The organism is Corallococcus terminator (assembly GCF_003611635.1).
Lineage (GTDB): Bacteria > Myxococcota > Myxococcia > Myxococcales > Myxococcaceae > Corallococcus > Corallococcus terminator.
In genome coordinates this window covers 1-42681 of sequence record NZ_RAVZ01000036.1, presented here as the reverse complement: position 1 = coordinate 42681, position 42681 = coordinate 1, and the positions used below count along the sequence as shown (strand labels likewise).

The following is a 42681-nucleotide window of genomic DNA, read 5'->3' as shown; positions in this document are numbered from 1 at the left end:
GATGAAGCCCACCCGAGGCCGGGTGGTCCCCGCCCCCGTTCCTGCGCCCGTGGAGGACGAGGACGACGTCCTGGACATCCCCACGGACGTAGGCAAGCGGTCCGACCCCGCCAAGGCCGTCAAGGCGCCCCCGAGGCTGGAGTTGTTCGTCCGCCTGTCGCCGGACGGTCCCGCCACGATGATGGACGTGGAGCGCTTCACGCTCGGACGCGGCCCGACGTGCAGCCTGGTGGTGAAGTCCGGCAGGGTCTCCCGTGAGCACGCGGCCGTCGTGCGCGTGGGCAACGACTTCTTCATCGAGGACCTGGGTTCCTCGAACGGGACCTGGATCAACCATCAGCGCATCAAGCGCCAGAAGATCGCGGACGGGGACACCTTCAACCTGGGGACCGAGGCCGTGTACTTCTCCATGGGTCCCCGCGAGGACTGACACCGCCGCCGCGGCTCAGGCCTTCCGCGGCGGGTTGCGGATGCCCAGGGCGGAGATGCCTCCGCCCAGGATGAGCAGGGCGGCGGTGGTGAGCATCACCCGGTGGAAGCCCGCGACATCCAGCCGCGGGCCCACGATGAGCCCCGTGAACGCGATGGCGATGAGCCCCGCGACCCGGGAGACGGCGTTGTTGATGGCCGAGCCGATGCCAGCCTGCTCGCTTCGGACGGACCCGAGCACCGCCGCCGTCAGCGGCGCGACCGTCATCGTCAGCCCCATCCCGAACACGAGGACGCCCGGCAGCATCTGCGTCCAGAAGTTCAACGGCGCGCCGACGTTGAGCATCAGCAGGAACCCCACACCCGCCAGGCACGGCCCCACCGCCATGAACACCCTCGGTCCCAGGCGTCCGGCGAGCCCGCCGAACACCGACGACAGCAGCAACATGAGGACCGTGGTCGGCATCAGCACCAGGCCCGCCGTCGTCGCGCGAAAGCCCCCCACCTCCTGGAGGAAGAGCGTGATGACGAACATGCCCAGCGACAGCGCGCCATAGATGGCCGTGGTGGCGAGGTTGCCCACCCAGAAGTTCCGCTCCCGGAACAGGCCCAGCGGCATCATCGGATGCGCGGTGCGCTTCTCCTGCACCAGGAACGCGATGAACGAAGGCACGCCCACGCCCAGGGAGAGCCACACCGAAGGGTGCATCCAGCCCACCTTCGCCTGTTCGATGAGTGCATAGACGGGGCCGCCCAATCCCACACATGCCAGGACCGCGCCCAGGAAATCGATGCGCGCCCCCGCCGGCCGGGGCGGTTCCTCCAGCCGCGCGAGCAGCATCAGCGTCAGCGCGATGGGCAGGACGTTGATGCCGAAGATCCACCGCCAGCCCACGGTGTCCACCAGCAGCCCGCCCGCCAGCGGCCCCGCGATGAACGCGCCGCCCGTCCACCCGGTCCAGGAGCCAATCGCCCGGGCCTGCTCGGGGCCGGAGAAGAAGGCCAGGATGAGCGCGAGCGAACCCGGCACCAGCAGCGCGCCCGTGGCGCCCTGAAGCCCCCGCGCGAGGATGAGCACGGCCCCGGTGGGAGCCAGCGCGCAGAGGAGTGACGTGGCGCCAAAGCCCAGGAGTCCGAGCCCCAGGATGCGCTTGCGTCCAAACGCATCCGACAGCGAGCCCGCGACCAGCATCAGCGAGCCCAGGGTGATGAGATAGGCATCCACCACCCACTGCTGGAGCGTGAGGCCGCCGCCCAGGTCCCGGACCATCGCCGGCAGCGCGACGTTGATGATGGCTCCATCCAGGAACGTCACGAGCGAAGCCAGGACGGCGATGGCCAGGACGAGCCGCTGTTGAGACGCCACGGTGCCCACCGACTCCCCCGGGAGAGGCCTCCCCACGTCCCCGGGGAAGGCGGGACGCTCCGTTCCTTCTATCGACTCTCCTGCGAACCTGCCCGCCCGGACGCCCTGGACTTCAGACTCATCAACACTGCCGTCCCCACGAGCCACGACCCCGAAGCGCGATTGCTTGTTGTGTATGCGCAGGCCCCTTCTCAAAGGAAGAGGCTCGAGCCGCCAGCCAGACGCCCATGACACCGAAGCCGCTCGACCCCGAGCGCATGCGTCACCGTCTGACGCGAAGCCGGGGGAGCCCTCCGTCGGACTGGGAAGCGTACCGCGACGGGTGACTACCGGAGGAGAGGCTTGCGCTTCCCCTCCGGCAAGGACTCACGGACCCGGGGGCCCGTGAGGAACATCAGGGGTCACACCTCGGGCCAAACTCGGTGCAGTTGGGACTCGTGGCTTCCTTGAGTGCCTTCAACTCTCCGCCCGGATTCGACAGCAGGCGGACGGTCTCGCGCTTCAGGCTCAGCTTCTTCGACTTCTGCGTATCTTGTTTGTCCATGGCGTTGGCCCTCAGAGGTCACATCTCGGGCCGCCCTCGGTACAAATGGGCGTCGTGAGTTCCTTGTGAGGCTTCAACTCTCCGCCCGGATTCGACAGAAGGCGGACGGTCTCACGTTTCAGGCTCAGCTTCTGGGGCTTCTGCGGGGTCTGCTTGTCCATGACATCGCCTTTCGTTGCAATCATCGACGGCGCTACCTGGAAACAATGCGACGGCCTGCGGCCTTCAACACCCGACAGACATCGTCAGGCGTTCCCAGTCAAACACCTGCTTCCCAAGCAAACAAGTGCTCCCCCGCTCAACCCCCAAACGCCGAATTTCATTTCCCTTGTGCGCTGGGGGAATGAAGCTCCAGCGGCCCTTTCCAGAAAGCAGGAACAACGACATGCGAAGGACGCCTTCATGGAAACCCCTGCTGCAGGGCGTCGAGCACGCGGAAGCCCTGGCGGTGCTGGGGCCGCTCGTCGAAGCGCTGGCGCACGTCCGACCCACGCCTCCCTTCGCGGCTTCGCTCGCACGGGGTGCAGCGGGTCGCGCCGTGTTGTTTGACGCGCTCGCCCGGGCCCACGATGACGCGCGGCATCGCGCCACCGCGGAGGCCCTGCTGGAGCGCGCCACGGAGGCGCTGTCCTCCGAGACGCTGGGCCCCGACCTCTATGATGGCTTCACGGGCATCGCCTGGGCCGTCCAGCAGGTGCAGCGTCCTTCGGAATCACCGGACGCGGATCCGCTGACGGACATCGATGACGCGCTCGGTGACTTCCTCCAGACGCGGCCGTGGCCGCACCGCTACGACCTGGTGAGTGGACTGGTGGGCATGGGTGTCTATGCCCTGGAGCGCCTTCCTCGCGCCGGCGCCCGACACTGTCTGGAAGCGGTGGTCGCACGGCTCGGAGAGCTGGCGGAGCGGACGCCGGAAGGCCTGCGGTGGAAGACCCTGCCCGAGCACGTGGAAGAGCGGCTTCGCGAGGCGCAACCCCTGGGCGGCTTCAACCTGGGCGTGGCGCACGGCAACAGCGGAGTGCTCACCGTCCTCGGCGGCGCGGTGGCCTCCGGGGTCGAGGCCGCACGCGAACTGCTGCACGGCGGATGGACGTGGTTCATGTCCCGGCGCGGGAGTGACACGCAGTCCGCGCGCTTCCCCACGCGCGTGGGCCTCCAACACGAACCCCTGACGTGGCCGCGCCGTCCGGCATGGTGCTACGGCGATCCAGGCGTGGCGCTCGGGCTGCACACGCTGGCGCGCGCCGTGGGCCACGCCGAGTGGGAGGCCCAGGCCCTCGCGCTCTGCCGGGAGTCCGCGCGGCGATGGACCGACGGCGGCTCCGTGCAGGATGGCGGCCTCTGTCATGGCGCCGCCGGACTCGTGCACCTCTACAACCGGCTCTTCCAGACGACCGGGGAGGCCGTCTTCGAAACCGCGGCCCGCTTCTGGTTCACGCAGCTCATCACCGTGCACTGGCGGCCCGGCCAGGGCGTGGGCGGGTTCCGCACGCTGGAGCGCTTCGACGACGGCACCGAAGGCTGGACCGACAACCCGGGCCTGCTCGCGGGCGCCACCGGCATCGCCCTGGCACTGCTGGCGGCGACCTCTCCGGTGGAACCCACCTGGGATCGCATGATGCTCATGTCCCTGCGTCACCCCAACCCGGACGCGCCATGACGCCGCCCCGCGCATCCCTGTCAGGCTTCTCCCCTTCTGGCTTCTTCGTCCTGCGCACGCCGCTGCTGCCCTTCGACGCGCTGCGGGCCTGGAGTGAGGACCTGCATGCGGTCCGCTTCACGGAGGCCCCGGTCGCCGAACAGGAAGCAGCTCTCGCGAGAGACCGCGCCCTGCTGCGCGACCGGCTGTCGGCGGCGATTGCCCGCCCGGAGGTGAGGGAGGCGTTGTTCCTCGCGTCCCCTTCGCTGGAGGAGCACCTGTCCGCGTGGACGAGCGCACCGGACGGTGACCATGGACAGAAGCTGGAGCGCACGCTGGTGCGCTACTGGCAGCGCATGGCCTCGCGCTCGACGCCCTTCGGCCTCTTCGCGGGCAACAGCCTGGGCACGCTCGCCGGACCGACGCGGCTGGTGTTGTCCGCTCGCGAATCGTACCGCCGCCACACGCGGCTGGACATGGACTACGTCGATGCGTTGACGGACCGGCTCGCCGCATTGCCCGCGCTGCGCGAGGCCCTGAGCTACCGCCCCAACTCCAGCCTCTACCGGGCCGCGGGGCGGCTGCGCTACGCGGAGTCGCGCCGCGAGGGAGGCTCGCGCACCTACCAGCTCGTCGGCGTGGAGCCCACCGCGTACCTGGAGGCCACGCTGGAGCGGGCCCGAGCCGGCGCCTCGCTCGCGACGCTCGTCCAGGGCCTGGTGGACGCCGACCCGGACGTGTCCGCCGACGAAGCCCGGGACTACGTGGACATGCTCGTGGAGCATCAGCTCCTCCTTCCGGAGCTGGCGCCGCTCGTCACCGGGCCAGAGCCGCTGCGCGAGCTGCTCGCGCGCCTGGAGTCCGTGCCGGCCATGGCCGACACCTTCCGCGTCCTCCATCGAGTGCAGGGCGCGCTGACGGCGCTGGATGCCTCACCGCTGGGGGCGGAGCCGTCGCACTACCGCGCGCTCGCGAAGGACCTGGAGGCGCTTCCCGCCCCGGTCGACTCCAACCGCCTCTTCCAGGTGGACCTGCGCAAGCCCGCCGAAGCGCTGACCCTGGGCCCGGCCGTGGTGGACGCGATGGCCCGGGGCGTGGCCCTGATGCACCGGCTGAGCCCGGCGTCGGATTCGCCCACCCTGCGGCGCTTCCGCGAAGCCTTCGTCCGGCGCTACGAGGAGCGCGAAGTCCCCCTGCTGGAGGCCCTGGACGAGGACGTGGGGGTCGGCTTCGAGCTGGCGAATCCCGAGGCCGCGGAAGCCTCGCCCCTGCTGCGCGACCTGGCATTCCCCGCCCCTGTCACGGAGGAGCGCGTCGCCTGGGGCAAGGGCCTGGCGCACCTGAGCTACCGGCTGTCGGAGGTGCTGCGCACGGGCGGTCCCCTGGAGCTGGACGACGCGGACCTCCAGGCGATGGAGAACCCGCGTCCCGCGCCACTGCCGGAGGCCTTCTCCGTGATGGCGACCGTGCTGGCCGCGTCCCAGGAGGACGTGGACGCGGGGCGGTTCCAGCTCGTGTTCGATTCGATGATTGGCCCCTCGGGGGCGGCGCTCCTGGGCCGCTTCTGCCATGGCGACCCGGAGCTGCTGCGCCACGTGAAGGCGCACCTGCGCGCGGAGGAGGCCCTGCATCCGGAGGCCGTCTTCGCGGAGGTGGTGCACCTGCCGGAAGGACGCGTGGGCAACATCCTCTGCCGTCCCGTGCTGCGTGAACACGAGCTGGTGTTCCTGGGACGTTCGGGTGCGCCGCCGGAGCAACAGCTTCCGCTCACCGACCTCTTGCTCTCCGTCCGGGGCTCCCGCATCGTCCTGCGCTCCGCGAAGCTGGGACGTGAAGTCCTTCCCCGCATCACCCACGTCCACAACTTCGGCCGCGCGCACCTGCGGCCCTACACCTTCCTGGGCACGCTCCAGCAACAGGGCGCGAGCCCCGGCCTGCGTTGGCACTGGGGGCCGCTCGCCAGCAGCGCGTTCCTGCCCCGGGTGACCTGCCGAGGACTGGTCCTCCACCGCGCCCGCTGGCGCATCAAGGCGTCCACGCTCCAGGCACTCGGGGAGCTGCAAGGCGCCGAGCGCTTCCGTGAAGCGCAGCGGTTGCGCGCGCGCCTGGGCCTGCCGCGCACCGTGGGCCTGGAGGAACGCGACAACGTGTTGCCGGTGGACCTGGACAACGTGCTCAGCATCGACACCTTCGTTCAACTGGTGCGGCGCCAGTCGGAGGTGGTGTTGGTGGAGCTGCCCACCGACGAGGGACTGTGCGTCCAGGGCCCCGAAGGCCGCTTCGTCCACGAGGTGGTGGTGCCCTTCGTGCGCGACGCACCGGCCATGCCCGCGCCCACCGTGCGCCTCACGAAGCCGCCGAAGCAGGAGCGTTCCTTCCCGCCCGGCTCCGAGTGGCTGTACGTCAAGCTCTACACCGGCACGGCGCTCGCGGACCGCGTGCTGGCGGAAGCCGTGGCGCCCCTGGCCCGCGAAGCCATCGCCTCCGGCGCCGCGCACCAGTGGTTCTTCCTGCGCTACGGCGACCCGGACTGGCACCTGCGCGTGCGCTTCCAGGGCGACCCGCGACGGCTGCACACCGAGGTCCTGGCGCGGCTCCATGAATTGCTGCGCCCGCTGCGACAGGACGGACTCGTCCACCGCGTGCAGGTGGACACCTACGAGCGCGAGGTCGAACGCTACGGCGGCGACGCGGGCCTGCTGCTCGCGGAGCGGTTGTTCCACGCGGACAGTGAGACGGCGCTGGAGCTGCTCGACGCGGTGACGGGGGACGATGGCGCGGACGCACGCTGGCGGCTGCTCCTGTGCGGCATCGACCTGCTGCTCACGGACCTGGGCTTCGACCTGGAGGGCCGCTGCCGGTTGCTCGCGGACCTGCGCCAGGGCTACGGCCAGGAGTTCCAGGTGGACGGGGCCTTCGAGCGTCGCCTGGGAGAGCGGTTCCGGACGCACCGCCAGGAGCTGGAGTCACTGCTGTGGCGGCCGTGGCCTTCCGACGGACCGCTCGCTCCGGGACTCGCCGCGCTGCGACGCCGCTCCGAACGACAGGCGAAGGTGGCGGAGCAACTGCGCGCGTGCGCCACGGAAGGCCGCCTGACCCGGTCCCTGGACCGCGTGGCCGCGAGCCTCATCCACATGCACACCAACCGGCTGCTGCGGACCGCCGCGCGGGCGCAGGAGCTGGTCCTCTACGACTTCCTGCACCGGCTCTACACGTCCCGACAGGCGCGAGAAAAGAAGCGGACCTGAGCCCTCCTACCAGGCCGGTGCGATGACCCGCCACGAAGCCTTGCGGTCGAAGGAACCGTGGCGGAGCACATGCTGGAACGACGCGGTGCCCACCAGCGGCAGGTCGGAGCCCTCGGTCCACACCAGCGTGGGCGTCCCCGCTCGCGGGCCCTGCGCTCCGTCCAGCGGACCGGAGCGCTCCGGGTCGTGGGCGCCTCGCGCCTCGGGCTCGCACGACGCGCTTGCGTCCTCCTCCGGTGAGGAATCTCCACACGCCAGCAGCGCGAGCAGTGGAAGGGTGAGCAGCCGCCGGGCATCCATTCCCCGTCCAACCCGGGATGCCCCGACAGGTTGCGCGGCGCCCTGCTTTTTTCCGGCCGCTCCGCTCCGAACGACCTGCCAGCGCCCGTGCTCCCGTATCCAGGACAGGAGGCCAACGTCATGGCACAGCCGCTGTACACCGGACAGGTCCGCACCGTGGGGGAGAGCATGGCCCGCAGCACCACGGAGGCCCAGGCGTTCAAGATCTTCATGGACGAGCCCGTGGAGCTGGGAGGCCTCAACGGCGCCCCCAGCCCGCTCGACTTCATCCTCGCGGCGCACGCGGGCTGCCTGAACTACATGACCTTCTTCATCGCCCGCGAGCTGGGCATCCCCGTCACCGGCACCGACATCACCGTGCAGGGCGCCCTGAACCCCGCGAAGTTCGCCGGCACCCGCCTGGACGTCCGCGCCGGCTACCAGTCCCTCACCGCCACCATCCACGTGCGCGGCGGCGCCACCCCTGAACAACTCGCGCGGCTCCTTGCGGAGGTCGAGACCCGCTGCCCGGTGAGCGACAACCTGGCCCACGCCACTCCCATCCACCTGTCCATGAAGGCCGCATAGGTCGCCTCCCCCACAACACGCTCCCCCGCGACGGGCCCGGCACCCTCACACGGTGTCGGGCCCGTCGTCGTTCCCACGGGCGGTTGCCTTGACATGAAAATTACGCGCGTAATATTACATTCAAAATCCAAGGAGCCGCGCATGACGACCAGCTACATCATCGACGCCGTTCGGACCCCGCGTGGGCGCGGGAAGATGGGCAAGGGCGCACTCACGGGGCTGCACCCTCAGGAGTTGCTCGCGCAGGCGCTCAACGCGCTCCAGCGACGGGGGGCTGGGACGCGCGCGAGGTGGGAGACGTCATCGCGGGGTGTGTCTCGCAGGTGAACGAGCAGGGCGCGAACATCGCGCGCAACGCGGTGCTGGCGGCGGGGTGGCCGCAGGACGTGTCCGCCGTGTCGCTCAACCGCTTCTGCGGCTCCGGGCTCCAGGCGGTGAACTTCGGCGCCATGGGCGTGGCCTCTGGCGCGATGGACTTCGTCGTCTCCGGCGGCGTGGAGAGCATGTCGCACCTGTCGCTGGGCGCGGACGGTGGCGGCCAGGACGGAGGCAACGTGCGCCTGCGGGAGCGCGTCTACCAGGTGCCCCAGGGCATCAGCGCGGACCTCATCGCCACGCTGGAGGGCATCACGCGCGAGGACGTGGACGCGCTCGCCCTGCGCTCGCAACAGAACGCGGCCCGCGCCATCGAGGAGAACCGCTTCGCCAGGTCGCTCTTCGCGGTAAAGGACCCCGCTACTGGCGCCGTCCTGCTGGAGCGCGACGAATTCCCCCGCCCGGACACCAGCGCGCAGGGCCTGGCCGCGCTCAAGCCCGCGTTCGTCGCGATGGGCGACACGGTGGTGGGTCCGAACGGGGAGACGCTGGACGGCATCGCGCTCGCCGCCTATCCCCAGGCGAAGCGCATCCAGCACATCCACACCGCCGGCAACTCCAGCGGCATCGTGGATGGGGCCGCCGTGGTGTCGCTGGCGTCCGAACGCTATGTGAAGGAGAAGGGCCTCAAGCCCCGCGCCCGCATCCGCGCGATGGCGACCCTGGGCACCGAACCGCTCCTCATGCTCACGGCCCCCGCGCCGGTGAGTGAGAAGGCCCTGCGCATGGCGGGCATGAAGGCCGGCGACATCGACCTGTGGGAGATCAACGAGGCCTTCGCCGGGGTCGTCCTCCAGACGACGCGCGCGCTGGGCATCGACCCGGACCGCGTGAACGTCAACGGAGGTTCCATCGCGCTGGGCCACCCGCTGGGCGCCACGGGCGCGATGCTGTTGGGCACCGCGCTGGATGAGCTGGAGCGCACCGGCAAGCAGACGGCGCTCATCACCATGTGCATTGGCGGTGGCCAGGGCATCGCCACCATCCTGGAGCGCGTGTAGCGGCTCAGCGCTCCTTGAGGTGGCGCACCATCGCGTTGAGCCGCTCGCGGATCTCGCCGATGCGCACGGGCTCCTGGGCCTCCAGGGCCAGCCGGAAGGCGGCGATGGCCGCCGCGAGTTCGTCTCGCAGCGGGCCCGTGAGCTGGACGAACAGTGCGTCCGCCCGCGCCATCGCGGTGGTGTTGGGCAGGGCGTCGCGCGGGTGAAGCTTGAGCGCGTTCATCCGCTGGCGCGCCTCCTCCAACTGTTCCGGCGTCAGGCGCCCGGGGCGCTGTTCGATGACGAAGGCGGACTTGCGCCCGGTGGACACCACCGTCATCTCCACCTCCAGGATGCCGTTGAGGTCGTAGGTGAAGCGCACGTCCACGGCCTGTTCGCTGGCGGGTGCGGGCGGCAGCCCCTGGAAGAGGTACTCGCCCAGCTTGACGTTGTCCTCACAGCGTGCGTGTTCACCCTGGTAGACCTCCAGGCGGATCTCCCGCTGGAAGTCGCGGCTGGTGGAGTAGCGCTCCACGCGGCTGGTGGGGATGACGGTGCCGCGCTCCAGGATGGGGCTGAAGATGCCGGTGATGTGCTGCCGGCCCGCCTGCGCCGCGGTGGCGACGCCCAGCGTGAAGGGCGCCACGTCGGTGACGATGAGGTCCTCCACCGCCCGGTCCCCGCCCTTCATCGCGCCCTGCACCGCGGCCCCCAGCGCCACGGCTTCGTCCGGAGGCAGCTTGCGCAAGGGCAGCCGGCCGAACAGCTCCGCGCTCATGGCCGCCACGCACGGCATGCGCGTGGAGCCGCCCACCAGCAGCACCTCGTCGACATCCTTCGCCTGGAGCGACGCGTCCTTCAGCGCCTGCCGGATGGGCCCCCGCACGCGCTCCAGCACCGGGGCCCAGGCGCGCTCCGCGTCGTCGCGGCTCAGCTCCAGGTCCAGGGTCAGCCGGCGGCCCGTCTCCAGCGGCAGGTCGGGCAGCACCAGCCGCGTGCGCTCCGCCGCGGAGAGCCGGCGCTTGACGCCTTCGCACGCCTCGCGGAGGCGGGACCACGCGGCGGCATGTTCCTCCAGGTCCAGGCCCTGCTTCTCCCGCCACGCGTGCGCCACGTACCGCGCGAGCGCGGTGTCGAAGTCCTCGCCGCCCAGGCGCGCATCGCCCGCGGAGGATTGGATTTCGATGACGCCCTCGATGATCTCCAGCACCGTCACATCGAAGGTGCCGCCGCCCAGGTCCAGCACCGCCACGCGCATCTCGCGGTCGCGCTCGTGCAGTCCGTAGGCGAGCGCCGCGGCGGTGGGCTCGTTGATGATGCGCTCCACCTTCAGGCCCGCGATGGCGCCCGCATCCCGCGTCGCCTGCCGTTGCAGGTCCCCGAAGTAGGCGGGCACCGTCACCACCGCCTCCTCGATGGGCACGCCCAGGGCGGCCTCCGCGTCCCGCTTCAGCGAGCCCAGCACCAGCGAGGACAGCTCCTGCGGTGTGAAGGAGCGGCCCCCCAGGATGCGCGGACGCTCCAGGCCCATGTCGCGCTTGAAGGCCACCGCGCCGGACGAGGGGTCCAACACCGCGCGGGCCTTCGCGGCCGCGCCCACCAGCACTTCGCCGTTCTCCGTGAGGCCCACTGCGCTGGGGGTGAGCACCTCGCCCAGCGCGTTGGGCACCACGGTGGGGCGGCCGTCGCGCATGACGGCCACCAGCGAGTACGTCGTCCCCAGGTCGATGCCCACGATGGGGCTCCTGCCCTGACCGCCGCTCATCTTCTCACCCCTCACACATGTCCCAGAGGGCCCGCGCGAACTCATGCCGGGCCGCCATCAGCTTCTTCTTGCGGGCCTGCACTTGCGGATCATGCTCGCCCAGGAAGACGAACGGGTCCCGCAACTGCTTCTCGAATGCGCCCCGTTGGGCGTCCAGCTTCTCGCATTTGCCGTCGGCACCCAACGACACCAGCGTGTGCAGGAACACGCAGCTCCGCTGGCGATCCGGCCCGGTCAGCAGCGCGCAGAGCTCCCGCTCCTTCTGACGGGCAAGCTCCACCACCTCCGGGCCCTCCACCCGGGTCCTGACCTTCTTCGAGGGGAGGACACTCCAGACAACGAGGGCTCCCACCACGAGGACCGTCACGCCCACCAACGCCAGGATCCGCTTGTCCAGACGAAAGCCGCGCGCCTTCGAGACTCCGGGCACCGTTTGCGGAGCAGCGGGTTTGGGCACCGGCTCCGGAGCAGCGGGCTCGGGCTCGGGCACCAGCTCCGGAGCTGTCGCCGCGACTGGGGCAGCCTGGGTCGGCGCTCGTTCGGGCGAGGAGGCAGTCGGCGCCTGGGGCGGGAGGCGCCTCGCCTTCTGGGTGGGCTGGGGCGGCCGGCCCAGCAGTCGATACAGCCCCGGGGCGTGCTGACGCAGCAGGGGGAGCGCCTCCGACACCTCCTCGAATCGGCTCTCAGTCAGCAGTTGGAGCGCGGTCCGAGCATCCACCACCCGTCCATCCAGCAAGGCCTTCGCGAGAATGCTTCGCAGCGTGGTGCTGAAGGAATCCGGCAGCGCGCCCAACTCCAGCACCAGGGGCCAGAGCTCCGCGATCTCCTCGGACGCGAAGGCCGTCAGCAGACCCTCGCCCTTCACCCAGGCCACATAGCGGCTCGCCACATCCCGGCCGAGGGCCGGCTGGACATGCAGGTGCAACAACACCACGAGCTGCACGAACCAACCAGGCGGAGGCGGTGGCTCGTCGGGGTTGGCGCCCATTTGTCCGAACGCGACCTGAGCGAACCTGCCGGCGCGCTCCACTTCGTCCATCTGGAGCAACTGGTTGGTCAGCATCCAGAGGAAGCGGTGGGGCGCCTCACGCCCCAGCAGCGCGATCTCCGAGTCCTCCAGCGCGCGAGGAAAGCGTTGTGCGAGCTCCGCGAGGAACTCGAAATGTCCCTGCCGGTACGCGTCGCGGTACGCGGACAGGGCCTCCTGGGTCCGGTCCGCGGCGAGCAGCGCCCCTACCAGCCAGTGTCGGGGCTCGGCCGAGTCCTGCACGGCCTCCACCGCGCGGCGAGCCACCTCCACCGCCGCCTCCAGGGGTCCCTCCGGAGGCAGCGCGCGAAACTCGGCGCGGAAGCGCTCCAACACATCCTGGGGAAGCGCGGGGGTGGCGCCCGGTCCGGCCGCCTCGGTGGAGGGATCCTCCTCAGCCTGGGTGGAGGCTTGCCGGGGCTCCGCCTGGGTCCGCGGTCCTTCGCGTCCTTCGCGGACGGCCAGCACCGTTTCGTACGCCTGCCGCAGGCGGGCGAAGCCTTCAGGGTCCGTCTCGGGTTTGCACGTCTTCAGCCGTCGCAGATACACGCGACGGACGGTGTCGCATCCAGGGTCGGCGTCCACGCCCAGTTCCTGGAGTGCCTGCTCGAAATCCATGCGGAAGGGAACGATAGCGCGGGAAGGACTTCACTTCACGTCAGGCCCTGTCTTCACGTGGACCGCCTCCCAGGCCCCTTTCCTCCGCATGCGATGCAAGGAATCAGCGTAGAATGGACAGACACACCGGGTTCCACCCGGGCACCGACCGGGTACGTCGTCCCCAGGCCGAGCCCACGAGGGCTCCTGCCCTGACCGTCACCCGTCGGGTCATCCCTGACATACGTTCAAGAGGGCGCGCCGGAACTCCTCACGGGTGGCCTTCAGTCGCTGCTGCTGGACTTCCTGCATGGGACCGGCGTCCGCCCCCAGGGCGGCGACCTGCGCTTCCAGTTGCCGCTCCACCTCGGCCTGCTCGCGGCGGACCCGCGAACACCTGCCTCCAGCGCCCCACACCACCAACTGTTGCAGCGACCCGCAGAGCCGCTGTTTGTCCTGTAGCTCCAACTGAGAGCAGAGCACCGTCGCCATCCGCCGGGCTTCCACCACGACCGGGCGCTCCGTGCCCCGAGGCTCCCGGGTCGCAGGGAGGAAGCAGGCCTTGAACAGGAAGAACAGGAGGATGAACGCGCCCGACATGACGCCGCGTCCCTGGGGCGACCGCGCGGCGTTCTGGAGGACCGTCAGCACCGACGTGGAGGGCACCGGCTCCGGCACGGTCAGGAGGGGCGACACCAGGAGTTGCTCCAGGTCCGGGGCCTGCGCGCGCACCTGACCGGCCGCCTCCGACGCTTCCTGGGGAGAGCGCTCCCGAAGCGCCTGGAAGGCTTCGCGTGCGGGGTCCAGGTCCCCGTCGAGCAACGCCTGCGCCATGCCCGCACGCAGGGCAGGGTCGAACGCATCCGGCAGCACATGCAGTTGCGCGAGCAGCGGCCATATCCGAGCGGTCTCGTCGGACTTGAAGGCATCCTGCAATCCCTCTCCCCGGACCCAGGCCGCGTAGCGACGTCCGACTTCGCGCGCGGATTCAGGCTGGGATTGGATGTACAGCAAGAGCTGGACCTGCAGGAACCAGCCCGGCGGTGGCGGAGGCTCCTGGGGATTCGTGCCCATGCGCTCGAAGGCGGCCAGCGCGCACTTCGCGGCGCGTGCCCCATCTCCCTGCTGGAGCAGTTGCTCCGTCAGGCCCCAGAAGAAGCCGTGGGGAGCCCCCGACTCCGCCAGCAGGACCAACTCCGTGTCCTCCAGCGCCCGGGGAAAGCGCTGCGCGAGCTCCACGAGAAAGCCGGTGAACCCCTGCCGGTATGCGTCTCGATACACGACCAGGGCATCCGGGATGCGGTCCGCGGCGAGCAGCGCTTCGACCAGCCATTGCCGGGCCTCGGCCATGTCCGGCAGCGCCTCCACCGCACGCCGGGCCACCTCCACCGGTGCCTCCGGAGGAGCGTCCGGCGGCAGCGCGCGGAACTCGGCGCGGAAGCGGTCGAATACATCCTGACGCAGCGTGGAGACCGGGCCCGTGGCTTCGGGAGCGCCAGCCTCTGGTGCGGGGGCGAGCGATTCCGCCTCGGTTCGCGGTCCTTCGCGTCCCTCGCGAGCGGCCAGCACCGTTTCGTACGCCTGTCGCAGGCGGGCGAAGCCTTCGGGGTCCGTCTCCGGCTTGCGCGTCTTCAGCCGTCGCAGGTACGCGCGGCGGACGGTGTCGCCTCCAGGGTCGGCGTCCACGCCCAGTTCCTGGAGTGCCTCCTCGAAATCCATACGTCCGGAACGATAGCGCGGGAAGGACTTCACTTCACATCAGGCTCTGCCTTCACGTGGAGCGCCTCCCTCGGGCCCCTTCCAGAACATGCGGTGCAAGGAATCCGCGCGGAATGCGCAGCCACGCCAGGACGCACCCGGGAAGCGGCGGGGCCCTGACGCCCCTTCATTCATCAAGGCGGGAGGTCGCGCGGTGATGGCCCGCGCTGAACGGCGACGAGAGCCGAAGGCGAGCTTCAGCCATGCGACCCGATGCGCGGGGACCGGCCTCCGGCACTCGGAGCGACTTCACGGAGCCGCCGGGCAGACGGGCATCCGCCAATCGGCCGATGCGCTCCGGGCCTGGACCCGCTGTGTTCCGGGCACATGCTCCGTGCCAAGCTCTTCCCGTGATGAACCTGCGCCAGGATCCGGTGGCTTCGCTTTCCGCGTTGTCCTCCGTGCTCGACCTCGCCAATGGGCTGGAGGGGGAGAAGAGCCTGCTGACCGGGCTGTTCGCGCTGGAGCTGGCGTTGGACGGCGGCCTGTCCCGGACCGACGCCCGGGCCGCCTTCTACGTGGGCCTGCTACGCCACCTGGGCTGCACCGCCTACGCCGCCGAGGAGTCGCGGCTGGGCAACGACGTGCACCTGCGCCGCAACCTGCTGCGCGGGGACGCGGGACGCACCAAGCATGTCGTGCGCTCGGTCCTGGACGCCAATCCCAGCCTGCCCCGCCGCGCCGCCGGACTGGCGCGACTGCTGACGTCCTCGCGGCGACTGCGCTCGGAATGGTTCGCGGAAGCGTGTGGCGCGGCGCGACTGCTCGCCTCCGGCCTGGGGCTGGATGCGCGAGTGCTCCAGGGGCTCGATGAGGCGTACGAGCGCTGGGACGGCGCTGGCGGCCCGCGATTGCTGGGCGGCTCGGACCTGCACGAAGTCGGGCGCGTCGCGCAGGCGGCGCATGTGGCCGTCGTCTTCTTCGTCGGCTCGGGTGCGGCCGTGGCGCAGGAAGCCCTGGCGCTTCAATCAGGGACGACCCTGGACCCGGCGTGGGCGAAGCGGGCCCTGGCCGCGACCGCCTCGCTCCAGACCTTGTCGGATGCGCGCATCGAGGCGGCGGAAGCGTGCCTGCTCGAAGCGCCGCCCACCATCGACGCCACCGCGCTGGCGACGACCTTCGGGGACTTCGCGGACCTGCAGAGCCCCTTCACCCGCGGGCACTCACGACGCGTGGCGGAAGCATGCGCGTCCGCCGCGCCCCGCCTGGGCCTGGACGCGGAGGAACAGGCCACGCTCCAGCTCGCGGCGTACCTGCATGACCTGGGACACGTGACCCTGCCCACCGGCCTGTGGCTGCAACCCGACTGGTCCCCCTCGGACCGGGAGACATCCCGGGCCCATGCCCACGCCACCGAGCATCTCCTCACCGCCACGCCCATGCTGCGGGACGCGGCGCGACTCGCGGGCGCGCATCACGAACGACTGGATGGCGGAGGCTATCCCCGGGGCCTCGCGCCCGTTGGCCTGTCCCGCGGCGCGCGACTGCTCGCGGTGGCCGACGTCTGGGTCGCGCTCCAGGAGGAGCGGCCCCACCGCCCCGCGCGGACCGTGGCCCTGGCGAAGCAGGTCCTGGAGGCCGAAGTGAAGGAGGGCCGGCTGGATGCGGACTGCGTCGCGGTGGTGGCCGGGACGAAGGACCTCCGGCGAGCCCCCGGGCCCGGCCCCACGTCCGCGCTGACGCCCCGGGAGGTGGACGTGCTGCGCCTGCTGGCGGGCGGAGCGACGAACAAGGAGATCGCCGGGAAGCTCGGGGTGTCGGACCGCACGGTGCAGCACCACACCATCCACATCTACGAAAAGCTGGGCGTGAGCACCCGCGCGGGCGCCTCCCTGGTGGCCGCACGCGCGGGCATCGTGTGATCCGCCATCTGGCCGATGTGGGCCTGGGCACCGCATGGTGCATTGGGCCCCATGAACAAGCCCTTCTCCGTCGCTCCCTTCTTCACCGCCCTGGCCGCGCTCGTCCTGTTGCAGGGCTGCGCCGCCGCAACCGCGTGCCGGACCCGGCCCTCCGCGTCCCCAGGCTTCGAACGGACCGCATCCGACGGCCTGTGCCTGAGCAGCGTCCGGTGGGAGCCCGCCCAGCCGCCCGTGCGCGGCGTGGTGGTCCTCATCCACGGCCTGCGGGACTACTCCGACCGCTACGGCCGGCTCGCGGAAGCGCTTCAGGCCCAGGGCTTCGCCGTCGTCGCGCAGGACCACCGGGGCCACGGCCATTCCGGCGGTGACCGCCAGCGCATGGAGTCGATGCAGCAACTGGTGGATGACGTGGACAGCGTCGTTCAAGACGCTCGTGTGCGACACCCGGGCGTACCGGTGATGGTGTTCGGCCACAGCATGGGCGGGCTCATCGCCACGCACTACACGCTCCAGCACGCCTCCGACGTGTCCGGGCTCATCCTGAGCGGCGCGGGCATCGTGCTGCCGCCGGGAGTGTCTGGCTTCGACACGCGCCTGGCGAAGATCTTCGGCACGATCCTCCCCGGGCTGCCCGCGCAGGACCTGGACAGTCAGATGTTCCTGCACGACGGCCCGGAGAAGGAGCAGTTTCTCGCCGATCCGCTCATCACCCACGAGAAGCTGCCCGCGCGCTCCGCCAAGGCGCTCATCGCCGGCATCGAAGCGCTCGAAGGGAAGTTCCAGGACCTGAAGCTCCCGCTGCTGGTGGTGCACGGCGGCGAGGACGTCATCACCGCCATCGATGGCAGCCGTGCCCTGGTGGCGCAGGCCACGAGCCCCGACAAGCGACTCATCATCTACGAGGGCCAGCGCCATGACCTCGCGCACGAGCCCGACGCGGCGAAGGTCGTCGGAGACATCGTGGGCTGGGTGGAGGCTCACGTCCCGCCGAACGCCGCCGCGACCGCTGCCCCCTGACGAAGGGATCCGCCGCGAGGCGGAGGCCCCCTCGCGGCTCAGGACCCGACGAAGGCCACCAGCGCATCGCGCACGGCGTCGAACGGAGCGATGTTCTTTCGAGCCCGGCAGAGGATCAGCGCGCCCTCCACCGATGCCAGGATGAGTGACGCGGCGCTGGCCGCCTTCTCGCGGGCCAGCCCCGCCGCGAGCAGCCGCGCGTCCAGCTCCCGCTCCCAGGAGATGAAGACCGCCGCGGCCCGCGCCCCCAGCTCCGGATGCGCGAGCCGCTCGTTCGCCACCGCCGCGATGGCACACCCGGCCATGCAGTCCGTCTTCACCAGCACCCGCCGCCACGCCTCGAAGAAGCGCAGCACCACCTCACCCGGCGTCGCGCCCTCACCGTGGCGCAGCACCGCGAGCACGCGGTCCCCCACCAGCGCCACCGCCTCCGCCGTGAGCCCGTCCTTCCCGTCCGGGAAGTGATGGTAGATGGAGCCACGCGGCGCCCCACTCCGCTCAATCACCTCCGAGAAGGACGCACCCGCGAGCCCCTTCTCACTAAGCAGTGCGGCCGCGGCCTTCACCATCCGCTCACGCGGCGTCCCTTCCGGCGTGGCTGGAGGGGCCTGCTTCACGGCACGACGAACGCCCTTCCCGGACGCTCCCTTCACGCGCTCAGCCATCGGCTCCTTTCGATTATGACGGTAATCATAATTGACTATGACGACCATCTTAATTAGCACTGCTCCTCGACTATGACGACCGTCATACTCCCCTGAGGACACCCGCCATGCCCATGATCGACATCGCAGCCCCCGAAGGCACCTTTCCTGAGCCCGCCGAAGCGGCCCTCCTGGAGCGGGCGACCGCCTGCGTCCTCCAATGGGAGAAGGTCACGGGCATCCCCTATGCGACCGCGAACACCGGCGCGTTCCTGAACGTCCTGCCCCGGGGGCGCCTCACGGCCGGAGGCAAGGCGGCTTCGGCGGTCCGCATCCAGGTGCTGACGCCCGCCAAGAGCCTGACCCAGGAACAGCGCGCTGGCATCGCCGCGAGCCTCACAGACATCGTCGCGGAGCTCGCGAACACGCCGGGCCAGCGCGAGCAGACCTGGGTGCTCTTCCACGAAGCTGTCGACGGCGGCTGGGGCATCGCCGGCAAGGCGCTCACCAACGTCGAACTCGTGGACGCGGTGCGCGCGAGCGCCATCGCCCTGCGCGCGGGCCAGGCCGGACGCTAGGCAGGTCGCCAGGGATTCGTTACCCAATCCCGTGACCCGAAGTGCTTCGCGAGGACGCGCGCGCCTCGCGGAGCGCAGCCGTGGGCCGCAACCCCGCGCTGGAGCGGACACCAGGGCGCGTCCATCGACAGAGGCAGCCGCCGGGCATGATTCACGCCGAACCTGTCCGACTGTCGGACAGGTTTGTGCCACCTGAAGCCGCGGGCCGCGCCGGACCGCCAAGGCGACGAGGACGGTGGGCCCTCAGGTCCATGTCAGACGCCTCTGCTTGGGTAGCAGAAGCTTTGGCGAGGAGGGCGATGGGGATGGAGCGGGTGGGACTCGTTGCGCAGGTGGAGGAGCAGCTCGAGCGCGAGATTGTGCTGGGGCGGCTTCCGAGGAGCGGCCAGTTCGGCTCGGAGCAGAAGCTGGCGTGCGGATACGGAGTGAGCCGGGGCACCGTGCGCGAGGCGCTGCGGCGGCTGGCGGCGCGGGGACTGGTGGTGCAGCACCCCGGGCGCAAGACGCGCGCGGTGGCGCTGGACGCGTCGCTGACGCTGGAGAACCTGGGCCTGGCGCTGCATGACGAGCGCTCCCCGGAGGGCCGGCGGCTGCTGGAGGGCTTCTTCTGCCTCAAGCGGCAGGTGCTGGTGGAGCTGCTGGCCGACTGCTGCGCGAATGCTTCCGCAGCGAACCTGGGGCTGCTGGCGGACGCGTGCTTCATGCTTTGGGACGCGGCGCGCTGGGAATCCGGTGCGCGCTGCGCGCAGTTGGAATTCGAATTGTTGCGGCTGGCAGCCCGAGTGGCGGCCCGTCCCGGGCACCTGCTCCTCATCCAGTCGCTGCAACGAGCCCTGCGGGGCAACGCGGCCCGACTGCTGCTCCTCATGGGCGGCGAGTCGCTGCGCCAGTGGACCTGCTGCGCGATGGAGGCCCTGCGGGAACGTGACGCGCGGGCGCTCCAGCACACGCTGCCAGCGCTGCTGAAGGCGTGTGATGAGCGGGTGCTGGAACGATTCGCGCCCGTCCTCCAGGGCGAGGCACTGGAGACCGGGCCCTGCGTGCAAGCACCTGGCCCCGGCTGCCTCGCGCCCGCTACCGAGGACACCGTGGCGCTCGGAGAGGCACCCCGCCCCCAGGCACAGACCCTTCCCGTGGAGCCGGACAACGGGGCGCTCCGGGTTCCAGCCGCCCTGAGTCTCAACCCAGGCGAGCCTGACGAGAAGAGCGCCAGGGGGGATGTGCCTGGCTCCGCCTTGGGCAACCTGTCCGACTGTCGGACAGGTGAGGACGTTTCGTCCGCGGAGCCCGAGCCTCCCCCATCGGCATTCACGGACAAACCGGTGGGCGGTGCGCAAGGGGGGCCAAACGATTCACGACACCCAGGGCCACTGCCCACCCACCACCGGACCGCGCTGGGCTGTGCGCCGCTGAAGCCTCCAGGACCTACGCCCCAAGCCCCCGTGCTCTGTGAGCGGCCACAGCCCGCCGCTTCTTCTCTCGTCCATGATGCTCAGCACCCCCTCCCCCAGGAGGAGCGCCTGCATTGACCTCGGATGCATCCACTCGAACCGGCCCCCCCCGTCAGGATGGACGACCCGGTACCTGCTGAGCACCGCTGAAGCGACCATGCGCTTCAGCGGCGCTCCATCGCTCACGGCGTGTACTTCCAGGTGGCCGTCACCGCCGGCTGGAAGCAGTGCACGTGAGCCTTCGTGGCGCTGGGGATCTCCTGCACGACGCCGGCCCCATACCCCTGGGCACGGCACCACTGGCTCACCTCCAAGCGCGAGCCCGGCTGCGTGTAGTCGCCCAGGTTGGACACCGGCCCCAGCACGGACTTCTCCACGTCCACCCGCAGGCCGGAGTTGAAGCAGCCCACCCACGGCCGCGACGTCACTTCGAATACCTGTCCCGTGGTCCAGCCCTGGGCGTTGCAGAAGCGATGCGCCGCGGCGGTGCAGTGCGTGCCCGTCACCACCCGTTCATCCGTGCAGCCCGAGTGGATCCGCGCCAGCTCCTCGAACGTCACCGCCACGCTCTGGTGCTGGATGGGCGCGCACGCCACCGTCAGGTCCGTGGCCGTGGACGACACCGGCGCGCCCGCGAGCGAGATGGGTGGACGGTTGCTCACCAACTGCATGATGGTGTCCCACGTGTTGGAGGTGGTCGCCATCGCATCCCCCGCGCCCCGCTGCGCGCAGCCCCGGTGCATCGCGGACGCACACGCCTGCGTGTTCAGCGCCGCGCCCCCGGTGCAGGCCGGAGCCTGCGCGCTCATCACGAACTGGCCCGCGGAAGGTGTGTGCTGGATGGCCTCCTCGCGGCAGTTCGCGCCGTGCGCCGTCATGCAGATGCTCCGGTTGGAGCGAGCGTGCGTGAAGATGCGCACCTCGTCGATGGCGCCCCGAAATGAACCCTCGCCATTCACCGGGCAGCGCTGCGCATCCAGGTTCGCGCCCGCGCCGATGTAGAGCGGCCCCGTGCCCAGCCGGGCCGTCCCCGGCGCGATAGGCAGCGTGCGGTTCGTGGGCACGCCGTTGAGGTACTCGTTGAAGACGCCGGTGACGCCGTCCCAGGTGTACGCCAGATGGCTCCACTGGCCCACGGGCAGGACGGGACCGAAGCCCAGGCGCACCCGCTCGCCGTTGACGACCAGGGAGAAGTTCACCCGGTGGCTGGCCTCGTAGATGATGTCCAGTCCGCCCGACTTCTGCATCAGGTAGCGGTACGGGTTGCCGGTGGTGCAACCCGTCTGGATGTCCGCGTCCGGCCGCACCGCGAACTCCACCGACAGGCCCTTCACGTACGCGCCCACGCCCGGCACCGTGCCGGAGGCGTCCGTCAGGTTCACCGCGAGCGCGCTGCCTCCGGGCACCATCAGCGCCTTGCCCTTGCCGTGCGGCTGCCACAGCGAGTCCGTGGGCGCCGAGCGCGTCACCGCGTTGCCCGGGGAGATGGAGGCACCGCCCACCAGCGTGCCCGTGTAGAAGTGGCCGGACAGGTCCGGCGTGCGCGTCAGGTCGTACGCCCCCGCCCGGGTGACCAGCTCGTTCATCGGCAGGACGAGCAGGTGGAACGGATCCATCAACTCGCCCAGGTCCACCTCGTTGTAGTCGGACGTGTTGCTGCCAAAGAGCGCCAGCACGTCGTGCGTCTTCGTCACCGGCAGGTAGTGCGCCTCGTTGCTCTGGCCTACCGGGAAGCTCTGTGACGGCAGGCGCTCCTGCTCGAAGTTCCACATGGGCCCGGAATAGAAGAGGTGCGCCAGGTCCATGCGGTCCGTGTTGATGGCCCCGTCGATGTGGTACGCGGTCCAGTGGGTGTCCGCGCCCACCACGCTCACCGCTTCACGCCGCGCGCCGTCGGTGTACGTGACGGCGATGTAGACGAGGTTGCGCCCCTCGTGGTCCACCCAGGCGTACGCACCCCGGACGAGCGCCCCGGACGTCGTGTCACCGAAGTCCTCGCCCGTGGCCGCCTTCAGTCTCTTCCATGCGAGCGGGTAGCGCTTCACGCCCGCGTTCGTGTCGTTGAACATCATCGACAGCGGACGCGGGTTGCTCCAACCCGTGTTCGCGCACGGCGTCGGGTTGTACGCGTACATCAGGTGGTCGATGCCGCCGTTGTTCGCCGGCCCGCCCTGGTAGATGAGCAGCCGACCGTCCGACGTCATCGTCGGCTCGATGCCCCGGATGGCTGCGCCAGTAACGGTGGTGAGCCTCTCCAGCGCCCCCGTGGTGAAGGACGCAACCTCCGCCTGCGTCGTGAACGGCTGCGACACCCGCACGTCCACCGGGCGACGGCGGAAGATGTTGTCCCCGTTGTACATCTGCGAGTCGAAGAGGAAGGGCTGGTACACCGCGACGCCCCCCGACAGCGTGTACGGCTGCGCCGGGTTGGGGAAGCAGAACGCCAGCGCGTTCTCCCCGTTGTGCACGTCCACCGTCTTCCCCGTGGAGAAGGCCGTGGAGAACGACGGCAGGCCCGACGCGTCGTACGTCACCGCCTCCGGACGGAACACCCGCGCGCGCCACGTGGTCGTCGTCGTCGCGGAGTCCTCACGGACGTTCCCGATGAAGACGCGCCCATCCACCGTCGACGAATGCCCGTTCGAACCGAACGGCGTCCGGATGCGCGTGTTCACCAACGACGGGCGCCCCTCCGCGAGCACCGCCGAGGGCACCCCCACGAGCGCCACACCCAGCAACGCCCCCAGGCTCCAGGTAAGTTTGTTTTGCATGAAAAGGAGGATAATCAAACCTCCCTCGCCTACCCAACCCCACCCGGCCCGCCGTCAGGGATGGGGAAGGACATCGCGCAGGAACCAGCGGACCTCTTCCAGCACCTCACCGTCGACGCCATGCGCGAGCGTCGGCAGCACGCGCAACCGGACGCGGGCGCCGCGCGCTTCGAGCCCCCGCGCGGCCTCCTCGGAGAGCCGGGCGGGAATGACAGCATCGCGCGCGCCGTGCACGAGCAGCACGGGGACGGAGGTGGTGTCCGCGGCCGCGGGCCCGTCCTCCGCGAGCCGCCCGGACAGGGACACGACCGCCATGGGCGCCGGCTGACGGTGGAGCGCCAGCCACTGGGCCACGATGGCACCTTGCGAAAAGCCGACCACGACCAGCCGCTCCGGTCCCAGGTCCCGCTCCGCGAGCGCACCGTCGATCCACGCGGACACCTCCGTGCCAGCCTGCCGTACACGTGCGGGGCGCTCCTGCTCGGTGATGCCCTGGAGGCTGAACCACTGCCGACCCGTGGTGGCCCCGTCGAACAGGTGCAGGCCGTCCAGGACCACGACCTCCGCGTGCGGCACGTCGGGGGACAGTGCCAGCGCGATGGGGAGGAACGACTCCGCGCTCGCGCCCACGCCGTGCAGCAGCACCACCAGATATTCGGCGCGGCCCGAGACCGGAGGCAGGGTGAGCACGCGCGCGGGCGTGGGGGGCTTTGGGGCCATGGGCGTTTTCTCCGTCGGGGAAGGAGGGGTGCGGCTACAGCCCGCTCCGAGGAGCGCGAACAGCAGACACGCGACGAGATCCGGACGCATCAGCTTCGGGACGCGGCCTTGGGCTCTCCGCCCACGCCCCAATTCTCCGCCGGCAGTTCGCGCAGCAGGACGCGGATGCTCTCGCGGGGCACGCCGAGCACCCGTTCGGCCGCGTCGGTCAACTCGCGGATGAGCGCCGCCTTGCGCTCAGGCGTCCGTCCGTCGATGAGGGTGACGTCGATGATGGGCATGACCGGACTCCCAAGGGTTCGTAGGTGCTGTATGGCTGTTCCAGGAGCGCCACCAGGAGCTTCTTGGGCAACAGCCTATTCCACGGATGGAACAATGGACCTGAACCTCCTCAACCTCTTCGTGGCCGTCGCGGAGACGAACAGCTTCACGGAGGCGGCCCGGCGCGTAGGCCTGCCCAAGTCCTCCGTGAGCCGGGGCGTGGCGCGGCTGGAGGCTTCACTGGGCACGCAGCTCATCCATCGCACCACCCGTCACGTGTCGCTGAGCACCGCGGGCCTGGCGCTGTATGAGCGGACGGCGTCGCTGCTCGACTCGCTGAGCAAGGCGGTGGGCACGCTGCCGGAGCGAACGGAGGAACCGTCCGGAGAGCTGCGGCTCACCGCGCCACACGACATCGGCGCGACCTTCCTGCCAGAGGTCATCGCGCGGTTCATCGTGCGGTATCCCCAGGTGCGCATCGACTGCCGGTTGACGAACCGGCAGGTGGACATGGTCGCGGAGGGGTTCGACGTCGCGTTGCGAGCCTCGGGCGGAAAGCTGGCGGACTCGTCGCTGCGGATGCGGCGGCTCGGGACCATCGACCTGCAGCTCTTCGCATCACCGTCCTATCTGGCGCGCCGGGGCGTGCCCCGCACTCCCGAGGACCTGGCGCAGCATGACCTCATCGTCTACCGGGGGCTCAAGCACCTGGGGGAGCTGGGCCTGTCGGAGAAGAACGCGCACGTGGTCGCCGACGACATGGTCTTCCTGCGCGAGGCGGCGAAGGCCGGCGCGGGCATCGCCCCCCTGCCCTCCTTCCTCGCCCTGGCGGACCTGACGGCCGGGCAGCTCGTCCGCGTGCTGCCGCGCTACACGCAGTCGAGCACCTCCCTGACGATGCTCCATCCCCGGGCCCAGCACGTGCCGCGCAAGGTGTCCGCCTTCCGCGACTTCCTCATCGACTACCTCCAGGTCCGGCCGCTCTCGGCGAACCCCGGAGCAAGCTGAGCCAGACGCTCACGCCGCAATCCAGGTTCGTTCCTTTTCAGCAACGGTGAAGTGTCTTTCCGCCCGCTAGTTGCAATCTGGCAACAGCGACATCTTGCGTTCCTGTCAGCACGGCAGCGCGGCACCGAATCCGCGCCGCCTTCCAGGAGGAACCCAAGATGAAGACCCCGACCCTTTCGCTGAAGTCCCCTCGCACCACCGTCGCGCTGCTGGCCCTGACCCTGCTGGGCCCCGCCGCGTGCACGAGCGCGGAGGAGGAACTCGAGCGGTATCAGCAGGCCGAAGCACAGGTGGCCACGCACCTGAGCACGTTCGACACGCTGGACTTCGACGTGTTCACCCACCAGAAGTGGGACCAGCTCCAGCACAGCCACGCGCAGGACATCATCGTCCATTGGCCCGACGGCCATCAGACGCAGGGCATCGACGTCCACATCGCGGATCTCCAGGCGATGTTCGTCTACGCGCCGGACACGCGCATCCAGGTGCACCCCATCCAGCTCGGCTCCGGGGAGTGGACGAGCGTCGTCGGCATCATGGAGGGCACCTTCACCCAGCCCATGCCCCAGCCGGACGGCACCTCCATCGCCCCCACCGGCAAGTCCTTCAAACTGGTGATGAACACCGTCGCCCGTTGGAAGGACGGCGTCATGGCCGAGGAGTACCTGTTCTGGGACAACCAGTCCTACCTGCAGCAGCTCGGCCTCGCGAAGTAGCGCGCCTGCGCGCCGTGGGCCCGGGAACCCGCTGAACAGTCGTCGTTGCCAGTTCCTCCAGGAATCGAACAAACTCTTGCGGTTTACTCGTTTTTCATACAAGTCCACTTGAACCACTCCCGGACCGCCCTCCTGGTCCGGGCCTACCTTCGAGGAAGACTTGGCTTCGAGACCGAGCAGGACGCAGGGGCTGTGGGCGCTGGGATTGCTGATGGGGCTGACGGCGTGCGGCGGGGCTCCGGCCCCGACGGCGCCCGACACGGTGACGCCCGAAGCGCTGGTCGCTCAGGAGCAGTCGGCCACCGCGGCACCGCTGGGCCGGACCATCTGGCTCCGGGCGTGCGCCACGCAGAAGTACGTGTCGGCGGACCGGAACATCCACGCCAACGCGCCGCTGGTCGCCAACCGCGACACCTTCCAGGGCTGGGAACAGTTCGTGGTGGGGGATGCGGGCAATGACTTCATCTCGCTGCGCGTGAGCGAGACGGGCCTCTACGTGTCGGCGGATCCGAACGCGAGCGGCCAGGTGACGGGCTTCCGCACGGCGGTGGGCGACTGGGAGCGCTTCACCTGGGTGCCCTTCCCGGACGGCACCGTGGCCCTGAAGGCGAAGAGCAACAACCTGTTCGTGTCCGCGGATGCGAACCAGGGCGGCACCGCGCCGCTGTACGCCAACCGCACGACGGCGGGCTGCTGGGAGGCGTTCTCCTTCGGCATCGTGGGCGGCGGCAGCGAGGACCGCTGGGTGCAGATCTGGAACGACGAGTTCGACGGCACCAGCTACAACACGGCCAACTGGGCGCCCAACACGGGCGTGCACGTGAACAGCGAGCAGCAGCAGTACACGAACTCGCCCGACAACATCTCGGTGAGCAATGGCACGCTGAAGCTCACCGCGCGCCTGCAGTCCAACAACGGCTACCCCTTCACCTCCGGCCGGCTGGAGAGCGCGGGCAAGCGCGAGTTCAGCCACGGCCGCATTGAGGCGCGCATCAAGATGCCGGTGGGCCCGGGCCTGTGGCCGGCGTTCTGGCTCCTGGGCAACAACATCAACACGGTGGGTTGGCCCGCGTGCGGTGAGCTCGACATCATGGAGAACGTCGGCTACGGCGACTGGGTCTCCGGCGCGCTGCACGGGCCGGGCTACTCCGGCAACACGCCCATCAACGGCCGCTTCTACACGAACTCGTCCGTGAGCGACTGGCACGTGTACCGCACCGACTACTCCTCCACGGACATCAAGTGGTACATCGACGGCGCGCTGGTGAAGACCACGCTGCGCGGCGAGGTCGAGCGCTACGGCGCGTGGGCGTACGACAAGCCCCTGTTCATCATCCTCAACCTCGCGGTGGGCGGCGGTTATCCCTTCGGCGTCAACGGCGCCTCGACGCCCTACTACGGCGTGCCGCAGTCCACCCTGAACCTCATCCGCAACGCCCCCCAGACGATGGAAGTCGACTGGGTGCGCGCGTACCAGTGGCGGTAGTCCCCGCTTCACGCCTTGGGTGAGCAGGACGGGGAGCCGCGGCAGTGGCTCCCCGTCCCCACCCCTCCTATCCTGCCGCGCATGCCGCTTCCGCCCCTGCTCCTGCTGGCCGACAGCGCTCCGTTGTTCTGGCGTGTGGAGGGGCGACCCTTCCTGGACTACGTGCGAGTGCTCACCGGCGCGGAGCTGCGCGTGCCGCCCGTGCGCGCCGCCTACCTGGGCGCCTCCAACGGCGACGTGCCGGCCTTCTACGAAATCTTCACCGCGGCCATGGAAGGCATCGGCCTCACCCACTGCCGGGCCATTCCCGCCGCGCCCTCCTCGGAGGACCTGGAGTGGCTCAAGGGCGCTGACGTCATCCTGCTCGCGGGCGGCGACCCGCGCGTGGGCTGGGAGGCGTTCCAGGCGCACGGGGTGGACACCGTGCTCCGAGAGCGCCATCAGGCGGGCGCGGTGCTGATGGGCGTGTCCGCGGGGGCCATGCACCTGGGCCTGGGCGCGTGGTGCGACGACCTGCCCCAGGAGGGCGAACCCTTCCCCACGTTGGGACTGGCGCCGTACCTCATCAGCGTGCACGAACCTCCGGAATGGCCGGGCCTCAAGCTCGCGGTGCGGCAGGCGGGATTGCCCACGCGGGGGCTTGGCATTCCGCAGGGAGGCGGCGTGCTCCTGCACTCGGATGGCAGCGTGGAGCCCGTGCGCCAGCCCGCGGTGGATGTGTCGCTGGACGTGGAAGGCCGGCTTCACGAATCGCTGCTGCTGCCTCCCACCGCGACCTATCGGGGCGAGGCCCCCGATGCGCCGGTGGACCGGCGGACGCTCCAGTAGCCCCTCCCCTCCTTCACGCGGTCCGCAGTTGGATTCACTCCCCTTCCGGAACACACCTGACGAGGAACAACACAGCCATGGCATTCAGACCGAGCAGGACCGTGGGCGCATGGGCACTGGTGGCGGGGCTGACGGCCTGCGCGGGAGCGCCCGTCGCCCCCCAGCGGGAGGGAGCACTCCGCACGGAGGACGGCTGGGTCCAGGTGTGGGCCGACGAGTTCAACGGCTCGGCCGTGGATGCATCCAACTGGATCATCAACACCAACGTGCACGTGAACCAGGAGCAGCAGCAGTACACGACGTCGCCGGACAACGTGTCGGTGAGCGGCGGCACGCTGAAGCTCACCGCGCGCATGGAGTCCAACAACGGCTATCCGTTCACCTCCGGCCGGGTGGAGAGCGCGGGCAAGCAGCAGTTCGTCCATGGCCGCGTCGAGGCGCGCATCAAGCTGCCGGTGGGCCCCGGGTTGTGGCCGGCGTTCTGGATGCTGGGCAGCGACATCGCGAAGACGGGGTGGCCGGCCTGCGGTGAGCTGGACATCATGGAGAACGTCGGCTTCGGCGACTGGGTGTCCGTCGCGCTGCATGGCCCCGGCTACTCCGGCAACACGCCCATCAACGGCCGCTTCAACCCGAGCACGCCGGTGAGCGACTGGCACGAGTACCGCGTCGACTCCTCGCCCACGGACATCAAGTGGTACGTCGACGGGGTGCTGATGAAGACCACGACTCGCGCGGAGGTGGAACAGCACGGCGCGTGGGCGTTCGACAAGCCCCTGTTCATCATCCTCAACTTCGCGGTGGGCGGCACCTACCCCTCCGGCGTCAACGGCGCGAAGGAGCCCTACTTCGGCGTGCCGCAGGCCACCGCGGACCTGCTGCGCCAGGGGCCCCAGACGATGGAAGTGGACTGGGTGCGCGTCTCCCAGCGCCAGTAGGGCGCCCTACAGCGCCCGACTCGCACGAATCTCCGAAACCGTTTCTGATTCTCCGGGTTGAAGTGTCCGTAGAGGACCTGCCCCCGTTTTTCGGAGCCCGCGTGCCCCCATTTCCTGAAACCCCGAGCCGCTGGTTGCTGCTCGGGTTGATGCTGGGGTTCGCGCCCCCGGCCCTGGCCAAGCCCAGCGGCCCCGGCCTCTTCTGCGCCGAGTACCCCACCGCGCCCGCCTGCCAGGGCACCCAGCCCGCATGTACCTACTGCCACGTGGCCCCGCCCCAGCGGAACGCGTACGGCAGCGCGCTGGAAACCTGGCTGCTCCCGGGCAGCCCTCGCCCCCTCTCCGATGCGGACTTCGCGCAGGCGCTGCCCGCCGCGCTCCGGACCATCGCCAGCGAGGACACCGACGGCGACAAGGCTCCGAACCAATTCGAAATCGAGCAGGGCTCGCTGCCCGGCGACGCCACCAGCGTCCCTCCCAGCGGCGTCTGCGGCGGCGGGGAGAATCCCCAGTTCAAGGTCTGCCAGTACGACACTCGCTTCGTGTACCGCCGGATGCTGAGCGACTTCTGCGGCGTGTCCCCCACCTACGCGCAGGTCCAGACGTTCCTGGAGCTGGGCACCGAGGACCTGAAGCGCGCCTTCATCGACCAGGAGCTGGACCGCTGCCTCAAGTCCGACTTCTGGCGCGGCAAGCACGGGCAGTTGTGGAAGGTGGCCCACCCGAAAATCAGGCCCGTGGGCTCCATCAAGTCCGGCGAGGACGCGGGCCAGATTCCCCTGGCCGACTACTACGACGATTACGCCCTCTTCACCTGGTCCCAGACGGACGACCACGACGCCCGCGAAGTCCTCACCGCGCGGTACTTCGTGAAGCGTTCGGGCACGAACCCCACCACCTACGCGTCCGTCAACACGCTCTCATCGCAGACGGTGGACGCCGCGCACCGCGCCGGCAACATGACGAGCGCGTGGACGCTCACCTCGTTCGTGATGTTCACCGCGCTGCCGCGCAACGCCGCCTCGCAGATGTACCGCGCGTACCTGGGCCTGGACATCGCGAAGCAGGAGGGCCTGCACAGCGTCGCCAACGAGCCTCGCGACTACGACGCCAAGGGCGTGAAGGCCGAACAGTGCGCCGCGTGCCACGCGACGCTCGACCCGCTGTCGTACCCGTACCGCAACTACAACGGCATCGGCGGCGCGCTGTCCAACCGCTACCTGCCCAACCGCCTGGAGCTGCTGTTCCCCAATGATGTGGAGACCCTGAAGCAGACGCCGGAGAAGGGCGTCATCCTGGGGCAGCCCGTCAACGACCTGTTGGAGTGGGCCCAGGTGGCCAGCAACAGCGACGCCTTCGCCATCTCCACCGTCACCGACTACTGGAAGCTGCTGGTGGGCCACGCCCCCACGCCGGAGGAGAACGAAGAGTTCGTCCGCACGTGGCAGGCCCTGCGCACCCCCCACAACTACCGCGTGCAGAAGATGCTGCACGACCTGATCCGCACGGAGGCCTACGGTGCGCCCTGAACGCCTGCTGCTCACCTGTCTGCTCCTGACGGGTTGTTCGGACAAGATTCCCCTCGCCGTCGACCTGGGCCCTGACGCCAACCCTGGGGTGACGCCCTCCTACGACGGCGGCGTCGCGAAGTCCCAGAAGGGCAATCTGCGCTTCAAGGGACCGGAGCGGCTGTCGCTCGACCTGGCCGCCGCGCTGGAACTGCCCGTGTCGTCCGTGTGCAACGAGCTGGGCCAGTACCCGTGCGTGAACGTGCACGGCGTGTCCCTGGGCGGCGTGGATCCCTACGCGCACAGCGTCTACGAAACGGCCCCGGTGACAGGCGCCGCCGCGCCCATCACGGTGGAGCGCACCGTGCTCTCCGCCTGCAACGCGCGCATCGCCCAGGACATCAACGCGCCGGCCACGGCGGTGGTGTTCAAGGACGTGGCGCTGACGAACGGCAAGCTCACCGACCCCGCGAGCCCCGCCGTCGCCACGGCCCTGTCGTCCCTGGTGCGCCGGGCGTGGTTGCGCGACCCGACCCAGGACGAGCGCGACACGCTGGTGCAGTTGGCGCGCGACGTGGAGGCCACTGGCACGCCCAATCCGGGCGTCGCCTGGATGCAGGCCGCGTGTCTCGCTGTCTTCTCTTCCGCCGAAGCCGTCTTCTACTGAGGAACCCCGTCCATGACCCTCAAACACACCGGTCGGTTGTCGCGTCGGGAGATGCTGCGCGCGCTGTCACTCTGCGCGGCGGGCTCCGCCACCCTGGGCCCCCTCCTCTCCGGCTGCCGTGAATCGCTCCAGACGCCCGAGGCGCTGGAGAAGCTGGGCCGCAAGCGCGACCTGCTCGACGGCAAGCCCAAGTTCCTCATCGTCATCGGGGCAGCGGGCGGCGCGTCCATCGTGGACAGCTTCCTCGCCGTGCGTCAGTCCGAGTGCGCCAACGCGGGCGCGCTCAACACCTTCCCGGACGCGCAGGTGCAGTCCGTGGCGGGCAGCCCCTTCCGCGCGGTGAAGTACAGCAACAGCCGCCTGGGCAGCATCCCCATCCCGGTCGACACCGACCAACTGGCGTTCGTGAAGAAGCACATGAACGACATGCTGGTGGCCACGTCCGTGGGCACGTCGGTGAACCACAACATCGCCCAGAAGCGCTCGCTCACGGGCAACGCGGCCTGGCGGGGCCGCACGCTCCAGGAGGCCGTCGCGCTCCAATGGGGCGCCAGCATGCCGCTGCCCAACGTCAACATGGGCACCGGCGGCTACTCCGAGCGCGGCACCGATGGGGACCTGCCCCTGGCCTGCTTCGGTGAGACCGTGGTCAACCCGTCCCTCTGGCCCCTGGGCCTGGACGGCTCGCGCGGCATCGCCAACGCCCCGTCGAAGGATGTGATTGCCCTGGCGCGCTCCACGCGCAACGCCCTGGATGAGCGGTCCATCTTCGGCCGCACCTTCCAGGACAGCCCAGCGCTGAAGCGCTGGCACGAACAGCGCAGCGTGCAGCAGCCGAAGCTGGAGGGCATGGACCTCATCACCCGGCTCAACATCCTGCCCAACGCGCCGCCGCAGATTCCGCTGGCGCAGTATGGATTGGACAGCTCGCCGGACGGGGCGCGACTGCGCGCGGCCTTCCCCGCGTTCTTCACCGACCCGGTGGAGGGCCAGGCGGCGCTCGCGTTCCTCCTGCTCAAGTACCGCGTGTCCGTGTCGGTGACGCTGGGGCCCGACTTCAACGTCGCGGTGGGGGGGCCCAACGGCATCGCCAACCCACCGCTCGCGTTCGACATCAGCCACAACGACCACCGGGGCGGGCAGGCCTTCATGTGGGCGCGCATCCTGGGCGCGGTGGATTCGCTCATCGGCCTGCTCAAGTCGGAGCCGTTCGACGCGGCGACGGGCGAGTCCATGTGGGACCGCACGATGATCTACGTGGCCACGGACTTCGGGCGCACCCGCCCGCGCCCCACCCACGCCACCGAGTTCGGTTCGGGCCACGACCTCAACAACGGCTTCCTGCTCCTGTCCCCCATGGTGAAGGGCAATACGGTCCTGGGCGGCATGGACCCGAACACCACGCTCACCTACGGCTTCGACGCGCGCACCGGGCAAGCGCAGCCGGGCAAGGTGACCTCCAACGAACCGGACATCTTCTCCGGCGTCCTCACCGCCATGGGCGCCGACCTGGGAGGCAGCGGCCTGCCAGACGCGAGCGCCTTCAAGCGCGCCTGATGCCGGAATCCGGGCGGCGAAATGCAAAACAATCCGCCGGGCGGCCTCCACCGTAAAGGGACGGGAACATCCGTTCTCCGAGGGGGCTGGCCATGGCGGTCCGAGGTCTGGCGGGAGGCGGAGGGTTCGCCTCCTTCACGAGGGTTCCCGCAGGGGAACCGAAGGCGGTGTCGGCGCGTCCGGGCGTTGTTTCGGGGGCGTCCCCCGCCGTGCCGACGCCGGGTGTGCTCCAGGAGCGGGCCCGCGACGGCTTCACGTCGGCGCCCGCATCGGCGCGGCGGATGGACCTGCTGGGGAGCGGGCCGTCCACTGCCAACGCGACCTCATCGGTCGGGACGACGCCGGCCACCCCGGGCCCCCGGGCCTCCATGGCGCCCGCGGCCCAGACGGTGCGGGGCACGACGCCCAAGAACGAAGGCGTCTCACTGCCCTTCCGCGCGGACCTGACCGCCCTGCGCACGCGGATGAAGGGGCAGGCCCCGACCGAGGCCCAGGTGCTGGAGGAGATCAACGCCCAGTACCAGCGACGGCACCCCGGCGCGCCCAAGATGGAGTGGGTCGGCACGAAGCCCGCCGACAAGGCGCTCTGGGAGGATGTGCAGAAGGGCTTCATCGTGGTGCAGGTCCGTGACACCACGCTGAAATCCGTGGACGCGAAGACGGCGGCCGGACGGGACGCCTTCGCGAAGAAGCTGCCACCGGAGGAGCGGGCCTCGCTGGAAGCGGAGGTGGATCGCCGCTACGGGCAGAAGACGCAGAGCACCGACAAGCCCGCCACGCCGGAGGAGAAGGCCTACCGGGAAGCGCTGCGCCAGGACCTGCTGAAGCAGCGTCAGGCGCTGGAGGGCGTGCCCCCGCACGTGCGCGACTTCCTCCTGAGCCAGGAGGGCCCCGCCGGACCCGTGGATCCAGAGACGCTGAAGCGGGTCGCCGCGAAGCTCTCCACCCTGTCGCCCGCGGAGCTGGCGGACTACGCGAGCCGGGTCACCGGCAACACGACGGACCTGGGCGACTTCGAAGCGTCCGTGGACCGCTACCGTCAGGAGCGCACCGAGCGCACGGACGCGGCCGACAGCCTGCGCCAGTTGCAGACGCGGCTGACCACGCCCGCGCAGGTGTACTCGGACTACAACGCGTACCGCGCGCAGGTCGACTCCAACGAAGGACTGTTCATCACGGGCTCGTCGGCGGCCGTCCTGGAGGACAAGCTCAAGGCGGAGCTGCCCCAGCACGGGTTCGCGGACATCCCCGCGTACGAGAAGTCCCTCAAGGACTTCCGCGCGGGCTTCGAGCAGGAGGCGCGGGCGCTGGGAGAGGCGCAGCTCACCCGGTACGCACACGACCTGTTCGCGGCGGAGTCGCGCTACGCGGATCCGACGGTGCTCAACCAGGCGCTCGACCCGGCCCGGAAACTCTACGAACAGGCGAAGGCGCTGCGCGCGAAGGCGGACCTCATCGAACGTCCGCCCAACGCGTCCGTGGCCCGGCCCCAGGGCGACGTCGCGAAGCTTCGCGCGGACGCCAACAGCCTCGTCTTCAAGGCGGAAGGGCTGCTCAAGAATGTCGCGGAAGGGCACCCTCTGCTGGCACGGGACCTGAAGTTCGCGCAGCGGCTGGCCCAGGTGCCGGCGGGGGAGACCTCCAAGCTCCTGAAGGCCCAGATGGATCAACGTCGCCAGGACATCGCGACGACGCGCGCGAAGCTGCGCGACGATCCGAAGTTCCTCTACGGGCTGGACAACCTGCTCGCGGCCTCGCGCGTGGAGCAGGGCCTCCAGCCCGGCTCGCTGCCGGCGCGGATGATTGATGACCACCTGAACGGCAAGCGGGGCGAACAGGTGTTGAAGGACGTCGCGGTGGCCAGCGTGCTGGTGGGCGCGGGGCTGCTGTCGGGCGGCGCCGGCATTCCCGGCCTCGTCGTGGCAGGGGTGTCCGCGGGCGTGAGCGCGTACCAGGCCAAGGAGGCGCTGGAGCAGTACCAGTCCGGCGTCGCCGCGAACAACACGGGCCTGTCGTCACAGGAGCCCTCCTTCGGCTGGGTCGTGCTCGCGATGGCGGGCGCGGCGGTGGACCTGGGAGGCGTCGCGAAGGCGGCGCGCGTGCTCGACTCGATGACGGACGCCGTGCGGGAGTTCAACGCCGCCAGGAACCTGGGGAAGCTGGAGCAGCGGCTCAAGACCGTGCCGGGGATGACGCCCCGGGTCCAGGAACAGGTGATGGAAGCGGCGCGAAACGAGGCGCGGCTGCAACAACAGGTGAAGGGGCTGCTGACGCGCGGCGGCCCGATCCAGGTGCGCGAAGGCGCCGCGCCGGACGCGCGGCTGGGGGAGCTGTCCGGCGTGGCCCGCTCGCTCGCGGAGCGGGGCGAGGACTCCTTCGGCCGGTTCCTGCAGGAGTTGAAGACGAACAAACTCATCGACGGTGAGCCGTCCACCGGCGCCCTGAAGCGGCTCAAGGAGGTCTACGAGGACGGCGTGCAACAGGCGAAGCAGGCCCGGAAGGCCGCGGAGACGAAGCTCCTGGACGGTCTCGAGGACGCGAAGCCGACCACGACCCCGGCGGCCAAGAAGGCCCCGACACCGGAGGTGCCCACGCCCAAGGCGAAGGCCCCCGAGGTGAAGACACCCAAGGCGAAGGCCCCCGAGGTGCCCACGTCCAAGGTGAAGACGTCCGACGTCAAGACGCCCGAGGTCAAGACGCCCGTGAAGCCCGCGCCGGTCGCGGGCACCGGCCCGAAGGAAGCGCTGGAGGAGTACAAGAAGATCGCCGCCCGCTTCGACGTGGACGACGACTTCAGCACGCAGGACATGCAGGCGCAGGTGCTGCGCACCTTCGAGAAATCAGGCGGCGACGCGGAGATGGCGCGGACCCTGAAGGCGATGAGCGAGCAGGACCCGTCCACCTTCAACCGGGCCTTCGCCATCGAACCGCTGGGCGTGCTCTTCGAACTGGGGGCTTCGAAGAATCCGGAGCTGGTCCAGTACGCGAGGAGGGTCCTCGCGAACACGCTCAACGGCACCTTGCGGCCCGAGGACATGAAGAGCGCGCTGCGCGACGCCACCTTCCTGTCGGAGCTTCCCCCCGCGGGCCCAGTGCGGGAGATCACCGACGGCTACGGCGCCAGCGGGCGGCTGTTCGTGGGCGAACGCGACGGCAAGCCGCTGGTCTTCAAGACCGACAACAAGCTCGATCTCATCTACCGGGACCCGTCCACCTACGAGGTCGACCTCACGGTGCGGGCGCTGGAGTCCTACCAGGGCCCGAAGTACGCGGGGCAGTTCCGCGTCACGGATCCCGCGACGGGGCTCTGGCGACAGGCGGTGGGCATGGACAAGGTGGAGGGCCAGAACCTGGGCGCCCTGCTGGACCTCCAGGCCTCCGGCAAGCCCCTGCCCTTCCCCATCACCGAGCGGCACATCGAAGCCCTCCATCAGTTCGAGGAGGCGCTGCGCCGGGACGGCGTCAAGGTCAGCGACACCACCTGGGGCGACTTCTTCCTGACGCCGGATCCCAAGCGCCCGCTGGCGCCGCTGGACATGCTCCCCGTCCAGGGCCAGTTGCCCACCACGGGCATCCGGGGCCCGGAAGGAAAGAGGGTGGAGGACGTCCTGCGCAAGCTGATGAAGGCGCCTTCAGCGAAACCTCAGCCCTGAGCCCGGAAGCCTCGCCCACAGCACCGTGGCGTTGGGCCGGGCGGGCTCCGGGGTGATGCCCAGCTTCTTGAAGTCCTGTGAGTAGCGCGAGCCCTTGATGACCACCGCCCGGCGCGCCACGCGCCGGGCCTCCTCCACCGTGGCGCGCGTCAGCGGCGAGTAGTCCGCGTGGCGGCGCAGCGTCTCGAACGCGACCGAGGACTTGCGCTCGCGCTCGAACATCGGGTCGAAGAGCACCACGTCGAACGCACCCTCCGGAAGCGCGCGCAGCGCTTCGGCCGCATCCGCATGCATCACCTCCACCGCGCACGCTGCCGGATGGCGCGGCAGGCCCGCGAGCCCGTGGTGCACCAGCAGGTAGAGGGCCGGACTCTTCTCCAGCGCGGTGACGCGCCCCGAAGGCCCCACCAGCCGCGCCGCCACCTGCGCATCCGCGCCCAGGCCCAGCGTGCAGTCCAGCACGCGCTCCCCTTCGCGCAGCTCCGCGATGCGCAGCAACATGTCCTCCGGCACGCCCGCGTCCAGTTGCTTCACGCGCAGGTGCGCAAGCCCCGGGGAGAAGCGCAGCGCACCCTGTGCGTCCACCAGGGACACCGCGGAGGACTCGAAGACGATGAGCGCGTCCGCCATGTCGGTGAGCAGCTTCTTCAGGGGCAGCTTGTGGTGACGCTCCACATACGGCACCCCCACCGACTCCGCCGCCTCACGCGCACGCTGTGCGAGCCCCCCGTCCACCCGGTCCGACGTGGTGACCACCAGCGCGTGGCGGAGGGACGACCCACGGGGTTCGAACGACGGCTCGGACGACGACGCGGAGGGAGGCTCGGACGAAGCGGGCATGGCGGGCCGTGGAGCCTACCCCGCGCATGCGAGCCGTCTGCCGTCTGTCACCCGCCCGGCACCACCCCTCCCTCCAGGGGCATGGTCCCGCATGGTGTCGCGCCTTAAGTCTTGCACCGCGAACTGGGATGTCACGGAAAACCTGTTCGTACGGCATTGCAGGTTCAAGGCGCAGAGGGGGACATGACATGCGACACCACCGGATGGCCCATGCTGGCGTGCTGCTGTTCAGCGTGACGGGGCTGCTGGGCATGGGGCTGACGCGCGCGGTGCCGGACCCCACCCCCGTGCTCCGGCCCGTGCTCGACCCGCCGTTGGCGTCGCCCACGGGGACGGGGCCGCGCGCGCTGGCGCTGGGAGACTTCGACGCGGATGGCCGCATGGACGTCCTCACGGCCAACCACCGCGAGGGCAACGTGTCGCTGCTGCGGGGGCTGGGGGATGGGACGTTCGCGGCGCCGGTGGACACGGCCACGGGCCTCATGCCCACTGGCGTCGCCGTGGGCGACTTCAATGGGGACGGGCGCCTGGACGCCGTCACCAGCAACTTCGTCGGCACCGTGTCGGTGCTGCTCGGCCGGGGAGACGGGACGTTCACGCCCCGGAGCGACCTCGCGGTGGACCGTGAGCCCTCCTCCGTCGGCGTCGGCGACTTCAATGGAGATGGGCTGCTGGACGTCGTCACCTCCAACAGCCTCTCCGACTCCGTGTCGGTGCTGCTGAGCCACGGCGACGGGACGTTCGCGCCCCGGAAGGATGCCCCCACCGGGACGGGGCCCTTCATGGTGGCGGTGGGCGATTTCAACCAGGACGGGAAGGCGGACCTCGTCACCGCCAACTTCGTGGACACGGTGTCGGTGCTGCTCGGCCACGGAGACGGGAGGTTCGCGTCCCGCGTGGACTTCCGCACGGGCAACTCGCCCTATTCGGTCGCGGTGGCGGACGTGGACGGCGACGGAGCCCTGGACCTCGTCACCGCGAACTTCCTGGACCGCAGCGTGTCCATCCTGCGCGGCACGGGCACCGGCACGTTCCAGCCCCGCACGGACTTCCACGTGGAGGGCGGGCCGTACTCCGTCGCGACCCTGGACTTCGACGGGGACGGGAAGCTGGACCTCGCCACCGCGAACTTCTTCGAGGACACCGTGTCCCTCCTGCCGGGCCGGGGCGACGGCGCCTTCGGCGCGGACACCCGCTTCGCCACGGGGGACGGGCCCTACGCGGTCGCGGTGGGCCGCATCAACCACGACGCGAAGCCGGACCTCGTGACGCCGAACGCGCGGGGCCGCGACGTCTCCACGCTGCTGGGTGCCGCCACACCGAGCGCGTCCGTGGACCTCACCGAGGCCCCGAAGCCCGCCATGCCCGGACCGAGCCCCGAGTAGCGCGTCCCGACAGGATACGGGCGGAGGCACGAGGCCCCCCGTTTCGGGCATCATGGGCCGCGACCCGAGCCTTCGGAGGTCCCCATGCTGAACATCCTGCCGAACCCGGAGGAGGAGCTCGACGAGCGCAACCCGCTCCTCATCACCGTCGAGCACCTGCTCAGCGCCGACGAGTGCCGCGCGCTGATTGAACGCATCGAGGGCGTGGGTCCGACGGCGGCGCCCATCACCACGTCCTCGGGCTTCGTGATGCGCCCCGACATCCGCAACAACACCCGGGCGATGTTCGACGACGTCGCGCTGGCCACGACGTTGTTTCAGCGCATCGCGCCCCACGTGCCGCGCCGCCTGGAGCGCGAGTGGGAGGCCTGCGGGACGAACGAGCGACTGCGCTGCTATCGCTACGACGTGGGCCAGTACTTCGCACCGCACTACGACGGCGCCTTCGTGCGCCACCGCGACGAGCGAAGCCTGCTCACCTTCATGGTCTACCTGAATGACGGCATGCACGGAGGCGCGACGAACTTCTTCTCGCTCGGGCACTCCGTGACGCCGAGCATGGGCACCGCCCTGCTCTTCAACCACCACGTGCTGCATGAAGGCGCGGAGGTCACCGAGGGCCGCAAGTACGCGCTGCGCACCGACCTCATGTACCGGCGCATGAGCGCGTGACGAAGCGCCCGCCTCCGGCTAGCGGGAGCCCTTCAGCTTCGACCACATCAGGCCGACGAAGGTGTCGGGGGCCGGCTCCGCGCGCATCAACTCCGCGTCCTCGTGGCCGCGAACAGGGGGCGGAAGGGCCCGGGGCACCCCGGGCAGCGGCAGCGGCTCCGACCAAGTGAGCCCCTGCGCATGGCGCTCCATCACCTCCGCGAACGAGCGCCGGGGCGTGGTGCTGGAGGAGATGGCCGCGGTGCTCTCCACCCGCTGGAGCGCCCGGATTCGCAGGACGACGCTGGCGCCCTCGGCCCGCGAGATGCCCGTCACCCGTCCGATTGGACCTCTTGGTCCGCGTCCCTCGCCCATCGGCTTGCCTCCCGTTGCTGGCCAAACGTAGCGCCGGCCTGCCTTCCCGGCCACTGCCCGGGCCCGCGGAAGGGCGCGGGAAGGCCCGGTTGCCCACCCTGGGCCTTCAGGACTCAACAATCCCTGAAACCGCACCTGGGGGTCCCGCGTACCAGGGAGGAGCGCCCACCCCGGGCGCGTCCGGAGGCCCGAGTCCATGTCGTCCGCCCCAACCGTCTCCCCCCTCGCCCGGCGCGCCCCTCCGTCGGTGGCGCGCCGGCTGTGGCCCGTGGCGCTGGTCCTGTTCGCGGCGTTGAGCGCGTGCACCGAGGCCCGCGGCGCCGCGCCGGGCACCCCTCCCGGCTCCGCCGAATCCGCGCAGGTGAAGGACGGCCGCAAGTACACGAAGCCGTCCGACGAGGAACTGCGGCGCACCCTGTCGCCGACCGTCTATCAGGTGACCCAGAAGGAAGGCACCGAGCCGCCCTTCCGCAACACCTACTGGAACCACCACGAGGAAGGGCTCTACGTGGACGTGGTCAGCGGCGAGCCCCTGTTCTCCTCGCGCGACAAGTTCGAGTCCGGCACCGGCTGGCCCAGCTTCACCCGCCCGCTGGCGAAGGAGCACGTGGTGGAGAAGCGCGACAGCAGCCTGGGCATGGTGCGCGTGGAGGTGCGCTCCAAGGACGGGGACTCCCACCTGGGCCACGTCTTCGAGGACGGGCCGGAGCCCACGGGCCTGCGCTACTGTATCAACTCCGCGTCGCTGCGCTTCATCCCCGTGAACGAGCTGGCCGCGAAGGGCTATGGCGCGTGGCTGCCGACCTTCGGCCGCGCGGCCCCGGGCGAACCCCAGGGCACCCTGGCCCCGGCCACCGGCGCGGTGGTGCTGGCGAAGGCGAAGGCCCCGACGGAGGCCACCACGGAGACGGCGTACCTGGCGGGTGGATGCTTCTGGGGCATGCAAGACCTCCTGCGGAAGATCCCCGGCGTCATCGAAACGGAGGTCGGCTACACGGGCGGCGCGAAGACGTCCGACCACCCCACCTACGAGGACGTGCACCTGGGGACGACGGGCCACGCGGAAGCGGTGCGCGTCGTCTTCAACCCGAAGCTGCTGACGTACGAGGGGCTGCTGGAGAAGTGGTTCTTCCGCATGCACGACCCGACGACGCTCAACCGCCAGGGCAACGACGTGGGCACGCAGTACCGCTCCGCCCTCTTCTACCTGTCGGACGCGCAGAAGAAGACGGCCGAGGCGGTGAAGGCGCGCGTCAACGCGTCGGGCAAGTGGCCCCGCCCCGTCGTCACGCAAATTGCCCCCGCGGGCGAGTGGACCCCCGCCGAGGGCTACCACCAGGACTACCTGGTGAAGAACCCGGGCGGCTACACCTGCCACTACCTGCGCGACTGAAAGCAGCGCGGCCAGGCCCCTCGCGCATGCAGGCGAGGGGCTCCAGCCAGGGGCGTCACGCGGCGCGGTCGTGGACCTCGAAGGTCATTCCCGCCTTGCGCAGACGCTCCACCAGCACCATCCCCATGGCGGACGCGGGCGTGAGGACGCCGCCGCGCTTGGGCAGGGTGTCGAAGGCGAGGCACAGCGCAGACTCCGCGAGCATGCGCGACGTGGCCGCGTAGCCCGGGTCTCCCTTCGACGCCACCTTGCCCTCCACCTTCACGCGCTGGCCGCTCTTGGGCGACAGGCCTTCCCCCAGCATCCGCACCTCGAAGCGACCGCTCTCGCGAATCTTGGCGGACGGCCCCTGTCCGGGCGCGGGCAACACGTGCTTCTCCAAGAGGCCGCGCACCGCGTCCACGCTCGATGCGGCCATGAAGCCTCCCAGCCCCGCGGTGGTGGACGCGGCCAGCGCGAGCCCCCTGGCGCCGGGCCCGAAGTCGGTGACCTCCGCGTAGAAGAAGTCGCGGCCCCAGGGGAAGCCCAGGAGCGCGTTGGAGCGGCGCACGACGCGCGTGTTGACGGAGGCCATCAAGAACGGCGCCGTCCACCCACCCGTCTCCGGGCTCTTGCGCACGGTCATCTGGTCGCGCTCCTCCTTCGTGCCCCGGCCGGGCTCCGGATCCAACGCGTGGGCGCTCGTCAGCACGCGGCGCAGCGCTGGCTCCGCCTTCACCGCGTCGAACGTGTCCATCATGCTGGCGACGGTGCCGCCGCTGAAGCCGCCGCGCATGTGCGTCAGGTGGTAGCGCACCTGGTCGCAGTGGCCGCCGTGCCGCTCGCGCATGTAGTCCTGGACCATGAGGACGCCCAGGTCGGAGGGGATGGAGTCGAAGCCGCACGTGTGGACGATGCGCGCCCCGGTCTCCCGTGCCTGGGTGTCGTGCGCGTCGATCATCTTGCGCATCCAGTGCACTTCACCGGTCAGGTCGCAGTAGTCCGTGCCCGCGCGGGCGCAGGCGGCCACCAGTTCGCTGCCGTAGCGGTTGTAGGGCCCCACCGTGGAGATGACGACGCGCGTGCGCGCCACCAGCGCATCCAGCGAGGCGGCGTCCTTCGCGTCCGCGATGACGACCGGCAGGGAAGCGCAGGCGGGATTCAGCCCGGTCAGCTCCGCTCGGACCTTCTCCAGGCGGCCCGCGTCCCTTCCGGCGAGCGCCCACTTCGCGCCGTGCGCGTCCTGCGAACGGGCCAGGTATTCCGCCACCAGTCGGCCGGTGAACCCCGTGGCACCCCACAGGACGATGTCGAACTCGGTCTTCTTCTCGCGGGCCATGAAGTCTCCTAGTACCGGAAGTCCGCCACCACGGTGGACGGGCGCAGGCCAGAGGTGGAGCGCCCGGGCCACGTCATCGTGACGCGGGTACGAAGCTGCGACAGCGGCACCGGCGGCGACAAGGTGTACGCGTCGTTGAAGAGATACCAACCCCAGGTCATGTCCTGCGGGACAAGGGGCCCCTCGCGTAGTCGGCCCTCCATGTGAGCGCAAGCAGGATTGCGTGACGGCGGCGCCTGCTGTGCCTTACGCCACACCGAAAGACGCCCGGCGTCACGAACGCAATCGCAGACGGATGGGACCGCGCACGGTGGAAGGGTCCACCACCCGACCGCCCTGGACGATGTCCAGCACCCCGCGCGCGACGAGCCTGCGGGCCGCCTCGCGCACGGGCTCCATCCGGGAGCGCCAGTCCCCCTCCCCCACCGCGCGGGCGACCTCGGAGGGGCACACGGT

General features: G+C 70.2%; 36 protein-coding genes. 21 read left to right on the top strand and 15 right to left on the bottom strand.

Going from position 1 to position 42681, the window contains the following annotated elements:
- A partial coding sequence (locus tag D7V88_RS08115) for an FHA domain-containing protein (RefSeq protein WP_147448655.1) occupies positions 1–430 on the top strand: 430 nt, incomplete at its 5' end.
- 15 nt (positions 431–445) lie between these two features.
- Here the strand turns inward: D7V88_RS08115 and D7V88_RS08110 are convergent.
- Both D7V88_RS08110 and D7V88_RS42945 read right to left on the bottom strand, forming a co-directional pair.
- Positions 446–1795, bottom strand: a complete 1350-nt coding sequence (locus D7V88_RS08110; protein WP_120540033.1) for an MFS transporter — start codon at positions 1793–1795, stop codon at positions 446–448.
- 394 nt (positions 1796–2189) lie between these two features.
- Positions 2190–2339: a hypothetical protein gene (locus D7V88_RS42945; RefSeq protein ID WP_158625032.1), complete on the bottom strand. Its 150-nt coding sequence runs from the start codon at positions 2337–2339 to the stop codon at positions 2190–2192.
- Between the two features lie 385 nt (positions 2340–2724).
- Here D7V88_RS42945 and D7V88_RS08105 point away from each other — a divergent pair, with 385 nt between their 5' ends.
- Positions 2725–4002 (top strand): lanthionine synthetase C family protein, encoded by a 1278-nt coding sequence (locus D7V88_RS08105; RefSeq protein WP_158625031.1) that lies wholly within the window; start codon positions 2725–2727, stop codon positions 4000–4002.
- Complete coding sequence (locus tag D7V88_RS08100) at positions 3999–7229, top strand: lantibiotic dehydratase (RefSeq protein ID WP_120540028.1); 3231 nt, start codon at positions 3999–4001, stop codon at positions 7227–7229. Before D7V88_RS08105 ends, D7V88_RS08100 begins: the two co-directional genes overlap by 4 nt.
- 6 nt (positions 7230–7235) lie before the next feature.
- Here D7V88_RS08100 and D7V88_RS08095 read toward each other — a convergent pair whose 3' ends face one another.
- Positions 7236–7529, bottom strand: a complete 294-nt coding sequence (locus D7V88_RS08095) for a hypothetical protein (RefSeq protein ID WP_120540027.1) — start codon at positions 7527–7529, stop codon at positions 7236–7238.
- 120 nt (positions 7530–7649) lie between these two features.
- Between D7V88_RS08095 and D7V88_RS08090 the strand changes: the two genes are divergently transcribed.
- On the top strand, positions 7650–8096 hold the full coding sequence (locus tag D7V88_RS08090) for an OsmC family protein (protein WP_167509825.1): 447 nt from the start codon (positions 7650–7652) through the stop codon (positions 8094–8096).
- Positions 8097–8386: 290 nt separating this feature from the next.
- A complete protein-coding gene (locus D7V88_RS08085; protein ID WP_279636002.1) occupies positions 8387–9472 on the top strand; it encodes an acetyl-CoA C-acyltransferase in 1086 nt (361 codons plus the stop codon).
- A gap of 4 nt (positions 9473–9476) precedes the next feature.
- Here the strand turns inward: D7V88_RS08085 and D7V88_RS08080 are convergent, their stop codons facing one another.
- The 3 genes from D7V88_RS08080 to D7V88_RS08070 form a co-directional block, all read right to left on the bottom strand.
- Positions 9477–11216, bottom strand: coding sequence for an Hsp70 family protein (locus D7V88_RS08080; protein WP_158625030.1), 1740 nt, complete (start codon positions 11214–11216; stop codon positions 9477–9479).
- Between the two features lie 4 nt (positions 11217–11220).
- On the bottom strand, positions 11221–12861 hold the full coding sequence (locus D7V88_RS08075; RefSeq protein WP_120540025.1) for a hypothetical protein: 1641 nt from the start codon (positions 12859–12861) through the stop codon (positions 11221–11223).
- Between the two features lie 210 nt (positions 12862–13071).
- Positions 13072–14559 carry a hypothetical protein gene (locus D7V88_RS08070; RefSeq protein ID WP_120540024.1) on the bottom strand — a complete coding sequence of 496 codons (1488 nt, stop codon included), beginning with the start codon at positions 14557–14559 and terminating at the stop codon, positions 13072–13074.
- Positions 14560–14951: 392 nt separating this feature from the next.
- Here D7V88_RS08070 and D7V88_RS08065 point away from each other — a divergent pair, with 392 nt between their 5' ends.
- On the top strand, positions 14952–16460 hold the full coding sequence (locus tag D7V88_RS08065; protein WP_158625029.1) for an HD domain-containing phosphohydrolase: 1509 nt from the start codon (positions 14952–14954) through the stop codon (positions 16458–16460).
- 51 nt (positions 16461–16511) lie between these two features.
- On the top strand, positions 16512–17477 hold the full coding sequence (locus tag D7V88_RS08060; protein WP_158625028.1) for an alpha/beta hydrolase: 966 nt from the start codon (positions 16512–16514) through the stop codon (positions 17475–17477).
- A gap of 38 nt (positions 17478–17515) precedes the next feature.
- On the opposite strand, the gene D7V88_RS08055 is transcribed toward D7V88_RS08060, so the two are convergent.
- Entirely contained in the window at positions 17516–18142 is a 627-nt protein-coding gene (locus tag D7V88_RS08055; RefSeq protein WP_244238048.1) for a TetR/AcrR family transcriptional regulator, read from the bottom strand.
- 107 nt (positions 18143–18249) lie between these two features.
- On the opposite strand from D7V88_RS08055, the gene D7V88_RS08050 reads away from it, so the two are divergent.
- A complete protein-coding gene (locus D7V88_RS08050) occupies positions 18250–18699 on the top strand; it encodes a tautomerase family protein (RefSeq protein ID WP_120540021.1) in 450 nt (149 codons plus the stop codon).
- Positions 18700–19004: 305 nt separating this feature from the next.
- Entirely contained in the window at positions 19005–20228 is a 1224-nt protein-coding gene (locus D7V88_RS08045) for a FadR/GntR family transcriptional regulator (protein WP_341870663.1), read from the top strand.
- 104 nt (positions 20229–20332) lie between these two features.
- Here D7V88_RS08045 and D7V88_RS08040 read toward each other — a convergent pair whose 3' ends face one another.
- The 3 genes from D7V88_RS08040 to thmT form a co-directional block, all read right to left on the bottom strand.
- Positions 20333–22921 carry a LamG domain-containing protein gene (locus D7V88_RS08040; protein WP_120540019.1) on the bottom strand — a complete coding sequence of 863 codons (2589 nt, stop codon included), beginning with the start codon at positions 22919–22921 and terminating at the stop codon, positions 20333–20335.
- 54 nt (positions 22922–22975) lie between these two features.
- A complete protein-coding gene (locus D7V88_RS08035) occupies positions 22976–23641 on the bottom strand; it encodes an alpha/beta hydrolase (protein ID WP_158625027.1) in 666 nt (221 codons plus the stop codon).
- Between the two features lie 89 nt (positions 23642–23730).
- Complete coding sequence (gene thmT, locus D7V88_RS08030) at positions 23731–23922, bottom strand: 2-hydroxymuconate tautomerase (RefSeq protein WP_120540017.1); 192 nt, start codon at positions 23920–23922, stop codon at positions 23731–23733.
- Between the two features lie 94 nt (positions 23923–24016).
- Here thmT and D7V88_RS08025 point away from each other — a divergent pair, with 94 nt between their 5' ends.
- The 9 genes from D7V88_RS08025 to D7V88_RS07985 all read left to right on the top strand — a co-directional run bounded on the left by D7V88_RS08025 (position 24017) and on the right by D7V88_RS07985 (position 36263).
- Positions 24017–24910 (top strand): LysR family transcriptional regulator, encoded by an 894-nt coding sequence (locus D7V88_RS08025; protein ID WP_120540016.1) that lies wholly within the window; start codon positions 24017–24019, stop codon positions 24908–24910.
- A gap of 158 nt (positions 24911–25068) precedes the next feature.
- Positions 25069–25626 carry an ester cyclase gene (locus tag D7V88_RS08020; protein WP_120540015.1) on the top strand — a complete coding sequence of 186 codons (558 nt, stop codon included), beginning with the start codon at positions 25069–25071 and terminating at the stop codon, positions 25624–25626.
- Between the two features lie 160 nt (positions 25627–25786).
- Positions 25787–27112, top strand: coding sequence for a family 16 glycosylhydrolase (locus D7V88_RS08015; protein ID WP_244238047.1), 1326 nt, complete (start codon positions 25787–25789; stop codon positions 27110–27112).
- An 81-nt stretch (positions 27113–27193) separates the two neighbouring features.
- A complete protein-coding gene (locus D7V88_RS08010) occupies positions 27194–27940 on the top strand; it encodes a Type 1 glutamine amidotransferase-like domain-containing protein (RefSeq protein WP_120540013.1) in 747 nt (248 codons plus the stop codon).
- 77 nt (positions 27941–28017) lie between these two features.
- Positions 28018–28878 (top strand): glycoside hydrolase family 16 protein, encoded by an 861-nt coding sequence (locus D7V88_RS08005; RefSeq protein WP_120540012.1) that lies wholly within the window; start codon positions 28018–28020, stop codon positions 28876–28878.
- Positions 28879–29027: 149 nt separating this feature from the next.
- Positions 29028–30407: a hypothetical protein gene (locus D7V88_RS08000; protein WP_120540011.1), complete on the top strand. Its 1380-nt coding sequence runs from the start codon at positions 29028–29030 to the stop codon at positions 30405–30407.
- Positions 30397–31053, top strand: coding sequence for a hypothetical protein (locus D7V88_RS07995; protein WP_244238046.1), 657 nt, complete (start codon positions 30397–30399; stop codon positions 31051–31053). Before D7V88_RS08000 ends, D7V88_RS07995 begins: the two co-directional genes overlap by 11 nt.
- A gap of 12 nt (positions 31054–31065) precedes the next feature.
- Positions 31066–32610: a DUF1501 domain-containing protein gene (locus tag D7V88_RS07990; protein WP_120540010.1), complete on the top strand. Its 1545-nt coding sequence runs from the start codon at positions 31066–31068 to the stop codon at positions 32608–32610.
- Positions 32611–32819: 209 nt separating this feature from the next.
- Entirely contained in the window at positions 32820–36263 is a 3444-nt protein-coding gene (locus D7V88_RS07985; RefSeq protein ID WP_147448654.1) for a hypothetical protein, read from the top strand.
- Here D7V88_RS07985 and D7V88_RS07980 read toward each other — a convergent pair.
- Positions 36243–37103, bottom strand: coding sequence for a class I SAM-dependent methyltransferase (locus D7V88_RS07980; RefSeq protein WP_120540008.1), 861 nt, complete (start codon positions 37101–37103; stop codon positions 36243–36245). The two genes, D7V88_RS07985 and D7V88_RS07980, sit on opposite strands and share 21 nt — an antisense overlap.
- 188 nt (positions 37104–37291) lie before the next feature.
- On the opposite strand from D7V88_RS07980, the gene D7V88_RS07975 reads away from it, so the two are divergent.
- Positions 37292–38488: an FG-GAP repeat domain-containing protein gene (locus D7V88_RS07975; protein WP_158625026.1), complete on the top strand. Its 1197-nt coding sequence runs from the start codon at positions 37292–37294 to the stop codon at positions 38486–38488.
- Positions 38489–38572: 84 nt separating this feature from the next.
- Complete coding sequence (locus tag D7V88_RS07970; RefSeq protein ID WP_120540006.1) at positions 38573–39160, top strand: prolyl hydroxylase family protein; 588 nt, start codon at positions 38573–38575, stop codon at positions 39158–39160.
- Positions 39161–39178: 18 nt separating this feature from the next.
- Here D7V88_RS07970 and D7V88_RS07965 read toward each other — a convergent pair whose 3' ends face one another.
- Positions 39179–39475, bottom strand: coding sequence for a hypothetical protein (locus D7V88_RS07965; protein WP_120540005.1), 297 nt, complete (start codon positions 39473–39475; stop codon positions 39179–39181).
- Positions 39476–39710: 235 nt separating this feature from the next.
- Between D7V88_RS07965 and D7V88_RS07960 the strand changes: the two genes are divergently transcribed.
- A complete protein-coding gene (locus D7V88_RS07960; protein WP_120540004.1) occupies positions 39711–40907 on the top strand; it encodes a bifunctional methionine sulfoxide reductase B/A protein in 1197 nt (398 codons plus the stop codon).
- Positions 40908–40962: 55 nt separating this feature from the next.
- Here D7V88_RS07960 and D7V88_RS07955 read toward each other — a convergent pair whose 3' ends face one another.
- From D7V88_RS07955 to D7V88_RS07945, 3 genes are all read right to left on the bottom strand, one after another.
- On the bottom strand, positions 40963–42225 hold the full coding sequence (locus D7V88_RS07955; RefSeq protein ID WP_120540003.1) for a saccharopine dehydrogenase family protein: 1263 nt from the start codon (positions 42223–42225) through the stop codon (positions 40963–40965).
- Positions 42226–42233: 8 nt separating this feature from the next.
- Positions 42234–42386 carry a hypothetical protein gene (locus D7V88_RS42940; protein ID WP_158625025.1) on the bottom strand — a complete coding sequence of 51 codons (153 nt, stop codon included), beginning with the start codon at positions 42384–42386 and terminating at the stop codon, positions 42234–42236.
- A 112-nt stretch (positions 42387–42498) separates the two neighbouring features.
- Positions 42499–42681, bottom strand: a 183-nt coding sequence (locus D7V88_RS07945) for a DUF3253 domain-containing protein (RefSeq protein WP_120540001.1), incomplete at its 5' end; no start/stop codon positions are given.

Coding starts and splice junctions, on each gene's coding strand:
- D7V88_RS08040 (WP_120540019.1), bottom strand. CDS start 22,921: ATGCAAAACAAACTTACCTGGAGCCTGGGGGCGTTGCTGGGTGTGGCG.
- D7V88_RS08005 (WP_120540012.1), top strand. CDS start 28,018: ATGGCATTCAGACCGAGCAGGACCGTGGGCGCATGGGCACTGGTGGCG.
- D7V88_RS08080 (WP_158625030.1), bottom strand. CDS start 11,216: ATGAGCGGCGGTCAGGGCAGGAGCCCCATCGTGGGCATCGACCTGGGG.
- D7V88_RS08055 (WP_244238048.1), bottom strand. CDS start 18,142: ATGGCTGAGCGCGTGAAGGGAGCGTCCGGGAAGGGCGTTCGTCGTGCC.
- D7V88_RS07955 (WP_120540003.1), bottom strand. CDS start 42,225: ATGGCCCGCGAGAAGAAGACCGAGTTCGACATCGTCCTGTGGGGTGCC.
- D7V88_RS07970 (WP_120540006.1), top strand. CDS start 38,573: ATGCTGAACATCCTGCCGAACCCGGAGGAGGAGCTCGACGAGCGCAAC.
- D7V88_RS07990 (WP_120540010.1), top strand. CDS start 31,066: ATGACCCTCAAACACACCGGTCGGTTGTCGCGTCGGGAGATGCTGCGC.
- D7V88_RS08050 (WP_120540021.1), top strand. CDS start 18,250: ATGCCCATGATCGACATCGCAGCCCCCGAAGGCACCTTTCCTGAGCCC.
- thmT (WP_120540017.1), bottom strand. CDS start 23,922: ATGCCCATCATCGACGTCACCCTCATCGACGGACGGACGCCTGAGCGC.
- D7V88_RS08010 (WP_120540013.1), top strand. CDS start 27,194: ATGCCGCTTCCGCCCCTGCTCCTGCTGGCCGACAGCGCTCCGTTGTTC.
- D7V88_RS07980 (WP_120540008.1), bottom strand. CDS start 37,103: ATGCCCGCTTCGTCCGAGCCTCCCTCCGCGTCGTCGTCCGAGCCGTCG.
- D7V88_RS08100 (WP_120540028.1), top strand. CDS start 3,999: ATGACGCCGCCCCGCGCATCCCTGTCAGGCTTCTCCCCTTCTGGCTTC.
- D7V88_RS08035 (WP_158625027.1), bottom strand. CDS start 23,641: ATGGCCCCAAAGCCCCCCACGCCCGCGCGCGTGCTCACCCTGCCTCCG.
- D7V88_RS08000 (WP_120540011.1), top strand. CDS start 29,028: ATGCTGGGGTTCGCGCCCCCGGCCCTGGCCAAGCCCAGCGGCCCCGGC.
- D7V88_RS08075 (WP_120540025.1), bottom strand. CDS start 12,861: ATGGATTTCGAGCAGGCACTCCAGGAACTGGGCGTGGACGCCGACCCT.
- D7V88_RS08095 (WP_120540027.1), bottom strand. CDS start 7,529: ATGGATGCCCGGCGGCTGCTCACCCTTCCACTGCTCGCGCTGCTGGCG.
- D7V88_RS07975 (WP_158625026.1), top strand. CDS start 37,292: ATGCGACACCACCGGATGGCCCATGCTGGCGTGCTGCTGTTCAGCGTG.
- D7V88_RS08060 (WP_158625028.1), top strand. CDS start 16,512: ATGAACAAGCCCTTCTCCGTCGCTCCCTTCTTCACCGCCCTGGCCGCG.
- D7V88_RS08045 (WP_341870663.1), top strand. CDS start 19,005: ATGGAGCGGGTGGGACTCGTTGCGCAGGTGGAGGAGCAGCTCGAGCGC.
- D7V88_RS08070 (WP_120540024.1), bottom strand. CDS start 14,559: ATGGATTTCGAGGAGGCACTCCAGGAACTGGGCGTGGACGCCGACCCT.
- D7V88_RS42940 (WP_158625025.1), bottom strand. CDS start 42,386: ATGACCTGGGGTTGGTATCTCTTCAACGACGCGTACACCTTGTCGCCG.
- D7V88_RS08090 (WP_167509825.1), top strand. CDS start 7,650: ATGGCACAGCCGCTGTACACCGGACAGGTCCGCACCGTGGGGGAGAGC.
- D7V88_RS07960 (WP_120540004.1), top strand. CDS start 39,711: ATGTCGTCCGCCCCAACCGTCTCCCCCCTCGCCCGGCGCGCCCCTCCG.
- D7V88_RS08020 (WP_120540015.1), top strand. CDS start 25,069: ATGAAGACCCCGACCCTTTCGCTGAAGTCCCCTCGCACCACCGTCGCG.
- D7V88_RS08065 (WP_158625029.1), top strand. CDS start 14,952: ATGAACCTGCGCCAGGATCCGGTGGCTTCGCTTTCCGCGTTGTCCTCC.
- D7V88_RS08105 (WP_158625031.1), top strand. CDS start 2,725: ATGCGAAGGACGCCTTCATGGAAACCCCTGCTGCAGGGCGTCGAGCAC.
- D7V88_RS08025 (WP_120540016.1), top strand. CDS start 24,017: ATGGACCTGAACCTCCTCAACCTCTTCGTGGCCGTCGCGGAGACGAAC.
- D7V88_RS42945 (WP_158625032.1), bottom strand. CDS start 2,339: ATGGACAAACAAGATACGCAGAAGTCGAAGAAGCTGAGCCTGAAGCGC.